Here is a 57,671-nt window from a genome sequence, read left to right as displayed (position 1 = left end):
CCCTTACTGATGAGGCAGATTTTGAAGAAAATATGATTATAAGAGTTCAAGGAAGAGCCCAGCGAGATATTTTTAGATATGTATTTAGTGGAGAAACTCCTGAATTTTTTACTGTGACAGTGCCAGTAAAAGATAACAGAGATTTTAAAATTGGATTATTCTCCAGATACGGAGAAATATTAATAGATGATATACGACAAGACCCTAGTAGTGGTAATACATCCAACCCAACTTACCCAATAAGATGCCAGATTCCTGTTGATCAAATTAATAATCTTACCACTATTTATGATTGGGTATTTTATAATGAAGTAACTACCGATCTAAGTGATGTAGAAATAAATACAGATATGGAATCTAAACATATTATAGCTGCCTATTATCCCGAAAACGGCTCTTACAATCCTCAAAAAGGTCTAATAACAAGGAAAAATAGTATTCCGTATATTGATAGAATACCTGTTTATATCTTGGCTAAAGGAGAAGGACCAGTTATAATACCGAATTTACGACAAGCACCAGCTTCTGCTATATTGAATGAAGTATCTGCAATAGAACTATTCTATGATAGGAATTCGCAATTGGTAAAAGCAAACTCACTTTCATCTTTTATAACCGACATAACTATATATAGCTTCAATACAGCTACAATAGTAAGGAAAGGATTGAATACATCTCAAGTAAATGTAGCAGACCTTCCATCAGGAGTATATATTGTAAAAATTACTGATTCAAATAAAGAGACCAAATCGCTTAAGTTCATTAAATAATAGAGTGAATTCTACCGAAAAGCAGGTGGATAAACTTTTACAAACTATACAGTATTTTGTCTAAACGAACAAATACGAATCAGTTTTCACATAAATAACCCTTTCCATTCTCTATAAAATAAGAGCTTGGAAAGGGTTATATTTTATCAAGTATTTTCCGAAATAGAACGGAGCTATCGCAAAACGGAAAACCTTTTTTTAATCTATAATATATCTCTATCTTTTCTGTTCACTCTTCGTTATTCGGACTAATTCATCATACAAGTTAGCATCTTTAGATAACTTTAGTTTTGCTCTTATATGACTTCTTGTACTTGTTATTGTATTAATCGATTTATCTAACAGAACACTTATCTCGCGTGTATTCTTATCTTGAAGTATAAGAGAACACACTTCTCTTTCGCTTCGTGTAATTTCGGGGCAATATTCCATTAACAGAGCAAAATTCTGCTCTTCCATACTCATAATCTCTTTTGCTCGATACATAATAAGTTCTTCTGAACGTTTTCCGAGCATCTTCAATACATGTGTAGTCTGTTCGGGAGCTACATTCTTTTGTTTCATTCCATCAATAAGAGATCTTAGCTCATCTTTATCGATATGTAGAAAATTTAGGAGACTTTCTCTTTCATTGTGAAGTTCGTCATTATCATCTTGCATTTTACGTATGCTCCGATACATTATTTCCCCTAAAAAGGCTGTAGCTATAAATATAAAGCCCAATATAGCAGACATTGAGAGAATACTAAAACTACTGGTAAGAAAGCCAGCTACCAGATACGCAGAAGATGAGAATATTGCAAAAACAAAAGGCAAATATCGTATATAAGAAAGGATCAAAGCAACTATAACAGAGAGGCATAAAGTCATATTAGCTAATATAAATTTACGGCTCACAAGAGTGTCTAATACTACTCCGTGAGATAAATCAGCCATAAGCCCTACCTGAATGATAATAGCATAATATATTACAGCCGTCTTTGCCGGTAATCTATTCAAAAGGAATAAACCCATTACCACCAAAATTAGAACCGCTTGAATTATATTAGATAGTCTATAAAAAGAATCTTTCAAATCAACATCCAAAAGGATATCTATCATTATTACGATCAAGGAACTTATCGACATAATAAGGAATACAACAACAGCTTGTCGTTCCATCAATGTCTCTCCTGAATATATCTTCTGTAAAACCTTCTCTTTTATATTGCTCATTGATTATCGTCTCAAAGTCCTTAATACCATTTATTGGTGCTTATTTAACACCACTTACTTCACTATAGAAACCTCTAAATTTTGAAGTAATATTATCTTAATCGATGATCGTTTTATTCCCTTTTCATCGTAAATTTAGAATACTAACAATCGATCCCTGCTTCTTGTTCAAAACCATATTTATGACTACAAGCTTAAGGAATAAAGGACATATATAAAGAATTGAAAATATCTATATAACAACTTCCTTTTCATCAAAAATTGGTCTAACTATGTTTTCAATTTTTCTTCAAGACTCATTATCCTTCATAATAAAGTCCATAAATCAACATAAACAACTACAATATAATCTCTTACTATATAAAACAAATAAAAAACCGAATACTATTTTGTACATAATCAGAAGCTATATTTTTAATAAAAAAAGAACTATTATACCAAAAATGATTGAAAACAGACCCAAATCAACCACAAACACCTCATTATTAACTATATAACTCTCAACAAATAGACTTATCTAAAAGTGAAAATTTAATATAATATACATTTTTGATATTTTTCAATCCACTAAATTAACATTATCATTATTAATAAGCATTTTTCTTATGCTGGGAGGGCTATTTTGGACATTTTTTGACATAGATTATTGATAATATATTCTGAATTTCCTGATTAACACCCTTAATTTTGCAATACAAATTCGATCTATGGATTGATCATTAAATAATAAATATCAAAAAATTATAATGAACAACTTTCCTAAGTCATTACAATTTAATGTAAGAATGAAGAAGAATAGATTATTACTAGGTTTATTACATCAGAACAAAAAACAATTAAATCTGCTAAAATTAAGGTTTATATGATGACCTCAAATAAAGTCTGATTACATGAATAGATTTATTCATTACTACCGGTAGTCTACTTTATTTTACTTGGCTCTTTATTTTCTAAATTTGGAATAAAGTAATCTCTTATTAAAACTCGAATAGTATAATACGTATATACTACATCGTAAAAATAGAGACTCAGACCTTCCAATAAAGAAATAAACTTTCGAGAGAAAGATAAAAAAGGGCAATAAAAGCATTCTAAAACAAGAATGCCATTACTAAAAAACAACAGAATACTTTCACATCTATCAATTAGGACTAGACATTATGGACTTAAAAAAAACGAATAATATATTATTCGTTGGGATCTCGGCTACCCATAATTAGCTCTAAAAGTGAAAGCAGGTTATCATTCTACAAATTACAAGTAAGTATCAATTAACAAAAAGGCGACATTATGCCAGAAACTCTTCACACCCCAGCATTTAATTTAGAATCGGCTCTAACAACGGGAGTTGATCCGCGTACCGGAAAATACGATTGTAACATCAACTTAGTTACTCTTAAACCCTATAATATAGAAGGACCTGAGCGTCCACTAATCCTTTCATTCTCTGTTCTCGAAGCAGGTTATAAAGGCTTTGGTCGTAATTGGCACTTAAAAACAACTCAATTAGATCTATCTAGAGGTATCTTCACTTCAATGACAGGTGTTAAATATGAAGTTGAGAAAGATTTAAACGGACGACCTATATATCCTTCAAGTGGAGAATATATCAATTTAAAAGATCTGAAAGTTCAGAATATAAGAATCAAAAGAAATAGCAAAAATCAATTCGAAGTATTTAACAAAGATGGCATCCGCGAGATACTCACTTGTGATGAAGATTTCCGAATTGCAACTATTACAAGTCTTATATATGAGAATGGTGAAATATTTGATTTTAAATATAACACAGACTCCATGCCTTTACTGGAGGAAATAACTCACCGTCAAACGAGGATTAAACAAATACATTTCATAATAGAAGGTAACCAGACTGTTGCATATAATTATCCAACAATCAATGGGAATGCTAAAGTAAACCTCATATATGGGAAACCCTCACAACAAGGTACTCCAATAATGTTGTTAAACCTGAGTTATCCGTTCTTAAATGACACTAAACCCGAAGGGTTGCCTAAATACACATTCGATTATGAAAGAATTAACTTATCTGGTCTTAACAATAGTTTAGACTCTATACAAATTGTTATGACTCATTTCGCTAAGGGGGAAGGCGCCTTTGAGACAATTTCATACAATCCACAAGGCATACAAGTTACAAATAACCAATGGCTTCCTACAGTTTATCAACACACAACTAACGACGGAGACGGACAACCATCTATTACTAAAGAATACTATTTCATGGAAAGTTTGAATTATACAGGTTTCAGTCTATGTGGTAGCATCCCAGACAAGCCCGCTATAAACGATCTCCTGCAAACAACTCTGGATTATACTTATTGGACTTGGGAAACATTATTAGATAATAATGGAAAGCATGCCATCCATATTGAAAGAGAATATAATCAATTTCATCTTTTGATAACTGAAATTACTAAAACCGATTTTGGATTAAAAGTTAAGAGAATTGATTATAATCAAATTCCCGGTAACTTTTTTGAGCAACCAGCAAACCTTCATTTCCCTCGTACAATAACTCAAACCTATAATAGTATCAGTTCCGGAGAGCGTACTGAGATTGAATATATGGAAACAGACGATCAAGGCAATATCCTGTCTTCGATTGACATTAACGGAATAGAAAGATCATATACCTATTATCCTACTCTCGGCATTAAAGGATTATGCCCAGCCGATCCTTTAGGCTTTGTCCGCTTTGTGAGAGAACTAAAAATTATTGCTCCATCTAATAAAGCCTCAACAACTCCCAGGAAAGTAATTAGATATACCTATACAAGTTTATCTAACCCTCACGTACAAAATCATATTGTAAAAGAGACGGAAACCGTGAATGAGAAAGTTGAGACAAAATACCTGTATGTTGAGAATAACAATCTGCCTCTTTTCAACACAGGTCGTTTACGCCAAGAAGTATACACTATTATAAGTGGAGAAACTCAGGATCAGAGCTTAAAGAAATATACTCACAAGTATAACTCTTCGAAACATGAGATAATCACCACACTTCGAAACATCGGCTTTAATGGAGAAGAAACAACTGTCATATCTATTGATTCTCTTCATAAAGAGAAAGTACTTCCATTAACAAAAAGATCAGGAATAACCCAAGCAGTTCTATATAACCTATCTGATCAGGTGACACATAAAAGTTCTCCTTACCCATTAGGTAATTCAAAACCAACTTACAACTACTCTTTTCCTCTCAGAGTGAGTTTATCCCGATGAATAATTTAATATCTCTACAAATATTTACAAAACAATTCATTGCGAGATAAATGAGGGAAAAGTTATAGATAATCACTAATAAAGGTTGTTTTAGGGATGGAGTCGTGTTATTAAATAACACGACTCCTTTTTTCTAATAATTAAAAATTATGATTAATGAATTTTATTCATTTTCCTTTCTTCCAAATAATTTACCGGCATAAAAAAAGATAAAACAGATCAATGCCAGTATAGCAATTGCACCAACAACATACAACACTATGGTAGATACGACCTTAACTCCTATAACTAACAACACAATAAATAAAACAATAGAAATAACTCCGATTGTTATTAGAAAATACTTTAATAATTCCATAATACTTTGATTAAATTATAATTCCCATTATTAATTTAAACAAGATCAATGCACAAGATGTTTAGTTAATTCAATATAAAAGCAATTTACATAATAGCTAAGTTGTATATAAAATTACAAATACAATCACTGAGTTAGAAGAACTCTCAATAGTAAACCTTATATTATTTAAAGGACACACACCTTATACATAAGCATATATTAAAGCCATAAAAGCCGAAAAAAATTCATCCAATAGAAAAAATAAGCTATTGTTTCTTTGTAATCTCTTCTAAGACACAATTTAAACATCCGCGAACTTGTTCTTTCTGCATTGTCAAGCTTTCCTGCGTATCTGGCTCAAGATATATTCTGTGAGTAGAGGTGTCTTGTTTAATTCGATAAAACGAATTACCATCTTTGTCAAACACCATTAAGAGAATAGCATCGTACATTTTAGGATTATTCATCTTTGCGTTCATCTCTTCCATTGTGTTTTCAATAGCAGGGAATCTAACAATAGATGCCAACCTTACTTCAATATCAGTATTAGTGCATTGGAACCTATACATAGTAGACCTAAGACTAGATGTAACATTATATGGAGCTTCTTTAAGTATGAACTTTTTAGTCTCTTCAAATTGGTCATAAGAGAAGATGCTTGTTATATCTACATCCTTAGAAGTCGTATTTTGCGCACAAACTATAGATGCTATCATTAGGTGTATAAAAAGAAAGAACTGCTTCATTATTTTTTTATGTTTCTGAGTTGAAAATAAGCCATAACTTAGATTATATCTTATTTTAGATCAAATATTTTGATTCGATACGATTACTACTATCGAATTCCAATAAGGCCAGTCCTAATTTCTTTTCTAATTCCTTTTTCTTCTTTTTTAATTCAGACAAATTATTTGATTCACGAGATATTTGCTCTTGAACAACGATAAGCCGACCACCCGAAAGGCCCTTAGCTTCCTCTTTCAGCTTTGCAAGCCTCGCTGTACTATCAGCAATATCATTAAGAACTTTCTTGTACTGAGCTGCATATTCCGTCTTATTACCAATATCATTATTATCATCCTTGGAGCAAGAAGTTGTAAACGAAAGTAGAATAGATGTGAGAGCCAAAAATAGAAAATATTTCATCAATAATAGTTGTTAGTTAGCAGGCAAAGCTACAATGATTTTAGAATACTAACAATAAGCAACACCCTTTTATTTAGAGATGCTTTCTCCTATTTTAAAGAATAAAGAATTGTATCAATTCCATTTTATTGATATAACTTCGCGAACTCAAGATAATTTAATAATGCTAAAAAGAAAACCTGATTTTGTAGACCGTATGATAAAAGGACGAAAATTCTTTCTAGGTGCAGCACTTGTTGCTGTGGTAATTATCCTATGGACATTATTAGCCTGTTTATAATGAAGCAGCTAATTACAGGTAAAGCTTATTCTATTAAACTATTCTACGATCCAGAAATAGTAGAAGCCTTGTATCTACAACACTACGCTGATTTATTTGGCGAAGAATATGAATCTGTTTTTATTACACCCGATGGAAGATTGTTCGAAATAGCGAGCGTGGAAAGTTGGTATTAATTAAAACAACTACATTATACCTAAATAAGCTTATATAACCGCATCTAATGAGTTTCATATTATTATAACAATTGAGAAGCCATTCACAACCAGTAATCATATATTAGTTATTTGAATCATTCAATCTATTGGTTTAACTCTCGGTTTAACTTTCACTCATAAACCAGCCATAACCACAACAAAAAAGCACTTAGAACTTTCGTTCTAAGTGCTTCTATAGTGACCGCGCCAGGATTCAAACCTGGAACCTTCTGATCCGTAGTCAGATACTCTATTCAGTTGAGCTACGCAGCCATTGCTTTAATGCGTTGCAAAAGTAACGCTCTTTTTTAGATTATGCAAGTATTTAGACACTTTTTTGAATAAATTATTTCAACAAGACACTACTTATACACCTAAAATTCTAAAGTAAAGAAACTTATGATTTATATAATTTTTTAAGTCTATTGAGTTATAAAGTAAAAAAGAAAGGAGGACAAAATCCTCCTTTCTTACAAATTATATAGTTATGCTATATTAGTCGATAAAATCAACAGTTTCTTCACCAATCATTTTACGAAGTGTATTTTTTAACTTCACATATTGGATGAATAAATCGTGTTCTGCAATCTGATTCTTTTCGTGCATTGGGCTCTTGAAGTAGAATGATAACCAGCTTTGGATACCGCTCATGCCAGCACGTTGTGCAAGGTCAGAGAACAATACAAGGTCAAGACACAAAGGAGCAGCAAGAATAGAGTCACGGCAAAGGAAATCCACTTTCAATTGCATTGGGTAACCCAACCATCCGAACAAGTCGATATTATCCCATCCTTCTTTATTGTCCTTACGAGGAGGATAATAATTGATACGTACTTTGTGATATACGTTACCATAAAGTTCTGGATATAATTCTGGTTGAAGGATATTATCGATAACCGATAATTTTGATTCTTCTTTTGTTTTGAATGATCCTGGATCGTCAAGAACTTCTCCGTCACGATTACCTAGAATATTTGTAGAGAACCATCCGCTAAGACCTAACATACGAGTTTTGAACATAGGAGAAAGAACTGTCTTCAACATAGTTTGACCAGTCTTGAAGTCTTTTCCACAGATCGGAACTTGTTTTTGTGCTGAGAATTCCCACATTGCAGGAATGTCAACAGTTAAGTTAGGAGCACCATTGATATAACCTACACCTTCTGCAATAGCTGCATAAGCATATAAGTTCGATGGAGCGATATCTGCATGATTTTCTTTTACTGCTTTTTCGAAAGAAGAAAGGTTTTTGTGAATTTCACCAAGAGGAGTAAATACTTCTGTACTACCGCACCAGATCATAACTATTCTATCGCAGTTATTGTCTTTTTTGAAGTTGCGGATATCTTCTCTTACTTGTTCCATCAAGTCCCACTTAGTAGGAGCTTGTTTTACCCATGTACCATGAAGTCTTTTTACAAAATTTTGATCGAATACTGCTTTCATTGGCTTGATTGCCGAAAGCTCGTCTTTCACTTTGTTTAGATCTTCATCAGTTAATACCTCAGCATGTTTAGCTGCTTTATAAACATCATCTTCGAAAAGATCCCATCCTCCGAATACAATATCATTAAGATCAGCCAAAGGCACTGCATCTTTGATCTTCGGAAAACGATTTTCTTCTCTTTTACCCAAACGCATTGTAGCTAATTGAGTGATTGAACCAACAGGAACACCTAATCCCTTACGAGAAATTAATGTACCTGCGATAAATGTAGATGCCACTGCACCACCAACTCCAACAACAAGAACACCAAGTTTACCTTTGGCTTCTTTCACTTGTACTTTTTCCATTTTTTAAATTAAATTAAAATACACTGCAACCCGCAGTAATCCTTTAAACTAGCGGCTTTCTTCATTCAGAATATTTTACTCCTAAGAAGAGAAACCTATATAATAAAATCGCTTTGGTGAAGATTCATCTCATTTTATTCTCCCAACCCGGGCTTTTCCGCCATACAACCGGCATCCATTATTAAGAATAAATATTCAGACCAACGCTCTTGTATTATCAAATATTAAGTACATGTAGATTTAGCATCAATCAAATAAAGAGTCAATATCTAAATCACTAAAAATCTTTTTCTCATCCAAATAAGCCCTTAAAGCATTATTCGGCATCACCATAAAGATAGTTTTCAAAGATAGCTGTTTTTTTGTAGTTTCCTGCCATCTTTCATCATTATCGATACAATCAGCTGAAACATTCCCTTTTACCCACACGTGAGCACCAATCCCAACATCTGTATTCTTTTAATCTATATGCTTAGAAACATTCATATTTCCGTTGACGATAAGACCTGTTATATCAGGATCTTCAAAACCTAAAAAACATCTCGTCCCATCAAATTCTAAATAGTCAAGAATCAAATCTACTTCAAAAACTGTAACAAAAGTATCTTCTAGGTATTCTTCAGGAATTCCGCCAAAATTAACTTTATCCCCAAAAACACATAGTTTTCAGCTTCTGACCATTTTGTTTTTTGATAGGTTGCTATTCATTCTAATTATATTTTAAAGGCAGTAGCTAACTCCATAAAATCAGTAATTATCAAATCAGCAGTTGCATCAGGATCATCATCGCCCCACCCTGGTCCTTTTAACCAGATAGTCTGACATCCGTTTTTAGAGGCAGGCACAATATCTTTTGCATGAGAATCTCCTATCACTACAATAGAAGAAGCAGGAAGCTTTAACTTATCTACCCCCAAACCAAAGATGGCTGGATCAGGTTTTCGTACACCTACCACGGCTGATTCAATAATATCATCAAAGAACTCTAATAGACCGAAATCGCCCAATACTGCTTGTACATTTCCATAGAAATTAGAAACAAGCACCATGGGATAACGATCTTGTAAAGCTTTTAAAATCTCCTTTTCTTTACTTATAATCTCTTTAGCAAAAAGATAACATTGCTTAGAAATAGCAAGAGAATAGCCAGCCGTTTTGTCATTATCTTCTAACAATTTCTGCTCTAGCAGATAACGGATCTGAAGGTCTGTTTTTATTTTCAATAAATCGTAGAAGTTATGATTTGGTTGCACATCAGGATGTGTCGCTAAATAACGCTCTCCATATACATAAGCTTCGCGAAAGGCTTCTTTAGTTACTGGTACATTTACATCCTTATAGGCATCCCATAAGACCTCAGCCCAATGTGCACCATTACTATCTATTGTACCTCCGTAGTCAAAAATAATACCTTTAACGGCACTCAAATCAAACATATATTCGGTTTATTTTAATTATTAAGTAAATGAAAGTATTTATTGATACACTTCCCAATTATAACAGACCATTACCTTAGCTAGGAAAAGGAATGTGACTTTAAGTTCAATAAATACGATCTCAGTCGTATTTATGTTCTGCAATCTTTTTTGTAAATGTTTTACACATTTTCTCATGGCTCCAAACCATATATACCAAAATCACATTGAGAACTATAAGTTCGAACACGAAATACAGCCAAGGTTCTCTAATCAACATAGCAACAAACAAAGCTATTGCACGAGTATTGAAAGAGAGAATATTAGTCCACTTCATCAAAGGTAGGCTTTTTTCTCTAAAATCGGCTCTGAACTGCTCAGGAGCAGTTTCACCATATTTACTTTTCAACAGTTTAAACATGACTTGAAAGTTACCAGTCCAACTTTCTTGTCCCTTTGTATAGTTGGTATAAAAGGTAAGAACTAACTTTTCCCCAAAATTAGACTTCCAAGTTAGTGTAGCATTTTTTTGATTCAGTTCATTAGTATTATCCAACTCACTACCCGATTTTCCTTTCAAAAACAGTAAGTGTATATTGCGATAATAATCGGCCATAGAAGCTTGTTTACTATGAAAAAAGCCCGTTATAATAGCCAAAGCCCATATACTCCATCCCCATACAGGGAACAGACGCATACAGATAGCAATATAAATGGAAGCAAACCACAGATTTCCGGCAAAACCATCTAACACTCTACCTAATGCTGAAAATTGTTTAGTCATACGAGCCAATTGCCCATCGGCACTATCGTATGAATTGGCCCATACCAAGAGAAGTATACCTAAAATAGTGACCCAGAAATTATCAAAGTAGAAGCAGATACCCGAACCTACTCCAATAAAAATACTGGCTATAGTTACAGCATTGGGAGTTATCCCTAATTTCTGAAAAAGTAATGCCCATCTATAACCTATGGGGCGATAAAAATAAATATCTATAAACTCCTCGGTATCTGACGATTTCAGCGTAGATTCTAAAGTCGGTTTTTTATCTGGACTCATTTGAAATTATTTTCTATTCTTAATTCTGCAAAAACTTTATATTCAGATCTCTGAATACTTGCTTTCCCTGTTCAACCCAATAACCTAACCCTTTTTCCTTAAGATGAACTACAAGAACAACTTTCAGCAAAGAAAGAATACTTAAATAGGTATTGTGTTAAAGAAGATATTAAATATGCTTTTGTACGTGTTTATCTATACATTCTGCAATTTTAGGGGCAGCCTGCTCACGACAAGGAGCAAAACTAGGCCAGTCATTAAAATCTATGATTTTAAATGACCCGTCTTTTGCAACAACACAATCACCTCCATATATTTTTATATTCAGAATTTCTCCTGCTTTATCGCAAGCTTCTTTCAAAGCTTCTACAGAAAAAGCATACTGATTGGCAGCTCCATTTATTTCCTCTAACCCAAATTTACTATGGCTCAAATCAAAAGGATAGAAATGATAGAAAAAGTCAGTATCAGCCACACCATAAAACTTCACAAGATCTCCAACAAGATGCTCATTTATAACTGCATTGGGGATTCCTCTGAATGCAAATTCTTTCAAAATCTCCTTAGCTTCGGTTATGCTTCTTGCAAAAGCAACGTCTTCTCGGTGTATAGCGTGAAAATCGCCTCTTTTGATCCAATATGCATTGGCATCCATTTGCTCTAACAATTCGGTAGGATCGTCATTACTATCTATAATAATACTTTCGGGGTGAGGTATATTATTGTCGATAAGCATACGCGTCATCTTTCCTCTGGTACAGTTTTCGATACCATAAGCCGAATTTATAACAACTGAGCCATTATCTTCCAGATGCTTCAACCATTTGATTGTACTCTTATCACGAGCCATATCAAAGATAAATTTATCCTTGATATCACTTAAAACAAATTCCGACTCTGTATAATCTTGTACGTCGTAGCCCATATCTCTCAGACATTGCGCTGTCATATTGTAGATGGTACCGTCGTTTCCAATATGGTTGGGCGAGTATTTGGTTTGTCGCTTTATCCCAGTTAGTTTTCCTTTAGACATGATTATTTATAATATGATTGCTCTACTTTTTGATTTCCGGTTTATTTGGAGGCTGCAAAATACGTATGCTACATTTCAATTATAACAAGATTTAGCTACTAGCCTTACCAAAGCAATAAATAGGTCTGAGACCTTAATTCCTTAGAAAAGCTTCTGCTTTCACAATATCCTCTGCGTGATCAACATCTACAATCTTAGGAAATGGGTATGCTTTGAGACACAGTCCATCAGCCACAAGTTGACGCTGAAAATTACGCATGCGTGATTGTCCTGAAGATAAACAATTCTCGAGTGTATCGATTGCTTTAGGCGTAAGCCCATAGATACCTCCTGAGATATATTTACAAGAGTCTGAATTATCCAAAAATCCTGTAATTTGCATAGCTTCATTTACACCTACATAGAGAGGCTTTTCGTCATCAATATAATCTGTAACGGCCATCATACCATCCGATTCAGAATCTGCGATGAAAGCCTTAATATATTGTTCGAAATCTTCTTCCTTAAATATTGTATCAACAGTAGTCAAACAAAACTTGCCATTACGTAAAAAATCTCTCAATTCGAAGAAACTATGCATCGAACTGGGAGTAGATTTAATTACGATATTCAATGGAATATCCAGTTTTATTTGTTTTACGTATTCTTGAACCGCTTTCATCTCTTCATTTACAATGATACTGATAGAGTCAGCTTGATTCTTCGCAAAAATATCAATCAGGCGGCGGATCATCTCCACACCATTTAACTTTACAAGGGGTTTTGGTAATGTAACCCCTTCTTGTGCCAACCTCGAACCTTCTCCGGCGGCTATTATTGCATAATTCATCTTATCCTATTCTTAGTAATAAATATTTATTGCTTTGTTTGCTACAATAACTGATTATTGTTATTACACTTCTCAAAGCCACAAAAAGGTCTCCGACCTTTAATCTTCTGAAACCTCTTTAGTTAAGTCTAAGACTTCATTATCTCCACCTTTTTCGTAATACATTTTTCTCAAAGGATTAGCGTGTGCTTTATCATACTCAATACGATTACGACGAGTATCTATTGCCAGATAAATAGCTTGACGGAACGAGTCTTCCGATGCTTCATTTTTTCCTGCAATATTATAAGCTGTGCCATGAGCAGGTGATGTGCGCACAATTGGCAAACCTGCTGTAAAGTTAACACCCTCTTCCATCGCTAATGTTTTGAAAGGAGCTAAACCTTGATCGTGATACATGGCTAATATACCGTCAAAAGACTTGAATTGTCCCGATCCAAAAAAGCCATCGGCTGCATAAGGTCCGAAACACAAAACGCCACTTTCTTCCATCTCACGAAGAGCAGGAATAATAATGTCGTTTTCTTCTGTTCCTAACAACCCATTCTCTCCTGCATGAGGATTCAGTGAAAGTACTGCGATACGAGGCTTATCTATATTAAAGTCACGAAGCAGCGATTTATTAAATATACCGATCGTTTCCTTTACTTTGTCTTTAGTAATATTTTCGGCAACCTTACCTAAAGGTAGATGCCCTGTAACAAGAGCAACTCTTAAGTCATCTTTAGCAAGAATCATTAAAGATTTAGATGCATCCTGTCCGAACTTCTGCTCCAGATACTCCGTATGACCGGGAAAATGAAAGGCGTCCTGTTGTATATTATCCTTGTTGATAGGTGCTGTCACCAATACATCAATCAGTCCGGCAGCCAAATCGGCAGTAGCTCTTTCCAATGCGCTCAACGAGGCATCTCCTGCTGCTTTAGTAGACTTACCCAACTCAACTTTTATGTCATCGGGAATACAATTAATAACATTCACTTTGTTTACCTCTGCTTCATTCGCTTCCTGAATCAGGTTGAAAGTAACAGGAGGCAACTCTAAAGCTTTGCGATGATAGGCTGCAACTTTTGTAGATCCGTATATTACGGGAATGCATAATTCCGCAATACGGAGATCGCCAAACGTTTTAAGTATGACCTCATAGCCAATACCATTTATGTCACCGTGTGTAATTCCTACTTTTATCATTGTATATTAGTTTTTCTAAGTAATTTGTTCCTTAAGGTCACAGACCTTTTTATCGCTTTAGCAGCTATAACCATAATAACCAGTTATAACTTTAAGATATAGTATTAAATATTACAACTCACTTAAGTAAGTTGAAAAGTATGTGACCTATTTTACTACCTTTTCCCACTGATGAGCCAATTGCTCGGCATAGTCGGTAAATGTATTCACAGAATCAAATTTATGAATAGTATATTCGGGTTGCCCTTTCAATTTCGAAATATCGATAGGCGAATAACCATCGTGTGCGAAAAAGAATATTTCTTTCGTTTTATTATTATAGAAAGTTGTATTGCCATTTGCCTCAAGAGCAAAGGTTACAAGATCATTTATATCTAAAGGCTCAATACCTTCCGATTTACATGCCGCAAGATAGTTTTCTTCCCAACCGCCCATACCAATAACAGCATCTTTTAAAGTAAAAGTATGCTCGTTGTTGGTCAAAAATGTATCTATATTCCGATGACCTCCAATCCAATACTGAACTATAGTCCCCACATTCTTAGAGAGCAAAGCATGTTCATGTATAATGTTACGTCCGCGGGGTACACAATGCTCCATGTGACATAACCATCCGGAGGTATTGCCATGTTTATCTGTCCAAATATATTGACGAAAGACCTGATTGCTATTTATTGTAAAATCAATCCAGCTGGCTTTCGACAAAAGTTTATTTAATGATGGAAATGTAGTTTGAAATTCTTTATCAAACGAGCTTTTTCCATCAGAAATATTTGTAAAATTTATATGTGGTTGTTTACTCATAATGACATAATCTTACTTCTTACTCTTCTCTGTTGATAGCATTCCGCAAGCAGCAAATATATCTTCACCTCTTGAAGAACGTATGGTGCACATAAGCCCTTTGCGAGTCAGAAAATCTCTAAACTGAACCATGGTTTCGTTAGTAGATGTTACCAAATCGACATCAGGGATAGCATGGAAGCGAATCAAATTGACCCGACAATCCAAACCGTTTAATATTTTGAACAACTCTCTAGCATGTACCAGTGAATCATTAAAATCTTTAAACATTATATATTCGAAAGACAAACGTCTTTGCTTTGACCAATCATATTGTTTCAGCAGTTCGAGAACTCCCGATAAAGGGAATGCTTTCTCAGCTGGCATTATCGACAATCGTTGCTCCTTCATTGGTGTATGTAAACTTACTGCCAAATGAGCATTACTTTCATCTAAAAAACGTTTCAACTTGGGAGTGACCCCTGTAGTGGAAACGGTAATACGCTTCGGGCTCCATGCAAAACCATAGTCCGAAGTCATAATATCTAATGTTTTTTTCAACTGTTCGTAGTTGTCAAGAGGCTCACCCATACCCATAAATACGATATTGGTAAGATCATCCGACTCTTCTATCGAACATACTTGATTCAATATTTCGTTTGCTGACAAGTGACCATTGAAGCCTTGCTTTCCTGTCATACAAAACAAGCAATTCATCTTGCATCCTACTTGAGACGATACACATAAAGTGGCTCTCTCATCTTCAGGAATCATTACCGATTCGATAAATTTCCCTGCATCTGTTTTGAACAGATATTTTACTGTTCCATCTATCGACCTTTGATCTTCGATAGGTAAAGAACGTCCTACATCGTATTTCTCCGACAATAGGTTTCTATTCGCTAACGATAGATTTGTCATCTCCTCTATCGTAAGTATTCTTTTCTTATAAAGCCAGTCTGCCATTTGTTTAGCGGCAAACTTAGGCAACCCACACTCTAATGCAACCTCTTTCAGTTCATCTAAAGTTAGCCCCAATAGGTGCTTTTTCTCTGTCATTCTGTACTCTTAAGTAATTTAATATTTCTATTTGCAGAGGCAAATTATATGGGTTCCCTATAATGGGCAAACACATAGGTTTGCCCCCACAGCTTAGAAATAGAAAGGTCTGCGACCTTTAAAGACGTTTTTGTATTTCTTCGTGATCTTTTTCAAAACCCGGTTTATTCAACAGAGCAAACATATTCTTTTTATAAGCCTCTACACCAGGTTGATCAAAAGGATTTACTCCTAAAATATAACCACTGATACCACATGCTTTTTCAAAGAAATATATAAGTTGTCCCAAATAATATTCGCTCAATTCAGGAATTTCAATTTTGATGTTTGGTACACCTCCGTCAACGTGAGCTAACTGAGTACCTAGTTCCGCCATTTTGTTCACGAAATCAACGCGTTTACCTACTAAAAAGTTCAATCCATCTAAATCTTCTTCATCTTTTGGTACAAGAACCGTATTATGAGGATTTACTACTGATAGAACAGTTTCGAAGATAGAACGTTCACCTTCTTGTATCCATTGTCCCATTGAATGCAAATCTGTAGTAAAATCTACAGCAGCATTGAAGATACCTTTATTTTCTTTTCCTTCGCTTTCTCCGTACAATTGTTTCCACCATTCTGCAAAGAAGTGAAGTTTTGGATTGAAGTTAGCTAGAATTTCTATTTTCTTTCCTTTTTTGTACAATTCGTTACGAGTAACAGCGTATTGTTCAGCAAGGTTTTTCTCAAATGGAACATCTGGAGCTGTATTCTTTTCCATGAAAGCAGCACCTGCTACCAGTTTTTGGATGTCAAATCCGGCAACTGCAATAGGCAACAAACCAACAGGAGTAAGTACAGAAAAACGACCTCCTACATTATCTGGAATTACATACATCTTGTAGCCTTCTTTTTTAGCCAATGTATGTAAAGCTCCTCTAGCTGCATCTGTGATTGCTACGATACGGCTTTTAGCCTCAGCTTTTCCAACTTTTCTTTCCAATTCTCCTTTAAGGATGCGGAACGAAAGAGCAGGTTCAGTTGTAGTTCCCGATTTTGATATATTTATAATACCGAACGATTTATCTGCCAAATAAGCGATAAGCTCCGACACATAATCTTCTCCGATATTTTGACCGGCATATACTACCACCGGATTTTTACGATCTTTTTGTAACCAGTCGAAAGAGTTTGATAGAGCTTCAATCACCGATTTTGCTCCCAAATAACTACCTCCAATACCTACAACGACTACTACTTCGCATTTGCTTCTCAATACTTGAGCTGTATCTGCAATATCTTTCAGGTCTGCATCTGAGATAGATGAAGGAAGGTTTAGCCATCCAAGAAAATCACTTCCCTTACCCGAACCTTTATGCAAAGTTTCATTGTATTGTTTAGCCAAAGCTGCACCAGCTTCTATTTCTGACTTACTTACAAAAGAAAATACTTTATCAACATTTAAATTTATAACCTTTTCCATTCTTGTTATTTTAATATTTCTTCTCTTAAACGCTTAATTTCTATTCGTGCCGGAACTTTTTCATAAAGGATACGGTAAACCGTTTCCACAATCGGAATATTTATGCAATAATGTGCATTCATTTCCATTATACATTTAGTTCCGTAATATCCTTCGGCTACCATCTCCATTTCTATTTGTGCAGCTTTTACCGAATATCCTTTTCCAATCATCGATCCGAAAGTTCTATTTCTGCTGAAACTAGAATAGGCAGTAACCAATAAATCACCTATATAAGCCGATTCAAATATATGACGCTTGATCGGAGAAACTACTTCCATAAACTTCTCCATTTCCTGTACTGCATTCGAAACCAATACCGCTTGGAAGTTATCTCCGTATTTCAACCCATGACATATACCTGCCGCGATGGCATATACGTTCTTCAAGACGGCAGCCAGCTCTATACCATTTACATCCACCGAAGTAGATGCTTTCACAAAACGATTTGTAAATATCTTGGCAACAGCACTAGCTTTTGCCATATCTGTACATGCAATAGTGGGATATGTCAAGCGCTCGAGTGCAATCTCTTCAGCATGACAAGGACCTGCTACTATTGCAATATTATCTGCGGGTACACCATACTCTTTAGTTAGAAAATCGGTAACCAATAAGTTTTCAGGGGGTATAATTCCCTTTATTGCAGATATAATAAATTTGTCACTTATCGGCGTTTTTAATTGCTCTAAATGAGTTTTCAAAAACGGAGAAGGTACAGCCAAAATTAAAGTATCCGAATTTTTTATTACCTCATTTATATCTGAGAAAAAAGAAATCCTAGATAAATTAAATGGCACATTCGACAAATAAGAAGGATTGTGTCCTACTTTTATAAAATCTTCAATTTGCTCAGGACGACGCATATACCAATTGATATGTGTCTCCTGTGTTAACACTATTTTAGCAAGGGCAGTAGCCCATGTTCCTCCTCCTATTATAGCTATTCTTCCCGGATAGTTCATCGGTCATTATTCAAGTTAAACAATAGAGACTTAATTACAGTAAACAAAATACTTTCCATATTTTAAGTCATAACTAACTTTGTCAATTACTTTCCAAAGTAAATAAAAGGTCTCCGACCTTATTTTTTAGCATTGTTAACCCATGCTTGCACTTCCTCATCTTTCGGGTTGGCTAATTCTAGTTTGTGCTTCTTATTCATTTCACACAACTCCTGACATAATTTATTAGGATTAGCTTCAGTCAAATCCTCTACTGTCAGATAGCCTGCCTTCTGAATGGCTGATACCCATTCTTCAGGAATACCTATTTCTGTATATTTTGATATAGAATCTCTCTTAACTACTTTTTCGGGACGCATCTGAGGAAATAATAATACTTCCTGAATAGTTGTTTGTCCAGTTAATAACATAACCAAACGATCCATTCCAATACCCATACCCGATGTTGGAGGCATACCATATTCTAAGGCACGAAGGAAATCCTGATCGATAAACATCGCCTCATCGTCACCTTTTGCCGAAAGTTGCAATTGCTCTTCAAAGCGATTGCGTTGATCGATAGGGTCATTTAATTCAGAATATGCGTTTGCCAATTCTTTACCATTAACCATCAATTCGAAACGTTCGGTTAACTCAGGATTGGTTCTATGTCGTTTACATAAAGGAGACATTTCGATAGGATAATCGGTAATAAATGTGGGCTGAATGTATTTGCCTTCACATTTTTCGCCAAATATCTCGTCGATAAGTTTACCCTTACCCATTGTTTCATCCTGATCAACGCCCAATTGCTTACAAACTTCACGTAATTGACTTTCATTCATCCCATTAATATCAATTCCTGTATGATCTTTAATAGAATCAATCATCGTCACACGTTTATAGGGAGCTTTAAAATTAATTAGATTGTCCCCTACCTGCACTTCTGTTGTACCCAATACATCCAAACAAACCTTTTCGATCATTTGCTCTGTAAATTCCATCATCCAGATATAGTCTTTGTAAGCTACATAGATTTCCATTACAGTAAATTCTGGATTATGCGTGCGATCCATACCTTCGTTGCGGAAGTTACGAGAAAACTCATACACACCATCAAATCCACCAACAATCATACGTTTCAAGTACAACTCATTAGCTATTCTCAAATAAAGAGGAATATTTAGGGCATTATGGTGAGTTATAAACGGACGAGCAGATGCCCCTCCAGGTATACTTTGCAACACAGGTGTATCAACTTCGATATAACCTTTTTCATTGAAAAGATTACGCATTGAGTTAAACACTTTTGTACGCTTTAAAAATATATCTTTTACACCCTCATTTACGATCAAATCAACATAACGCTGACGGTAACGCATTTCAGGATCAGTAAAACCATCGTAAGTTACTCCATCTTTTACCTTAACAACAGGCAACGGACGAAGCGATTTAGATAATACAGTAAGGCTTTCAGCATGAACCGAAATTTCTCCCATCTGAGTACGGAATACATATCCTGTAATTCCTATAAAATCACCTATATCCAATAATTTCTTGAAAACTACATTGTATAAGTCTTTGTTTTCATCTGGACAAAGATCATCTCTGGTAATGTATAATTGTATGCGACCTTCAGAATCCTGAAGATCAACAAAAGCAGCTTTTCCTGCAATACGACGGCTCATTATGCGACCGGCAATTGCTACTTGACGACGCTCTGCATCATCCTTAAAGCTTTCTTTTATTTCAACCGAATATGCATTCGTTTCATACAATGCCGCAGGATATGGATCTATACCCAGTTGGCGCATCTCCTCGAGGCTTTTTCTTCGAAAAATTTCTTGTTCACTTAATTCTAGGATACTCATTATCTTATATTCTTTTACTTTCTTTTTCTGTCGATTTTCCTTTAAATTACAAATTATCCTCAAAGCAATCTCTTGCTATGCAATATTCACTCTAATTTAAATTCTAAATAGTGAATAAATAACGTTATTGACATAAATTCACGAGTTGGTAAAATTACAAATTATTGTACGTATTTTACATATAAAAGCAAAAAAGAATAACAGATACTTATATCTGTTATTCTTTTTTAAGGTCGAAAACCCAATTTAATACCTTGTTACCACCACAAACCCAATATAGTTATAATTGAACAGTATGGTATATCGTTTTTATCTAAGTCTTAGAATTTTTGCTTCAAGATTTTTAGCTACCTGAATTTCTCTTGCATCGCTCGGATTATACACCCCATAATCGGATAAAGGCGGTATAAGAAGGCTTGTTCCTATAGGCACATTATTGGGATTAGCTATATTCTTTTTATTCGCTTGATAAATATACACCCAATAATCGGGATTGCCGTAATGAGTTGTTGCCAACGTACGCAAAGTTGTACCCTTTCTTATTGTAGCATATTTTGCTTTTGAATCAGAAGCTGGCTTAGCTTCAACCTTCGGTTCTACTTGAGGTTTCACTTGCGAACCAGAAGCCGACTCAGCTTTACTTTCATTTTTATATTTTCCCAAATGAAACTCGGCTTTATTTAGTATCCCGAATTTCAATTTATCTGAAATAACAAAACTATTTTTTTCAGCATCTATTGTTCCTCTAGTCAAAGAATCTGTCTCTCCAACAATAGCCGCTTTAACTGCCTCAACCTTTGGCTCAACAGCGGGTTCTTTAGCTATCGGAACTATAGGTTCTTTCTTCATTGTCTTAACTGTATCCTCTACAGCTTGGGCTTGTACCTTCTTCATAGAATCAAGCATAGCGTCAGTTGCTTCGACCATAGGTGATACTTCATCAATAAAAGGTAAAGTATCCGTCAACGAAAGATTAGTTCTCCCCAGATTAGACTCAAAATCATAAGGTTTATTAAGCATCTTAATCAAACCATAAGTTAGAGAAGCAACAATAACCAATAGAAAAGCTATCATTGGTAACCATTTCCTAAATCGTGAACCTATATCAGGCGAATTAAAATCATGATATGGAATATCAACTGGATCTATCGTATCAGAGAAGGAGACGCTTCTAGTTTCCGCAGGTTTATTATTCCCTGCATAGCTTCGTTGATTCCCAACGGGAGGTATAACAGGCTCTTTCTCATTAGCCTCCGAGGCCTCAATACCTTCATATCCAGATTCTCCTAATGGAACAAAGTCCATTTCTGTTACTACTTCCTCTTCCTCAACGGGGAACAAAGGACGCTCTGGATCTTCATTCGAAAATGCTGCTTTTTTTTCCTCTTTTATCTTATTCTGAGCATCACGATCAACAGACGAAGTTTCTTTCTTCGCCAGCCTTTCAATTACAGGAATAGGAGCAGGAATGATAATATCTTCCTCTGTTTCTATTTCCGAATCAAAGTCAGATTCCAACTCAAGATCGTCTGATACTATATTTTTAGAGAGAGGCTCTACCAATGGCACTGATTCCACTACCACCTCTTCTTCATCTTCTATCACTTCGGATTGAACATCTTCAATAATGTCCTCCACCTTTTCACCCTCTATCGCTACCTCTTCTGATTCTTCTACAATCGTAGACTTATCTGCAGAATCTTCTTCCTGCACATCCTCCTCCTCTTCTTCCTCGTCATTACCATCAACTGGTACATGAGGCAGATCCAGCAACTCTATTGGAAATTCTTTCTGTACGGGAGCTTCTTCTTGAATGACTTCTTCAATCTCCGGTTCTGAAGATACAACAGGTCTAACTAAGTCATCCTTAGGAACAGTAAGAATTATAGAATCGGACTCTTCAGATGGCTTCGAAGAAGTGTATGTGTACACAAATGATTGAGGATATCTTTGTTTTGAAGAATCTTGCGGTCTCGATTCTTTTTCGGAGTTTACTTTATCAATATCCTTTTCTCTCACCGGTGTGTTATTTACATTGTCAATTATTGGAGCAGACTCTACAACAATCGGTTTTTCAATTTCTGAGACGATACTCTCGTCCTCATTTTCTATATCTATTTCTTGGCTCTCAACAACTTCATCTTCAACAGCATTTTCGCTGTTATCAACAGAAGCATCGAACACAACTCCATCTTCCAACAAGATTGTCTCGAATTGGGAAAATGGTTTATTTACTAAATTTTTAAGTATTTTGTCAGGAAGAAAACTTAATTTGTAATGAGAAGGAATCTCTATTTTTTCTCCTGTATTTACATTTACACTCTCGCGACTACTTACCGAGATTAGTTTAAATGTTCCGAAATCTTTAACTTTAACAGAATCATTATCAAATATCCGTTCTAAAATCAATTGAAAGAACTCTCTAAAAAAAGAGTCTGCATCTTTCTTCGTTATCTTGGCTTTCTTCGATAAGATATCAACCAAATCTTGAAGTGATAGTTTATCATTCATTCTCAGACAACTTTTTTAATTTATCTTTAACTACCTGACCCGGACGAAACGCTGTAGTAATCTTTGGAGGCACTAGAAATCGCTGCTTAGAAACAGGATTTACCGACATCCTTTCCTGACGTCTTTTGGTTTCAAACAATCCAAACCCTTGTATGTTAATAGAATTAGAATTTGCCAGATTAGTATTAACAACAGATACAGCATCCTCTAGAATCTTAGAGGTCTGAGCCTGTGTCCAATCTAATCTTTTAGACAGCTCTGCAATTAACTCTTTATTTGTCATAGATTTGCCGGATTATAAATACTTTCATTATGTATCACCAGACCTTTACTCTTCGATTATTTAGCTATACTAACTTCTTAAATAACGAATAGACCTGACTGCTAATATATCAACTTAAACAACAACACTACCATACAGGTCGAAAGGTTCCGCTTGATTTATAATAACATTATAAATATCACCTTTGTTCAAGGGAATATCTTTAGATATCAATACCTCGGGATCAACCTCCGGAGAGTCATATTGAGTACGCCCAATATAATATTCGGCATCTTCTCTATCAATGATTACCGAAAAGGATTGTCCTATTTTAGACTCATTAACGCTCAAAGAGACACCCTCTTGCAAAGCCATTAACATATCCATTCGTTCCTGTTTAACCGTTTCGGGAATATTATCTTCGTATTTTTCATATGCAAAAGTACCTTCTTCGTTCGAATATGGGAAAGCTCCCATTCGCTCAAACTGAGCCTCTTTCGCAAACTGCATTAGTTCTTCAAAATCTTCTTCGGTTTCTCCCGGATGCCCTACCAAGAAGGTCGTCCTAAGATGAATACCAGGAACTTCTTCTCTAATCCTCTTTACTAGGTTAATTGTTTCCTGTTTTGTAATACCTCTTCGCATTTTGCTCAACATATTATCACTAATATGCTGAAGTGCTATATCAAGATATTTACAAACATTATCTCTTTCTCGTATTACTCGAAGTAAATCATAAGGAAATTTAGCAGGATAAGCATAATGTAAACGAATCCATTCAACTCCTTTTACATCAGAGATACGTTCGATTAATTCAGGAAGTTTCATTTCCTTATAACGATCAATCCCATAATAAGATAAATCTTGTGCTATAATCTGAAATTCTTTAACGCCTTGTACTACGAGTGATTGAACTTCTGCTACAATCTCTTCCATCGGACGAGAACTATGTCGTCCAGTCATAATAGGGATAGAGCAATATGAACAAGCACGATTACACCCTTCCGATATTTTCAGATAAGCATAATGGGCAGGAGTTGTTAAAGCTCTTTCATATTCAACATCTTTACGAAAAGATTTTCCGAGATCAGTAATGAGACCTTTCCATCCAAATTTTCCATAAAATTTATCAACCTCAGGTATCTCAGCCTGAAGCTCTTCCATGTATCTCTCGGATAAACAGCCCATTACAAACAGTTTATTCAGTTTTCTATTTTTTTTAGCTTCTGCAAAACCAAGTATCGTATTTATCGATTCTTCTCTTGCATCACCAATAAATCCACATGTGTTTATAACGACAATTTCGCCTTCGGGTTTGTCCGGATCATGCTTCACAGTATATCCATTAGCGAGGAGTTGCTTCATTAACATCTCCGAGTCGACTAGGTTCTTGGAACAGCCTAGTGTTACAACATCAATTCTATTTTTCTTCATTCAAAAAGAATCCTTCCTTCTTAGGTATAAATAACAGTAAATATTTATTGCTATATTTTATAATTATAACTGTCTCCGGTTAATTATACTCTCAAAAGCAACAAAGAGGTCTGAGACCTTAAATCCAGCAATATAGTTTATTGCAGGGGCAAAAATAGCACAATTTAGCCACCAAACAATGAGTTAACGAATTCTTTTCGCTGAAAGACTTGCAAATCGTCTATACCTTCGCCAAGTCCAATATATTTTACAGGAATCTTAAATTGATCCGAAATACCAATTACAACTCCACCTTTTGCCGTGCCATCAAGCTTTGTTACAGCTAAAGCAGTAACATCCGTAGCGGCAGTAAATTGCTTTGCTTGCTCAAATGCATTTTGACCTGTCGATCCATCAAGCACCAGTAAAACTTCATGAGGTGCACCGGGTACGATTTTATTCATTACATTTTTGATCTTCGACAATTCATTCATCAATCCGACCTTATTATGTAATCGTCCAGCTGTATCTATTATTACAACATCTGCATTATTGGCTTTTCCTGAACTGATTGCATCAAATGCTACAGAAGCAGGATCAGAGCCCATTGCTTGTTTAATTACCGGAACACCAACTCTCTCTCCCCAAATAACCAACTGCTCTACAGCAGCAGCACGGAAAGTATCAGCAGCTCCAAGATATACCGATTTTCCGGCTTTCTTAAATTGGTTAGCCAATTTACCAATTGTTGTAGTTTTACCTACACCATTAACACCCACAACCATTATTACATATGGCTTGTTGTCTGCTGGCAGATTAAAACCTTCAGTATTATCATTTGAGTTATTTTCGGTAAGTAATTCAACAATTTCTTCACGTAAAATAGTACTCAATTCATCTGTACCTACATATTTATCCTTAGCAACGCGTTCTTCTATGCGTTCGATGATTTTCAGCGTAGTATCCACACCAACATCCGAAGTAATTAATACTTCTTCCAAATCATCCAATACACTATCATCAACTTTAGACTTCCCAACAACAATCCTTGAAAGTTTAGAAAACATGTTTTCTTTTGTTTTTTCTAAACCTTTATCCAACGATTCTTTTTTCTGTTTTGAGAAGAAGTCCAAAATACCCATAAGATCTTATTATTTATTCTTGAATACTATAATAGTTGCTCCCAATATATTCTTGGAACGAGCTACACAAAGCTAATAAAGGATATACAAAAAACCCCCTAACAAATTCTTGAAAGGAGGTTTTTAGTTATTTTTAACTAAATTATTTTGCAAAATAATCTTTCACAGCTTCATTAGGAACCATTTCTTCCTTAAATGTATAAACTCCTGTTTTAGGTGATCTTACCATTTTAATTACTTTTGCATAATTACGTCCGTCTTTTGATGATGGATCGCGGTAACCTGCGACTGTCTTCTTTGCCATGGTTGTATATTATTTTTACTTAATTTCTTTATGTACTGTTACTTTCTTCAAAACTGGGTTGTATTTTTTCAACTCCAATCTTTCAGTTGTATTTCTTCTGTTCTTTGTAGTAATGTATCTTGATGTACCAGCCATACCACTTTCTTTGTGTTCGGTACATTCTAGAATTACTTGAATTCTATTTCCTTTTGCTTTCTTTGCCATTTTTAGGTTCTCCTTTGATTTAAGCTTTTAAATAACCTTTTTCAGCTGCTTTTTTCAATGCAGCATCCAAACCAATTTTATTAATTGTACGAAGACCTGACGCAGATACATCTAGACTAATCCAACAATCTTCTTCTACCCAATAGAATTTTTTTCTGAATAGGTTGATATTAAATTTTCTCTTAGTCTTTTTATTTGAGTGAGAGACATTGTTACCAACCATAGCTTTCTTTCCTGTAATTTCACAAATTTTGGACATCGCTACTATATTTTATTTTTTATTTATTTTATTCCTTGCCGTAGTAAAACAGGGTGCAAAATTAAACCTTTTTTTTGAATCAGCAAATTATTGGCAGTTAATAAACTATCTTTTTTCAAAAAAACACTACTCCTTAATTATCTTATTCTTAACTGAGAATAATCTTTCCCAACTTTGTAATAGAAATGCAAATATAGTAACTTTGTTGATGTCTAGAAATATATAATACCTTTTTACTATGAAAAAACACGTTTACTTATTTTTGTGTGTATTCCTTTTTACATGCACACATCTATTTTCTCAATCGCCTTTTAGCTTTATTGTAATTTCCGACACACACCTTGGAAGGGAAGGATCAGAAGAAAAAAACAGAAAAACGCTTCGCTATCTACTTAATCAGCCAAGTAAACCTGAAGCTATTTTTGTTGTTGGAGATCTTACCAACAATGGCTATCAACAGGAGTATGATCTTTTCAAGAAAGTATTTACAGAAGAGTTACCAACTAATTTCCCTAAATATTATTGTCAGGGAAATCATGATAGGTATAATGACAAGGGAAGCGAGAACACCCGATTTCAAAACACATTAGGGCAAGACCTTAACCAATATGTAGAGGTTAACGATTATCCCTTTATACTTATAAGTATGGAAAACTCGTCTTATGACAAATGCTATACCGACCCTAGTCGTAAGTTCCTATTAGAAAAACTAGAGTATGCGGCTAAGAAATACCCTAAAAAGCCCATTTTCGTATTCTTTCATATGCCAGTTGTAAATACGGTATACGGATCATACGAGATTGGGGGTAAAGATTCATGGGGTACTAGCGGATTAAAAGATATTTGCGAACAATATCCACAGATCATAGCTTTCTCAGGACATTCACACTACCCTATCGGAGATGAAAGATCTATACACCAAGATAAATTTACATCTGTAAATGATGGTAGTATTGCCTACTCGGAAATAGAAACAGGCAAAACCGAAGGGATACACCCCGAAGGGTTTAATGATGTTACCGAAGGCATGATTGTTAGTATTGATAATAACAAAGTGAATATTCACAGATATAATACGGCACAAGGCGTAGAAATAAAAACTCCATGGGAAATAAAAGCCCCTCACGATGGATCTGCTTTTACATACAAAGACAGAAAAGACAACAAAGCACCTAAATTTGCAAAAGGCATTAAGCCTACCTTTTACAATATTACTAAAAATGGTTGCAGACTATTATGGAAGCAGGCTTCTGATAACGATATAGTACATCACTATAAAATCTTATTGACGAAGAGAGGAGACGAAAACAGCTCCCCTACCGTTATGACTATTTTCTCGGGGTTCTTCTTAAATGCAGAGATGCCTCAATCGAAAGGTTGGGACTTGAAAGATTTAGATGCCGATTCGACTTATGACGTATTGGTTTTGGCAGTTGATTCTTTCGGCAATGAATCAGAACCCATAATAGGCTCATTTACGACATTGTAAGCTTATCAGAATCATTAAAATAGAAGAGGTGAGCATTCCATTACTCGCCTCTCTTTATCTATATCTGTTACCTTTAAAAACCCATACCTATACCAATAGAAAAACGATTGCCATCTTTTGACCCGAAATATGAGAATTTACCCGTATAGCTTTTAAAGAGTGTAAGCCACCAACCTCCACCATAAGAGGTATGCCACCTTTGAGAATCTTCGCCCGGATACCATACCCGACCATAATCAGCACCCACAAAAACACCATATTGCACAGGTGTAAAAGGGTTCTTTAGATGACCTAGATCGTATCTAAGATCGGTATGTTGATAAAGAGATTGTCGTCCGATGAAACGGCTTTCCCTAAAACCTCTAAGTTCAACAGAAGCCGCCTGATAAAATTCGTAATCGTTAGTAAACAACACTGTACCAATTACCTCTGTAGCTAAAGAAAGGCGATCTCCACATGCTATATTAAATGCAAACCTCGATTTTAGATAAGGAAAATTTCGACTTACATCTTTCACATCCCAATTCCAACCTCCGGTTACCAAAAAATCAATTGAATTAAGTAAAGTATTAAACTCTCTGTTTATTTCATAAGTCACATGGAAATCGGCAAATACCCTTGTATCAAATACCGGATCATCATCTCCATATACTTCATTTATAAACCTATCAGTAGGTTTATCCATCTTATATAATTCGACAGTTGTTGCAGCAGTAAATTTATTGGTTTCGTCCAGCTTCCAATAATAAGAAGGCTCTATACTGTACTTAGCAATGCCCACCCGGTTAAAATCTATCGATTTATCTTTAAATCCGTTTGTCTGATTACCATACCCAAAGAAATTATGAAAATCATTTGCAATACCAAAAATAGCCTCAATATTAAAGCCCTTCATTTCATCCAGCGAAGGAAACATTCCCTGATACATCAAACCATCTAAGTAACTATAACCAATTCGGTGACGATAACTATAAGGCGACCGCTTGAAACCATACATTGTCTTACTCACATATGCTCCCAAATAAAAACCTAAGTCGGAGTCATATACCCCCCATGGCGTGAAACTTATACTTTGATACTTCAATTTCTTATAATCATAAGCATGCACTTTCTCTACGTTGGTTCGTATAATACTGGCATTACCAAGTGTATCATTTTTGACATCGTGAGATTTATAATCATATATATCCGTATTTCGTCCTCCAATAATATTATATACGTTGGAACCTTTTCCTCCCACCAAAGTTAATGGCATAGCCTTTCTTGATTCGTTATTCAATCTAAATTCATCGTCTCCTTCCAGCCCATACAACCAAATTTCTTTCGTACTCTTGTCATATTTCTTATCAAACAACAGAAGCTTTGAGTTTTTATCATATATACGAACATTAGTTGCATGCTTGTCCTTCTGATCTATGACAAATAAATCGTCTCCATGAGTACCCGTAATTACAGGTGTTTCCTGTAATATATCATAATATTTCTGGGCGATCTTTTCGACAACATCCCTACGATTTTTTAAATTCTTTTTTATAATCTCGGTGTCAGGTGACGCATATATTTCTTTCGGTAACTCTTTAAATGCATTATCAATTACCGAATCGGTTAAAAGAGTTTTAATATATTTTGCTTCTTGATACCATATTTCTCGTCCTGTTCGTGCAACTAGGGCTATATCAAGAGGAATAGCAATGCCGTTTGCCTTTTTCAGATTTTTTATGCTACTATCGTAATTTGTTATACTATTTAAGCCAAATACGTCTAGCATCAATTTAAATAATACTCCATCAACTTTTGTAAAAGCATGACTACGGTCTGCAACCATTGGCATGTATACAAGGCTATCTCCATGAGGAACTTCGTACCACTGCCAACTTTCTCTCGTTTTATTCCAGTCTCCGATAAGTATATCTAAGAGCCGTTCTCTTATATATTCATGCTGATCAACATGAAAAGCTTTAGATTCTTGAATCTTAGCCAACAGCTCAGTTGTCTCTATTATTTTGGAGTGTGTTGTGAACGTCTTTAAATCATATATACTAATTAGTCGATCAGCTATCCCCGTACCATCTGCAATAGTATCGGTAGTTGTATGCTTGGGAATATAGTATATTTCGGAATCAAAAGAATTTACACCTACATCTTCTGCCAGCTTATTTGCAACCATAAAAGCATAGGGATGGGTTATTGTATAAGCATCGCCTATAAACTTATCAACATAAGTACCTTGAAATTCTTGCTTGCTATATGTATTCTTAAAAAAATCAGATTCCATAAATGTTGTTGCACCACCAAGAGGTCTGACCATATAAAGGTGTGCATTTTTATCTTCAAGAAACAATGCATGCAGACGCGGCAATTGACCTATAAACTTAAGGCCTCCGTGAAGATCGTATAACTCTGTCGATTTAACAGTTATGGGGGTAGAGTAAAGCTCACGATAGTGCTTACCTACAATGCGATTATATAACCCCGCTCGTTTAGCCGCAGTTTGAGGATAAATTGATTTTTTTATTACACCTCCCGAATACAGCGGGATGGTATCCTCTTCCAACTTGAAAGATGTATCCATAGCCGAGACATTCAGGTATAATAGGCTGTATATAAATAATACAACGCTAATTTTTCTAATACTGTGCATAAGTAGGGGTCTGTTATAGTAATTTCAATACAAATATTACATTTCAAGCCATTTGTTTTGAAAGTCTAACTATCTCAGCAAATGTAAAGGCTAAAGATCTAAGTATAATACAATAATCAATTATTATAGATGTCTTGCGACCTCAAATCTTAAAATTGTATTTAAACTCATTTGGTTATATAACAATTTGTACCTTTGCATAGTTTTACACGAGAATAAAATTAATGACAAATAAACCATATAAAGAGTTTGGAGATTTCTTAAACAGCATATTTCCACAAAAGGTTCAGAAAATATCTATCAATGCCGGCTTTACTTGCCCCAATCGCGATGGGTCTAAAGCAGTAGGCGGATGTACATATTGTAACAACCAAAGCTTTAGCCCCGGATATGGAGGTAAGCAACGCACAGTTACCGATCAATTGAGAGATGGCATCGCCTTCTTTTCTCACAAATATCCCGAAATGAAGTATCTAGCGTACTTCCAGTCATATACAAACACATACGATGATATAGAGAAACTGATTGCCTTATACGAAGAGGCATTGGCTTACCCGAATGTCGTAGGTATCATCATAGGCACTCGTCCTGATTGTATGCCTGCTGATCTGCTCGAATATTTCGCAAAATTAAAGGACAGAACTTTCCTTTTGATAGAATATGGCTTGGAGTCGACTTTAGATTCTACCCTCGAATTTATCAACAGAGGACACACCTACGCCGAAAGCGTAGAGGCTATTTACCAAACGGCTGCTAAAGGAATATATACAGGAGCTCATATGATTCTGGGATTACCCGGAGAGAGCAGAGAACAAATGCTGGAGCATGCCGATAAATTGTCTGAACTGCCTTTGACAACCCTAAAAATGCACCAGTTGCAGTTGATAAAAGGAACGGTTATGGCTCGTCAATATAGAGAGCACCCCGAATGGTTCAACTTATTTGAAGTAGAAGACTATATTGATCTTTGTATTGATTTTACAGAACGCCTCAACCCCGATTTCATTATCGAACGATTTGTGTCACAATCTCCAAAATCTTTGCTTATTGCTCCCGATTGGGGATTGAAGAACTTTGAATTTACAGCCAAAGTCTTGAAACGATTTGCCGAACGCAATGCATATCAAGGAAAGCTTTGCAAAAAGGTTATAGTTTGATCTAACCTCTTTGACTTTCTTTAGTTTACCACTACACATAGTTATATTTCATTATTGTCCATCTTCTTAGCAAAAATATTTTTGCTAAGAAGATGGACAATTTGATTATAGATGCTCAGATACTATTAATTTCTATCGGTATTGCTTTCTCCAGTTCAAATGTCCCGTTTACTTTTTAGGAACACCTTTTATCTCCGGTTTATTTTCTTTCTTATCCTTATGGAATATGCCCTTTACTTTTTGAAAAAATCCCGAAACCTTTTTCGCAAAATTTTGCTTCTTCTGAGAAAACCCTACTGATTCTACAACAGCAGGCTGCAATATCTGCCATAGATAATTGAATGTGGAGTGGTATGCATCACGTTCGATGGTTACATGAACATGTCTTGCTCGTTTATGTGGTTTATCGGGGTTATTCTTTTTTATTACCTTATTCGCAACCGTACTCACAAGTGTATTAGTTGTTAGTTCACCGTCCTTATTTTTCAACACAGAAATACTCAGATCGTTATACAGCATCAACATCTCAATAGTAGCACCCTTGCTCGAAGCATCTGTATTAAATGTGAGAGATTTTATATACCCTGTTTCAACCTTAGCTGGAGCCATTGGTGTTATCAATTGATTCAGATCCTTTAAATCAAACTTATTTAGATGAGCCTTAAGATGAAAATGATCGTTAAGTGAGTCAACCGGCAACATCCATGTAGCCGTAAAATGGCCTGTTCCCATCAAGTTTCCATCAGCATCCAGTTTGATGTACTGGCCAGGTCTCGAAACAATATTAGTAAGCCCCGATAATCGTCCATTCATATTAGTGAAAAAGATCACACCTGGAACTGTATTATTCTTGGGCAATTCTTCATATACAACTTTAAAGTTGTTGACATTAGCCGTATCTATATCGAATTTCACTGGAAGCTTTTGAAGCCCTTCATAAATCATCGGCATGATGTTGTGCTGTATCTCTATCTGCTGATTTTTGAAGTTCAACAGTTCAACATCTTTCACCAACAGTTCTTTTGCGTGAAGTCTATTATTGGCAAAATATCGATTAAAATCTATACCCGATAACGATATATGCCCTACCCCCACATCAAACCAATCTTTATGAGTAGGATGATGATAGGCAAACTCTTTCTTAGAGTAAGCAGGCACCAAATGAAGTTTTTCTATTCTAAAACTACCCTCATTCTTTTTCAGTTCAATAGTTTCTGCTTTTAGCATATAAAAACCATTGTTCAGAGGAAACTGAAAATTATGTGTGCTGAAATTAATATCGTCCATCACAAACGTTTTCAGTTCGCTATTTATAACCAGTCCACTGAAAAACAAATTAGTTGTATTCAATTGTTGCTGCCTATTAAGTTTTCCATTCAATGTGGTTGCATAGTCAATATTAGCATCCGAAATATTGAACTTGTTTACAGATACCTCACTACCCAATTTTTCAAACACTGAGTAAATATCCTGCTTATTGGACGAAACTTTACTTTTTTGCGCAGACTTAGAAATCTGATTTATTTTAACAACAGGCTTAGCAACTTCTACACTTGCTAGATTAAACTTCCTATTATTCAGATTAATATCCAGAATATCCAGATTCGATGTTTCGAAATGCAATTTAAGACTGGGTTGATCTACCCCTACCTGAATATTAGAAATACCAATTCGCCCTATATTTAAAGATCCTGCAAAAAGGGTCGAAGCACTTGCCTTACTTTGGCTACCTCCTCCTTCTATCACTTTTTTATAATTTATTACAGGCGATTGCAATGTAATCTCACCAATAGAACTATTCTTCATTTCGGCGTCCCATGCCAAAGCTTTTAGTTGAAGTTTACCTACAGTTGTGTTTAAACTATCTTTAGTTGTGTGATCCGAGTATTCTATTTTCGCATTGGAAATATCAAATAATCCTGCAATAAAATTGGTTGTTTTATCTTTCACCTCACTATTCTTCTTAGTCGTATTCGAAGATTTTCGAGTTTTCACAACCTGTATAGTGGGAGATTCTACATTAAAGGAATTAAACATCACTGTATTTTCCTTTTCTGTTATCTTATAATCTATACCTCTGACTGCAACAAATGGACTCAACAACGAAAAGTAAGTATCAGGAGCTTTCTTCCATGTGTTTTTTTGAGGCAACAGTTTTATATCAAACAATTCTAAATTACCTTTTATGCCCGTATACACCCCTTTTCTGATCATCAAACGATAGTCTTTTCCGGGTAAGAGATTATCAAAACGTTCGAAACTAAATCGAAGATTATCACACGCAAAAAAAGTATGTGAATGTTTTATTGTGATTTCATTTATAAGGAAATTTGATGCAAAAAAATCAATCCTTGGTAATTTATAAACCGGATTATCCTTATTTGTATTATCGCGGAATGTAATATTTCCACCATTCAAATTTACTTCACTTATAGATATATGCTTAAAAAAGGGTACAACAACATTCAAATTGGCTGATTTATCATCTACCGGCGCTATCTCTTTTTTCGATTTATGCATTTTCACATATTCGATGTTTGGAGCATCTATCGATAACTGCTGCGCCCGTATACCTTGATCGTATTCTAAGCCCAACAAACGAATAGAATCTATAGTTCCGACAATATAATCTCGTTGGGTTTTAAGTTGCAGAGGCGACAACTTCACTTTGTCTATCTGAAAATCTTTTGTTACCGTATTCAACTTCATATGCCCAATACTCAGCGCATGATTTTGGCTTATAACGATACCTTCTATATCAGCAGCATCTACTGAGAAACCCTGCGAATACAAAAATCGTTGCTGGATATCGGCTAACGAATCGACCTTAAAACCATAAGCTTCGAAATTAAAGCGATCCATATTATATATATCAATCGTATCTTTGGTAGCATTGGTATATTTTAGTTTAGCTTCCGTTATACCTATCTTATCGATTGAGATACTATGTAGAAGAGGCGATACTATGGCATACAAAGTCCACGAGAGATTCAGGGTATCCTGTACTTGTACCCCGGCATCTTTCTTTGACTCTATTTTTACACTGTCTTTTTTAACGTTGAAATATTGAATTTCAGACCTATTTATATCAAAAGCATTTGCTTCTAAATAATTGAGAGCATTTTCTCGCTTAAACCTCACACCTGTAACCTCTATCGAGTTTATCTTTGCTTCAAGATAAGTATCGGGAAGTACATGTTGCTGTTCCCACAAAAGCGTCTGAGGCTCTAGATGTACCTTCTCTATATGAATAATAGAATCTTTGGTACTTAACCTTATATTGGCTGTCTGAAGTAAAAACTGATTATTGGATAGTAGGACTTGCGGCTGATTAGTGGTAAAATCGAAATCATCACAGAAAAGCAGTTTACCTGATTGATCTGAGTTCTGATCTAACACAAAACCATAGGCATGAAAACTCACATCTGTCAAACCATACACAACGGGTGTTCCCTGATCTTCTGCCAGATAAGAGATACTGGCATTTTCTAAATTCATTTTCTTAACAGTCAACACATCCATATAAGGAGATATCAACTCATGCAATGATTTAGATATCTTATTTTTGGTTTTTATTTCAGCACGTGACGAGCTTTCCGACTCAAAAACTTTAACTATCGGTCGTTTGATTTCGAACAGATCGAAGTGAAGCTGTCTATAACTAAACATCCAAACCAGATTGAGCCCTTTGAAATGGATTCGTTCTATCTCTATATCAAAATAATTTTTCGGCAAACTATCTTTTGCTGACCATTGCTTAAACACCGCAGAATCGACCTTAAGCTCTACACCTTTAAGAGTCAGCTCTCCATTGAAAAGTCCAATTTCGAGATGCTTAGAGCTAAACTGATAAAATCCTCCCGTTGCATCAGATACACTCTCGCTCAGTTTTTCCCGCAAAAAGCCTTCAAGCCTTTCCCTCATATACCAATTGACCGCAAACCCCACGATAGCAATGGCTATTATAGTGCAACCTACAATCTTTAGTATCTTACGTTTTTTTTTTTTCATGCAGAAGGGCTCTTTTTTCAACAATATTAATAAAACTATTCCTTTATTAAACAAAGCCTCTGCAATTATGTTCCATCCGAAACAAAAAACATCTCTAAGTTTTATATTACCAAGAGATGTTTTTTATCAATTATTTCATTCTTAACTCTATTGCTGACCGCCGCCTTGCGCGTTACCACCGCCGCCCATAGAGTCGTCATTATTAATTCCACGAACCGCTTTCTTAATCTGAGCTTTCATCTCTCCAAATCGATACGACACTCTTATTCCAAAATATCGGCGTCTATAAATGCTATATGATTCTGAGCGAAAGGTAGGATTATCCACTATATTCCGAAATGTCTGTTTATCCGAAAACACATTTGAGGCTGAGATATTAACGTTTAATTTCTCTGATAAGAAATCCTTAGAAACCGACAGTCCATAATAGTTATAGGAAGGACCCCGTCCTTGTATATTGATATACGGTGTACCTCCATTTACAAAAAGATTCACTCTGTATGTTTTAGGAAAAGTATATTGCATATTAGTATAACCATTTACGGCAAACCCGAATTAGACAACTCAAATTCATCCATATTCGATTTAACATCAATATAAGAGCCCGATAAATTTCCCGACAGTCGAATCTTTTGAGTAGGTGTCCAGCTAAAATAGGTAAAAAGACCTAACCTTTTGCTTTTTCCAATATTAGCATAAGTTGTTCTACTCACAATATCATCCAGTTCGGTGATACGTTCAATAGAGTTATCTACAAAATTGTAAGATAAACTGGCATTCATATTAAACTTCGGATTGAAGAAATTGTAATTCATATCAATAGTATGCGATTCTATAGGCTTCAAGTTTGGATTACCGACACTTACGTTCAATGAATCTGTTCTATTTTCAAATGGATTCAATTGCCATATACCCGGTCTTGACACCCGCATATTATACCCTAAACGAAAAGTCTGAGAAGGGCTTGGCTGGTAACTAAGCGTAATAGAAGGTACAAGATTAGATAAATCTGTTTCATAGTTTTTATCATTTGCCTGCTCTCCCTCCGCTAAAGGATATTTTATACTCAAGTTAGTACCCTCGTACCTAAGTCCCGTTTTAAGACCAAACTTTTTATATTTAACTGCATAGCTGGCATAACCTGCATAAATATCTTGTCTGTGTTTAAATTCATCTTTCAAAGAAGGCTCTTCTATCCATTCGCCTGCCTGATCATAAAACCGTCCGCTACTACTTTTATTTAACCGGATAATATATTTAAGCCCAACTTCCAGATTATGGATTTTCTTAAAAGGGGTAGCATAATCTATTTGCATGGTATGCTCCTTTTGAGTACCATCTGAATATTGTCTGTTTTTAAAATCGTCAATATTCAAGATACCCACAACTTCATTATCCGAACTCCAGTCGTCAGGTTCCAAAGCCAAACGATATGAGAGTGTCAACAATCTGTCTTTTACCGTTTTTGAAGTCTTTTGATAATCTGCTTTCAACTCCGTAGAACCATATTTATAGTCGCCATCTGTAGACTGATCAAACTCCTGAATTGGATTGAAAGAAACATTTTCTAGTCTGTTATTGGTAAAAGAAGTCTGTCTACCTGTTCCCGCATAACGTCCAAAACCTACATTTATCAGATTCAAGGAGTCTATTTCATAACTAAGCTCTCCATTTCCAAACTGCCCATTACCTCTATTCTTACCCGTTCCTCTTTGGATTAGATACTTATTATCCACATTCGCAAAATTCTCTCGTTTTAAGTAAGTGTCATATTCAGGATTTCGATATTCGTAATAGCTGTAATTACCTGTAAAACCAAGCTTCCCCGATTTCATTGTCAAGTATCCTGATGCACCATAACCTCCTTGAGAATTGCCCCAACTACTTACTGTTGCCGTATACCCACCCATTGAAGAGTTTTTCGTAGTAATGATATTAATGATACCAGCTACTCCTTCGGCATCATACTTTGCACCCGGATCGGTGATTACCTCTATATCTTTAATAGTACTGGCTGGCATACTTTTCAATACATCTTTAGGATTGCTAGCCAACATCGAAGAAGGCTTCCCATTTATATAAATTCGGAATGCCGATGACCCTTTGAGCTGAATCTGATCTTCACCATCTACGGTTATCATAGGCACTTTTTTCATCATATCCAAAGCGTTATTAGTTTTAGACTCGGGATCATCCTCCATACTATAAGTTATCTTATCTAATTCTACTTTTATCAATGGCTTTTGAGCCGAAACCACCACCTCGCTAAGCATCTTACTATCGTCCTTCATCAGGATATTACCTAAATCCTGTATCTTGGCGGTTGTCAACGTAAATGGCTTACTAACGGATTCTTTGCCTATAAACTCTATAGTCATCAAATACTCTCCCGGCTGAGTCATGGAAAACTGAAATTTTCCATTTTCATCAGTAGGAACTACTTTATCGACCTTCTGAAGATCGGCTTGCTTGAAAATTTTAATCGTTGCATAAGGTATAGATTCGGAAGTTAACGAATCTGATACAACTCCTTTTACCGTTACTTTAGACTCCGCCACAGCCTGAGCCTCTATTAATAAAGGAAAAGACATAAGAATATACAGAAGGACAAGTAGTTTTTTTGTTGCCATACGTATTGTTTTAAGGTTTCTAATAAAAATAGAATATAGTTAGATAGTCTTTAGATTTCTCAAATATATGTCAGCATTTTATAATAACCAACTGCTCGAAGTTTAAATTTTAACACAAAATCTATTTTTATTGATATTTACCATTATTTACGGTTGGTTAACTTGGCATAATAGTCTATGTACTACCTCAAAACTATCTATAATTTAACCTTCAAAAGAGTTCCTTATTTTTACTTTTTTGAGGATTATTGTCTAACTTTGTACTGCTTTATCTGAAAACGACCGGCGCCTATTAGAGAAAAATCTAAGACACATATCAAATATCAGATCATTAAAGATAATATGGAGCAGTTATCTTTATTCGCAAAACCTACACATCTCGTATTGCTCTTCATTCTTAAATTTTAAAAGAAATGCAACAAGTTGCAAATGTTGACGAACTAGAAAACAAAAACATTGCTAAACTTCTTTGGCAATATGCATTACCTGCAATTGTCGGGACTCTAGTTAACTCTCTCTATAATGTTATCGACCGTGTATTTATAGGACATTGGGTGGGAGATGATGCCTTAGCCGGCTTAGGCTTGGTACTCCCTATTATGAATATTACGGCAGCTGTGGGCATGCTTGTTGGAGCAGGATCAGCGAGTCGTATTTCAATCTATCTAGGAAAGAAGGATAAAGAGACTGCCGAAAAAATTGCAGGAACCTCGTTCCTTATGACTATCATTATTAGCGGAATAGTCATCGGATTATTGCTATTATTTCTAAAACCTGTACTTATGTATGCAGGGGCAAGTGAGGCGACCTACCCATATGCTCGCGATTTCCTTGTTATCTTTTTACCGGGTAATCTATTTCTATCCTTATGCTTTAACTTCAATAATATGATGAGAGCATCTGGTTATCCTAAAAAAGCGATGATAACCATGCTTATCAGCGTAGTAGCTAATATCATTTTAGCCCCTATATTTATACATTATTTAGGTTGGGGAATGAAGGGTGCAGCAGCAGCTACATTTATAGCTATGGTAATAGGTTTTATCTTTGTAATGCAACACTTCTTGAATCCGAATAGCTATATAAAGCTTAGATGGAAAAACCTGAGATTAAATAAGAAAATTGTTTGGTCTATTACATCTATCGGGATGTCGCCTTTCCTTATTCAGTTGACAGCTTCAGTTGTAGTGTTCTTCATTATAGCACAGCTAAAAATATTCGGAGGTACAGACTCTCATTCGAGCGACATGTCTATTGCAGCCTATACAATTGCCAACACTATGCTTATGCTTATTGTAATGATTGTATTGGGGCTTACACAAGGTATGCAGCCTATTGTTGGGTACAATTACGGAGCAAAGAATTACGATAGGGTAAAAGAGACTCTGATCTACACCATTAAGGTAGGTACAGCCATTACTACATTTGGCTTTATCTTAGGGTTCTTTTTTCCACAAATATTCGTTAGCTTTTTTGGACCTGGACCTGAACTTGCCGAAAAATCGGCGACAGCATTACGCCTTGTAGTTATATGCTTCCCTCTTGCCGGATTTCAGATTGTTGTTACCAACTTTTTCCAATGTATAGGTAAAGCCGGAAAATCAATTTTCCTGAGTCTTACCCGCCAAGTACTATTCTTAGTACCTGCTTTATATATATTACCTCAACACTTAGGTTTAAAAGGAATCTGGTTATCTATGCCTGTGGCTGATGCTTTAGCGGTAATAGTTACCTTTATCTTATTTACATTTCAAGTAAGAAGTCTTAAAAGAGAAGCGGACGCCCTCACCCAGAATCCACAAAGTTGAAAAAGCGGAAAAATGTCACAACCCATCGGTATAATTGCAAAGATAAAAATAGCAGAATCTGATTATAAAAATTATCTGAAAACAAAGGAGGTAAAACAACTTGCCTCCTCTATGTTTGATTCGATAAAACATACTGATAGAAATTTCTATATTTTCCAGTATACAAAGAAAGAACAAACATTATATGTTTTCATTTATTACAATTATGGAAATTCGGAAACATTAAAAGGAATAGAGTTTGAGTCATTAAAAAGTATCCAGTCTTTTTTGACAGCCGAAAGTAGTGGATATCTGATAGGAACGCTTGACTGTATTAACTTGGATCAAGAGGATTTTCATTATGCATATACTTTGGAAAAAGGCATTTGGACAGACCATAAAAAGCTGGACGAAACTAGATATAAAGAAGTACTAAAAGATACTGATCGGTTATATAAACTACTTGATGGAGAATTTAGCGATAAGGTATTTTCATCACGTATTGTTGATACAACTATAGTTAAGAGAATAAGAACGCTACAAGAAAAGCACCGAATTGAAAATTTAGTAAACCGATTACATGAGGCTTCGCCTTATAAACCTCTTTATTTTTTTGGTAATTACTATTATAATGGAATATGTATTTACAATCCTCACCAACGACTAACTGCATTATTAGAAATTGATCCACATACTTTTATCCAGAAACCATATGGAGGGGCTGATGATAAGCATGTTGTAATTGATAATATAGTAATAGCAACCGATCCTCTAAAATTTAAGAAATTACAAAAATTAGAATCTGTTTTCTATACATCCTCAGAGGCTGTTTATGATTATAAGGGGCATTTTATACCCAATGCAGATCCAAAGACATTTAAGCTAGAACAAGAAGGTATTGCAGAAGATGCTAACTACATTTACATATTCAACACACAAATACCCAAAGTTGAAGTGGGAGAATATAAGATAATTGATTATGGATATTCCAAGCCTATAATTATATATGGTGAAAAAGCAATCTATTTAAACAGCAATAAATTAGAACAGCTAAACCCTTCGACTTTCGAAATTTTAGAGATATATGAAAGGTCACATAATACTTTCACACATTTGATAAAAGCGAAAGATAAGGACGGTGTATTTATTATTTATCAAAAATTAGGCTTAAATGCTTCACACCTCAATACTCCAATCGAAGTTTTAAGAGACATTGATATTGAACAGACAATTATCGAATATCAGAAAACGTCTCACAATCTGAGTGAGAAGAAAACTAATGAAGAGAAACTAATTGATGAAATTGAAGGTGACGATTTTATAGAACAATACAATAAGAATAAGCATTCACTTGATTTTCTGTTGAAAATCAATAATTATTTTTATCAGTGTTTTCAGAAGTGGATCAAATCAAAAGATAAGGCAGAGTTAGATAAAATTCTAAAAACATACCATATAATAGAAGACACTGCTTGGGTCAATCCTCATTTGTTTCATCATACAGCTTGTGTATATGCAGCCCTTGGAGAGATACAAAAAGCTACAGAAGAAATTTACAAAGCTTGTTTATTCGGTTATGAAGAGATAAAAGCAATTTGGGGCGATGAGGACTTAGTAATACTGCACTCAGACCCTTATTATAAAGAATTACAGCAATATTATGAAACCAATATAAAAATATTGCCAACCCCTTTAATTACAACAGAAGTATTAATAAGATTAGATGCATTATCGGTAGAAGAAATTCAATCTTTAGCGTACACAATTACAAAAAGATTTTTAATTCCCGATAAATCTCATGTTTTGTTGATGCAGAAATCAAATAGTCCCAATGATCAATCGTGGGAGGTTTACTTGAGTTTATTGCAAAGCTTCTTTAATCATGTATTTAAAAATAGTACCTTTTCCTCTTCTTTATATAAGAAATTTAAAGATTATGAATTAATGCCTGTTTCCGGTCATTTCGAACAATTTAAATACCAATTCAGTCATGCCCATATTGCAGGTCCAACTTTGGAAGATTGCCGCAGGACTTTAGAAAAAGTCAGAGCCTCTCTTGATAGAATACAAAATGCTCAAGAAAAAATCGCTATAACTAATTATATAAATCAATCAGAAATCATGAAGGTTTTAGGAGAGCAAGTATAATTATTATTTTTTATTACTTCTAGCTTTTACCTCATCATAGGTAAGTTCGCCTACATAACGTTCTCTTGGCTCAAACTCGATAGAAAAGATACTTCTCTTATCATTATAATCTAGATAGTTAAAACCAGCTAAGTCTGATAAACTATACAAAAAGTCGGACGTAGAATAACTTCTTGTTGTATCTAAAATCAAGTCTTCCCGTTCTTTCTTAAAGTTAGGAGACATCCACACCAGAAAAGGCACTTCGCACATACTTGGTGATACCTTCTCATAAGCATGTCCGGCAAAGTCTCTTGTTTCGTAGACCTCTTCCCCGTGATCCGAAAAATAAACTAAAGCTGTTTTCTGATCCGATTGATCTTGCAAAATATGTATCAATTGAGAGAGTACAAAATCGTTATATAAAACCGAATTGTCATACTTATCAATAGTGCGTATCGCTTTTTTATCTCTAAAATCGGTTTCCTTTATTAAATGATCCTTCTCGTTATTAAAGATATTATAAGGCGGAGTATATCTAAATTCGTAAGCCATATGATTACCTATAAGATGAATCAAGATCAGCTTATTCTTTTTATTCCCATCCGCTAATATATTCCTAAAAGTAGGCAAGATTATCTCATCCGGTTGTTTCTCACTAGAAAGGCTATATATATTTTTCGATAGATCTAACAATACATCATAACTTGTTTTGAAATTACCTCCAAATGGTTGAGTACTTATAAAATGAGTTTCATAACCAGCTCTATTAAATAGCTCAAACATAGAAGGTTTCTCTGTTATGTAATCAAGGTTATCTCTATCAGCCAAAGTAAGTATAGAGCGCAACACTGGAATTGTATGTACCTGAGGCGATATCACATCCTGATAAACCAATAAGCTATCGCCCAATGCCCCCAATTTAGGATTAGTAGTCCGAGGATATCCATACAATGACATATGTCTTCGCGTTAATGACTCTCCTATAACCACAACAATGGTTTTAGGTACTGAATCCTCAAACATCTCTTTTACTTCATAAGATTGTGATTGGCGTTCTAAGATTGCAGACTCTTCTTTCCCTAATCTTATTTTATAATCAACAAACATCTTATAAAAATTGACAAAATAGACTGATCGGGACAGTGGAGGCAGAGATACAACCAATATCAATGATAGCAAAGCTGAGAAGAAGGTCATCTTATGATCTTTTATTCTCAAAGGCTTCCCTACCCTCATTTTCCAGATTATCAAGAAGCAGAGTAATATATAAACCAAGCATCCAACTATAATCCACGGATTAAAGTAGTGCACCAAGAATTCCTTACTCTCTTCGGGATTAGTTTCAAACAAACTTATAACACTATTTTTCTGCAACAATACATGTGCAAACAACAGATAACTTGTATAAATAGTATTAGGCAGATACGAGATTACAAACAAACCCGAGAAAACCAGTTTTTGAGTTCGCGATTTACAAAACAACAAAAGAAGCCCGATTGATATAAACAGAATTGTATTTATTGTTATTGTAGCCACCACATGCTTTACAGAAAGATTCTGCGCCAATGGTGTAAGAAGCGGAAGAAACATAATCATATAGAAAAGAAAACAAATCTGTAACTTCTTTCCATACAATGCATTTACAAAAGAACTATTCATTAGTTAATTATCCAATTTTTGATTAGGGTCTCAGACCTTTTTATTGTCTATTCGAGTATAAAAGCTATCGATTATCGTCATTTTTGATACGACATTTATACTTCCTTTTACTTATATGTGTTTATACCTATAATGTAGGTCGCAAATATAGCATTTTTTCTTATTTTTGATCTAAGTTTATCATCATACACAATTTTATGGCAAAACGAAGTTCTAACGGAATACGTAACCGTAAGCATATAAAGAATGCTCATCTACTAGAAACTCTTTCCTATTTGGGTGAAGTACAATTACCTACGTCGATTGAGTTTATACAATATAATTCAAAACAGACTACAACAAAATCTATCGCACCCTCCGATAAATTAAAAGATCTCATTAATGACGATTACATAAACTGGTTTAAAATAACAGGGATATCAGATGCCGAAGTTATATTCAACATCTGCAAATCGTTTGGAATACCCCGATTTGATGTTAAAGACCTCTTGTCGGGACGTCATGTAACTAAAGTGATAACCTATGAGCACAATACGTTTATATTGATGTCGGGGTGCTTCACAACTGAATCTCACGAATTGGATCTTGATCATATCGCTTTTATTCTGGGAGATAATTACCTTATAAGCCTTCAGGAAAACGGCACACCCATATTTACAGATGTTCAGGAAGCTATCAAAAATTCCAAAGTGCAGATACGTGAGAAAGGTACCGATTACCTTCTGTATATACTACTCAACTGTGTACAATCTCTATACAATGATACAGTCTTAAAACTAGCAACTAAGATAGATAATATGGAGGATAAACTCATAGAGAACAACACCAAGGGTATTGATATTATGAGATTTATACGAATCCGTAAAAATGATTATTCATTACTAAAACGGGCCGTATCGTCAATGCGGGAAGAATATTCAAATTTACTCCATAATGATAACCATTTGATTAGACCCGAGAACAAGATATATTTTAATGATTTTGATGACCGATTAAGAACCTCATCCGATGATCTGGATATTTTCCATGAGTCAATCAACTCATTGAGCAATCTCTATTTCAACAATAACAATTTGAAGATGAACAATGTCATCACCAAATTGACAGTAGTTTCTACGATATTTATCCCTCTTACGTTTATGGTTGGAGTATGGGGCATGAATTTTGAATATATGCCCGAATTGAAGTGGAAATTTGGCTATATAGTGGCGTGGGGAATGATGATACTCATTGTTATAATAGCCATTCTGTTTTTGAAAAAGAAAAAATGGCTATAAGGTGGTCTCAGACCATTTTATAGTTTTAGAAAGCATATCATCAACCAGTATGCAGCATTCTGAAATACAATATAGTTTTTATCTACGACTTAAACAGTTGAAGCTATAGGCTTATTAAATCTCTGCTTCACCCATCTATTGGCAGGCTTCTCTACATATTTGAGAGAAAAGCCGGAAACGATAATAGTGAAAGTAACTCCCAACATAAAAATGATTGGTCTATCGACATCAATACCCAATAAGAATAAGGCTCTATCTGTATACCAGATAACTATTTCGTGAAACAGATAAAAAGCAAAACTAATCTCGCCAAGCCATACAAATGTATCGTTTGATAGAAACTTAGCAATCTTTCCTGCCTGAAGATAGAATCCCGATATAAATAATCCTACGGGTATCCAATACCATAGAGAATGACGATAAACTTGTGGTATAAAATAAGCAGAAGTATAAAAAACCAGAAACAGAGCAATAACCAATAGCTCGAGCAATGTAGGAGAAATAGACTTTACCAGATTCTTAACCTTATTTGTTTGACAGATATTGTAAAAGAGTATTCCTAATATAAAATCGAGCAACCTCACCGGAGGGAAGCTATAAAGAAACCATTCTTCATTCTTACTCCCACTTAATATTGGACATAAAAGTAAAACAAGAACACTAATCGCAGTGAACACAACGAGAAACCTATGTTTCATCGTCGTAAACCAAGCTATCAGAAAAGGAAATAAAAGATAGAAAAACATTTCAGTCGAAAGGCTCCAAGAAGCAGCATTAAAACGAATTTCTTCTGTTGGATAGAAACTTTGCACCAAAAATATATTCGAAATAAAATTAGTTATATAAGGCTCATTCAACGGATGATCTTTCCTCATATACACCCAAATAAGCATTGTTAGAATATGTAAAGGGTAGATACGAGCTAAACGTGCTACATAAAAGAAGCGCTTGCTAACCTTATTTTCTTTAAAACTTTGCTGATAAACATACGCGAGAATAAAACCACTCAGGACGAAAAAGAAACTAACTCCCACATACCCTTCATAAAATATATGATGAAGGAAAGGATTTGTTTCTTTATCGAAAAGAATATAATGACTCATAAAAACCATAAAGGCAAATACAAATCGAAGAGATGTTAGTGGTTTAATCATCAATAGCAAGTTCTGCCGAGATTACAGAACGAATCCGAATTTTCATTAGTATTAGCAACAATAGTGTGAAAGGGGCGCCAAACATCTTGATTTATGCTTGGCACCTCATCTTGATACAGTATATGGTTAAGCTAAAAGCAAACCTTTAGCAACCTCGTCTCTTTTGGCTTTTCCTGCTAGCACTTCTAATAATTGGAGAGCAAAATCAAAAGTCAGACCTGGTCCTCGTCCTGTTATTATTTTGCCGTCTACAACTACAGCTTCCTGCGTTTTGAGAGTTGCACCGTCTAAGTATTTTTCAAATCCGGGGTAACATGTTGCAGACTTACCTTTTAGTAAACCCAATCCGCCTAAAACCATTGGTGCTGCACAAATAGCAGCTATATCTTTATCTGCTTCCGAAAAAGCTTTTACTTGTTTCTTCAATCCTTCATGATCGTTGATTTTAGGTGTACCACCCGGTAGAATCAACATATTCGTAGCTGAGAAATCAGCTTCCGTAAATAGTAAATCAGCAACCACAGGAATGCCATGACTGCCTACCACAGTTTTCTGATCGGTTAATGAAACGGTTTTCACATCCACATCACCTCTTCTCAATATATCTACTGTAGCCAAAGCTTCTATTTCCTCAAATCCTGTTGTTAAAAAAATCAATGCCTTTTTCATTTTCAATTCTATTTAAGGTCGCAGACCTATTTGTTATTATAAAAAAAGTCTATAAACTTAGTTTAGATTAAACTTATATGTAATAGTTCCCTTTTGATTATTAGAGTTGGGGCTGACAGAAAACTTAGTCCGACGGGCAGCACGTAAAGACTCGTTTCTCAAACTTGAGTTTGTAGTATTCGTCCCTTTACCAATACTTGTCTCTATAACGTTTCCTTTGGGGTCTACAATTATATCTACTACTACGGTACCATAATCATCTACATGATATTCGGGAAGCTTCAGACCTCCAGCGCCTACACCTCTACCTCCAAGATCGTAAGTTCCCGTACCTCCTACTCCCGATACTTTTCCGGTACTACCATTACCCGAAGGCGAACCCTGAGTACCCGTACCTTGAGTATTTCCACGACTACCACTACCCGATCCGTTTCCGAATAAACCAGCCATTTGGTTGTTTATATTCTTCTTTCGGGCAGCCTCTTCTTGTGCTTGTCTATCGGCTTCTGCCTGAGCCTTACGCTTTACTTCTGCGGCTGCATCTTCCTTGCGTTTCCTCTCGGTTTCGGCTTTCTTCGCCTCATTTATAGCTATTGTTTTTTCCACATCCTGCGTTGCAGTTGGAGCTTTAGTCTCTTTACTCGTTACTTTAGGAGTAGTAGCCTTTACTGGAATAGGTTCAACTTTCACATCCGGAGTCGATTCTCCTAAATTATTAGGCATCGTTGGATCTGACTCTATTGGTTCGGTCACATCTTCGGTCAAACCATTGCCTCGCCCAAAAGGTTCATCATCACCCAATGCATCGGCAACACTACCAAACATAACGGGCACACCTCCCAGCTCCTGACTATATCTGTTATCGCTAACAGGCTTTATATAATAGAATAATAAGCACAATAATAGTATTACGTGAAACGCTATTGTTCCCGCCAAACTTATTGTCTTTTCTTTCACCATAGCCATAGGCTTATTATTTTGAGGTCTATAAGATCTATTTCAAACAGTTTTTATATGCTGCAATCGTTTTTTCCAATCCCAGATAAAGAGCATCACTAATCAATGCATGACCAATAGATACTTCTTCAATATAAGGAATGTTTTTATAAAAGAAATTTAGATTCTCTAAACTCAAATCATGTCCTGCATTTATTCCCAATCCTAGTTTTTTAGCAATTTTGGCTGCTTCTACAAAAGGAGCAATAGCTTCTTCCTTATTCTTTGGATAAAAAGTAGCATAAGGCTCAGTGTACAACTCAATACGATCTGTACCAGTCTTAGCAGCATACTCTATAATCTCAGGATCAGTACCTGTAAATATAGAAGTACGTACGCCCATTGCTCTGAATTCATCTATAAGATCACTCAAAAAAGATTGGTGAGTTTTTGTATCCCAACCCGCATTAGATGTTATAGCATCGGGAGCGTCGGGTACTAATGTTACCTGAGTTGGCTTTACTGATTTGATAAGCTCTATAAAGTCAGTCGACGGATACCCCTCAATATTAAATTCGGTCTTAATCTGAGCTTTCAGATCATATACATCTTTAAACTTAATATGACGCTCATCAGGACGAGGGTGTACTGTTATACCTTGCGCTCCAAATTTTTCGCAGTCCAAAGCAACTTGCAAAACATTTGGCACATTTCCTCCCCTTGCATTTCGTATAGTCGCAATTTTATTAATATTTACGCTCAACTGTGTCATAATAGCTTCTTTACTTGATTAAGGTCTCAGACCTCTTATTCTTCTTAAAGTATATAACTAAGCAACATGTAATATTAGCAGCTATATTTTAAATTTAGCAATTAATAGTTGGTTACCTCTAATAATAAAACTTTTTCACCAACTTTGTACTATCGCCTGATATACTATTACGCAAATTTAATAGTAAATACCGAAACTTGGTACTATTTCAGTATTTTTAAGGGCACAGATGAACGCATTCCTTTGTTACATTCATTTAGTACTATGAATTAAAGGAATAGATAAAATAAACAGACGTTAATTATATCTTTTATGAAAATTGGAATTTTCGGCAAAAAATATCAGAAAGAGGAGCAAATAAAGAAAATTTTTGACATCTTATCTCGTAACAAGGTTGAGATATTTATTCAAAAAGAATTTTATGAATACCTAAAACCTAGCCTAGATTTAAAAGATTCTATTGCCGGTATTATTGACTATAATAATTTGAGTCTCGATATGGCATTTAGCATTGGTGGCGATGGTACATTTTTGCGTACTGTATCGGCAATCAGAGAAAAGAACATTCCAATTTTAGGTATTAATACAGGACGTCTTGGATTTCTGGCGGATGTTTCGGAAAACGATATGGAACAAACCTTATCCGAAATACTAAACGGAAATTATACAATAGAAGAACGTAGCCAACTCAAACTGATGGTTAATGATTCTTCATGCGAAGCTGCCGATTTTGCTCTTAATGAGATAGCTATACTTAAGCAAGATTCATCTTCGATGATTACTATTGACGTCAACATCAACGGCGAAAGGCTTACCTCTTACGAAGCAGACGGACTTTTGGTATCCACTCCAACAGGCTCTACAGCTTATTCACTCAGTGTAGGAGGCCCTATTATGGCTCCTAACACATCCAACTTTATCATTACTGCAATTGCGCCCCATAGCCTAAGTGCCAGACCATTGGTTATTGAGAACGATAATATCTTAACTTTAACTATAAGGAGTCGCAGTTCGTGTTTTCTGATTTCGCTTGATGGTCGTTCAAAAGCTATGCCTATAAATGGAACAACTTTACAAATAACCAAAGCGAAAACATCTGTACGAGTGGTAAAACGAATAGGACAAACTTTTTACAGCACGCTTAAAAACAAATTAAAGTGGGGTACCGATCCAAGGGTAGATTAAGAGTTTCAGACCTTTTTCATTTGTAGATTGGGTAGATATTAATAAATATCTCTTATTAGCTCTATTGAATTTCACTCAATAGTTTTATTTCTCTATTTGTCGCCTTTTACTTTGTTGGGATTCTGATTTATGAAATCTTTCCAGCTATTAAACTTCTTTTCTTGTGTAGGATTATTAGTCTGAAAATAGTGGCAAACTGCTGCTGCAAGTCCATCGGTGGCATCCAGTTGAGGAAGCATACTTTCGTCAGGTATCTTCAAATATTGCTGAAGCATGTAGGCAACCTGCTCTTTTGCAGCTTTTCCATTACCGGTTATTGACATTTTTATTTTCAGAGGGGCATATTCAAAAATTGGAACATCTCGAGACAAAGCAGCAGCCATAGCAACCCCTTGCGCACGTCCCAACTTCAACATACTCTGAACATTTTTCCCAAAAAAAGGAGCCTCAATAGCAAGTTCATCAGGCAAGTACTCTTCGACCAAAGCCAAAACTCGCTCAAAAATACGCCTCAACTTAAGATAATGATCGTCATACTTACTCAGCTGTATTACCCCCATTGTTATCAACTGAGGTTTATTATTTAATACGCGCAACACTCCATACCCCATAATTTGAGTACCTGGGTCAATGCCCAAAATTATACGTTCTTTATCTACCTTAGCCATTAATCATTTATTCGGGTTGTAATAACCTATTAATTATAAAAGCGAACTGAGTTATAGAACAAATTCTATATCTACAAATACTACATTTAAAGTAGTGAGACTTCTTCTAGAAGAGTTACAAAACCTCCCACTTTAGTACCAAACCTCTTATTTAGTTCAGCACTCAAACCTTCGCCCGTTTCTCCTGCCCATCTGTTCAGAACATCTATATCTTCCGTCTTAAATTGCATGGCATAACTCACACCGCTTTCTTCGTGCTGACGCTCTATCTTAGCCAAACTAGGTTGGCTTAACAAGCCACTTTCCAAAGCTTTAGGTATGTAGAAAGTTTTCAAGAAGTTCAAACATTCATCATGTATTGCGTCTTCAAGATGAAGAGTTGTATTAAATATCAACATAATTTATCTATCAAATTTATCTATACTGTATGCAAAGATAATCAGATAATTTGCTTTTTGAGTCAACACTACTTACAGACGCCCTATAAATAACACATAAAGAAGTTGTTATAATGAAAAATATCACAATAAATGTTCAATTTAAATTAACAAAAAACACTCCTTATTATTTAACTATAAAAAAATCTCACTTTTTACTGAAATATCTATTTTTTTTATGAACTTTCCATTCTGATAATCATTATAAAAGTAGTAACAATTTTAAATTAGAAATGCGTATGAAAAGAGATTTACACTTGAAAAAAATTTATGTTGCAACCCTTCTTACTGCCCTAACAGTACTACCTACAGCATTTGCTATTGGAGTGTTTTTAGAGAGTAATAGGAAATCGAATTGCAAAACGAGTCAAGCAACATCAATTACACATCTACAGGCAGATAGTTCGTCTGAAAATGTATCTAATTAATTTGCATTTTATTCTCAATAAGACAACAGTTAAAGAAAAACTTATATCTTTGTTGCAGAATTGAGAACGGGGGATTAGCTCATCTGGCTAGAGCGTAACACTGGCAGTGTTAAGGTGATCGGTTCGAGTCCGATATTCTCCACAAAATGTGAATCCTCAGACAGATATGTTTGGGGATTTTTATTTAATCAAAAAATCTAAAATATAAATAAGCAAGTCCTATTATCACCCCAAATACAATAGGTAATCCTATTAAAGTGTTGATACAACCATGACTTAGATTATTAGCTCCATCATCAGAACTTCCTTTTAAATATTTTAGAGATTTAGAGAATCCGATGGTTTTCAGAAATAAATATCGAATACGCACACCAATAAACCTAGCCAAATCGAACATAATATTTTCCATTTTGAGAATGCTTTTACAAAACTAATTGTTTTCTCAAAATCTTCACAAAAAGAGTTCGAGACTTTGGTGCTATGCTCCACAAAATTTGAATCCTCAGACAGAATTTTTTAGGTATATTTCGTTTTACCAATCTAAATCATTCGTATACTTTTCACCCTTATACTTATTAAAGTCTTGGACCTTAACACATGCAAGGGATTCGACATTAAGTTGCCAAATAGAAGAATATTCCGACCATGGGTCTGTAAGAATTTGAATGTTATTTTCATCAATGAATTTAAGAGCAAATGCATCTTTTATTCCATCAACACATATGCATTTAAAATTTTTTACCAGAATTAAAGTATCTCCACCAACAACACACCAACTATTATCGTCATTTATAAAAGCGCAAGTAGGTTCTCCATAAAACGATCCAATATGAATATTCTCTTTGGTTTCATTATTTATTAAATAGGCATCTTCATAAACATTGCCAATTTCAAATAAATCTGTTTTATATAAACATCTATAACCTATTTGATTCTTCATTTCAAGATAAAATAATTTATTTTCATAAAGCTAACAATTTTCTCAAAACCCGCATAAGTGAGTACGAGATTTCAGGAGTATAGATTACATAAAAAATCCCCATATATTTCTATTTGGGGATTGTTATTAATCAGAATCTCGTGATTCATCAAATCCTCTACTTGTTTTGTCCTGGGGCATAAGGTTTAGCAGATTGACTTCCTGTAATCTTCTTTGCGTGTCCCGGAGGAATACCATTTTTATTAGTATTTACTGTTTTACACGATGATACAAACAATAACCCAACAATCAACGAGCCAAATAAAACTAGTCTTCTCATGACATTTTTGCATTAGTAATAAAGAATCTAACATTATCCGAATAGTATTTGTTCTCCTTAGTTACAATTATCAGCCAGAAATATCCGAGGACTTATTGTTCTAAACAGAAATCCGGTCTTAAGATTTCTGTTATAATGCCTATCCCGACTATTCTTGTCCCCTCTCTTACTTCAAATTCTTTACCTACATAGAATTTTTGAATATGAAACTGAGGGCTTGCAGTTGTCAGATAACAATCGACCGTTTCTCCTAAAAGACAAATCTCTTTATCTATAAATGCTTGACAAGCATTCCAATCTTTTCCATCATAATGAAATTGACCTCTATATCCGTTTCTTACAGATGTTTTTCGTCCCCCTTCTTTTTCTAATAAATAGTATATATTAGCTCTTAATTCAGGTATTGGATTTGTAAACCGATTTAGTTGATTTGTATTCATTGAATAAAATTTCCTATAAAACTAATAATCTTTTCAAAATCATTACATAAATGAGTCTAACATTATGGATTGACCTTCCACAATAACTAACAGATTCTCATCTTTGAGATTATTCATTGTTTACTTCGTAGAATGCATCTGATATAAACTTGGCTCTAATAGAACAAAAAACACCAATCCTCTATTAGTGGGTATATGAAAAAGTATAATTACACACAGCAACTACAATTAACACACTTGTCTATAATATATAAACTCAAAGATCTTATAAGTGGAATTAACGACATAAACAGTATTAACAATCACCCCAAATGTTAAGGCATTGCTTAATATCTAAACTTACCTGCAAAAAACAAAAAACATTACTCATGCAAACCTTACTATCAGCCAGTTTCAAGGCAATAGTCTATCCATCAGAAACACACTATCTAACTAGTTATTAAATAAGTAATGTATTTTATTTATGTATTTTATCATTTATTGGCACTAATATTATAAAAAAATTATATACTTTTGACTTTAGAGATATTAAAAAACGACAACTAATGAAAATTTTCTATGTATTTATGCTAGTAATATCTAGCATAGTTTTCGCGGAAGCACAAGTGGGCGTTAATACCAATGACCCTAAAGTTAGTTTGGATGTTCGAGCAGTCGCTGTAGATGCAACTACTGCCGAAGGTATAATAGCTCCACGACTAACCTTAGCTCAATTGGTTTTGAAAGATGCCAAATATATAGCCGATCAAACAGGAGCTATTGTTTACGTAACAGATATAGTTGGGAATAATACTCCTAAAACAAAAGAAGTAACTTCAGTTGGGTACTATTTCTTTGATGGAACCATCTGGCAAGCAATCGGACCAGATCCCGATTCGAGGTTTTTTTACATGCCATCTGTCACTTTACCAACCGACTCCTCCGATCCATCTTATAACCCGAGCACAAAAGTATACACAATAGACCTATATAAAGCATATGCCGAACAATTCGGGTTGACAAATTCGGGTTCATCGATTAAAAGCGCAAGTTCAACGTCTCTACCCACATTACCAAGCAATGCTTTAGAATATTTCATTACTTATTATGACAACACCGTCTTTCAGAGTGTTACATTAAGTGATGCGGGTGTGTTAACGTATAAATTGCCCGATGAGATCACAATTTCAGACAAAACGTTTATGAATATAATTTTTAAAGCTAAATAACAAGCATAACAAAACAAACAATAGACTATGAAAATATTTTATGCGCTTACACTTTGTTTATGCACGATATTTGCATATTCACAAACCAAACAGACGAATTCTGCTGACGGAACATATATCTTCCAAAAAGCAACATTTACGGTTTACAACTACGACTCCAAAGCAGAAGTTGACACTCGCGCCATAGATAATGCCGCTTTACTTGATACTACTGATATATTTTTTCAAAAAATATTTTTGAAAGCAACGATAGAAAATGATCAACTATCGTTTTGCACCTTACCTGATCAGCGCGAATATAAGGTAGAGAATCAATTAACATTGGTTCCTGCTCCAACTAAAGAATTGAGTAAAGAAGATTACACAAGTAATATTTCTATGCAATTATCCCCCTACACTTTCGAAGTCAACAATAATATACTAACTTTTACCTTCATCTATTCATATGGAGATTCCAGATATAGTTTTCCATTAGAGGGTAAATTAACTGTGAGCCTTACTAAAGAAAAAGATCAATGAAAGAACTATATTATAAAATATTCTACTTATGTGTTTTTATATTTTCAGTAGGAAATATAACTGCTCAAGATTGTGATTTGAATTTTACAGTAACAACTACATCAACCCCTTCTACCTGCCAGGCTAATGGAACAATAACTGTAACCTTAGGAGGTGATTTAAGCAATATCAGCAACGTACAATATGGGTTAACATCCGCAGATGGGTTCACAATTAACCCACAAGAGAATAATGTATTAGCAAATATACCAGCAGGCACCTACACGGTCACAGCAAGGGCATTTTGTCTTACAAATGAAGATTATAGTGTGGTAAAAACAGCACAAAACGTAGTGGTAGCAGGTACATACAAAGTACCCGAGGCTTCATTTAACCCTTCATCCTCACGTAAATCTTACAACACATGTAATACAGGTATTATAGTGTTAAACGTTATAAATGGTAGCGGAATTTTCACCTTTAATATAATCTCTGCACCCGATGGAGCACCCACAGGTGTTATTACTCCTACAAAAAGCGGATCATTATATACGTTTCCCGGACAAAATTATCCGGCAGGCAATTATGTAGTTCAGATAGAAGATGGTTGTTATACAGCCGTAGCTACTTTTACTCTGGATGAGATTACCGGTTTCCCCACTTTCAGCTATTCTAACACCACATTCTATCCTCCAAGTGTAAAAACATCATGTACGACTGTTACTTATAGTCCAGGATCAATAAGTTCCACCACTACTCCCGACTATTATCGCTATTTTGCTGATGGTATGTACGAAGTAGGTATTGCACCTACCGGTTCTATGCCTACTCAATGGCTTCCATGGTCTTCATCCAGACAGAATTTTGAACTACCGTCTGCTTATATCAATTATTACCCAACAAATAGCCTGACTATATATATTCGCTTGAAAGGATGTGAGAACGTTTATGTTTCTCAAACCAGCAATCTGAGAAAACCATATCCTGTTTTCTCATCCAGCACCCGAACTTGTGAAGACTACCAATATTATTTTTATCCTTATGGCGATTATGATGGTTTTTTCTGTTATCCCCTTTCCATGGTTATTACTCAAACCTCAGCAGGAGAAGGGCAAGGAACCATTGTATACGAAAACCACAATGTAATGAGTACTGCAAGTCAATATGTTTCCCTCAATTATGGCGCCACTTATACTATGGTAACTACTGATGCCAGCGGAACAGTAGACACTAGATCGGTATCTCCTACCAGAGGAAGCATGTCCCTTACTTATACAGATGACAATTGTAGCACCCAATATAAGCTTTCATATTATACAACAGATCCTTGTTACCCTATTGAGGTAACCATTACAGATCCTTCAGGTGATATTATACATTCTAAAACTCTTACCTCAACAACAAGCACTGTTGTTGATCTGGAATATGGTAAGGCATATATATTTGAAGCTATATATGTTGGGACAAATCCTTTACGTACTTATAGAACTACTATAAATAGAACTTCATCTATACCTACTGCATATACATTATCGCTTTATAGCACAGATCAATGCGTAGAAGACCAAGGGCGATTACAAATTAGTAGAAGTGGGTCAGGTAATTTCCCCATAGGTACTACTTTCACTATAACCGGACCCGAAGGATATACAACTCAAACAGCAACTGCTACCTCTTCCACATATTACTATTACATGCCTACAGCCAAATTGCCTGCCGGCACATACACGCTTACTGTTGTTAATGGCTGCGGAAGTACCACTCCAATGACGGCATCTTTAACCCTCAAAGGTATATACAGTGGTAAAGAGTTGACATATACTACAGAAAACACATGTTCGGGAATGAAGGTTACACCCTCAGGTTACATGACCTACCAGAGTGTACAGCAAACCAATTCTACTTATTATAGACTGACAAGCGGACCAACAGGTTACGATAAAACAGTAATTAAACCCGGTGGCTCTTTTACACTCTCTACACCTGGTGTTTACAAATTGGGTATTACTCTTACTAACAGTACTACAGGTTGTGTAATCAACGAAATGACAATTAACTATACTGCTCCCCCATTGGCTTTAAGCCAGACGGAAACAAATGCCTATGTTTGTGTAGAGAGCAGCAAAGGAGTTATTCTCTTAAGTGCCATAAATGGTGTAGCACCTTACAAATACGAGCTATGGAATAAAGAAAATACAGTAAAAGAAGACATCCCTGATGTTGTTTCATCGGAACATCAAGTGTATTTTAATTATGGAAAAGCCAATGAAACTTATACTGCACGCATCAGTGATAATTGTGGTAATAAGTTCAGCCAGCAGATAACCCTAGCTAAACTTAGTTCTGCACGTGTTGTATATGCCACTAATAACAATGTCTGTAATGGGGACTCTATACATCTTAAATGTATAACATTAGGAAAGACTGCTTATGACTGGACTGGACCTAATGGCTTTGC

50 protein-coding genes and 2 tRNA genes (2 of these 52 cut by a window edge) are annotated in these 57,671 nt (G+C 35.1%); 14 read left to right on the top strand and 38 right to left on the bottom strand.

Annotation, left to right across the window (positions count from 1 at the left end; translation table 11 throughout):
- Nucleotides 1–770, top strand: partial view of a T9SS type A sorting domain-containing protein gene (locus IR022_RS19010; protein ID WP_194204907.1) — the 3' portion only. It extends 1,756 nt beyond the left edge of the window; only the last 770 of its 2,526 coding nucleotides appear in the window; its start codon lies off the left edge, out of view; the stop codon is at nt 768–770.
- A gap of 216 nt (nt 771–986) precedes the next feature.
- Here the strand turns inward: IR022_RS19010 and IR022_RS19005 are convergent, their stop codons facing one another.
- Nucleotides 987–1,985 (bottom strand): helix-turn-helix transcriptional regulator, encoded by a 999-nt coding sequence (locus IR022_RS19005; RefSeq protein ID WP_194204906.1) that lies wholly within the window; start codon nt 1,983–1,985, stop codon nt 987–989.
- Nucleotides 1,986–3,275: 1,290 nt separating this feature from the next.
- Here IR022_RS19005 and IR022_RS19000 point away from each other — a divergent pair.
- A complete protein-coding gene (locus tag IR022_RS19000) occupies nt 3,276–5,234 on the top strand; it encodes a hypothetical protein (protein WP_194204905.1) in 1,959 nt (652 codons plus the stop codon).
- 163 nt (nt 5,235–5,397) lie between these two features.
- On the opposite strand, the gene IR022_RS18995 is transcribed toward IR022_RS19000, so the two are convergent.
- The 3 genes from IR022_RS18995 to IR022_RS18985 all read right to left on the bottom strand — a co-directional run bounded on the left by IR022_RS18995 (nt 5,398) and on the right by IR022_RS18985 (nt 6,720).
- A complete protein-coding gene (locus tag IR022_RS18995; protein WP_194204904.1) occupies nt 5,398–5,592 on the bottom strand; it encodes a hypothetical protein in 195 nt (64 codons plus the stop codon).
- Nucleotides 5,593–5,840: 248 nt separating this feature from the next.
- Nucleotides 5,841–6,290: a hypothetical protein gene (locus tag IR022_RS18990; RefSeq protein WP_194204903.1), complete on the bottom strand. Its 450-nt coding sequence runs from the start codon at nt 6,288–6,290 to the stop codon at nt 5,841–5,843.
- 85 nt (nt 6,291–6,375) lie between these two features.
- The gene (locus tag IR022_RS18985; protein WP_194204902.1) at nt 6,376–6,720 is read right to left on the bottom strand and encodes a hypothetical protein; all 345 of its coding nucleotides are present in this window, start codon (nt 6,718–6,720) and stop codon (nt 6,376–6,378) included.
- A gap of 279 nt (nt 6,721–6,999) precedes the next feature.
- Here IR022_RS18985 and IR022_RS18980 point away from each other — a divergent pair, with 279 nt between their 5' ends.
- Nucleotides 7,000–7,176, top strand: coding sequence for a hypothetical protein (locus IR022_RS18980; protein ID WP_157258074.1), 177 nt, complete (start codon nt 7,000–7,002; stop codon nt 7,174–7,176).
- Between the two features lie 220 nt (nt 7,177–7,396).
- Here IR022_RS18980 and IR022_RS18975 read toward each other — a convergent pair.
- From IR022_RS18975 to rpmB, 19 genes are all read right to left on the bottom strand, one after another.
- Nucleotides 7,397–7,470 (bottom strand) — tRNA-Arg (locus IR022_RS18975).
- A 222-nt stretch (nt 7,471–7,692) separates the two neighbouring features.
- Nucleotides 7,693–8,991, bottom strand: coding sequence for an inositol-3-phosphate synthase (locus IR022_RS18970; RefSeq protein WP_050709007.1), 1,299 nt, complete (start codon nt 8,989–8,991; stop codon nt 7,693–7,695).
- 713 nt (nt 8,992–9,704) lie between these two features.
- The gene (locus IR022_RS18965) at nt 9,705–10,427 is read right to left on the bottom strand and encodes an HAD family hydrolase (RefSeq protein ID WP_194204901.1); all 723 of its coding nucleotides are present in this window, start codon (nt 10,425–10,427) and stop codon (nt 9,705–9,707) included.
- Between the two features lie 121 nt (nt 10,428–10,548).
- A complete protein-coding gene (locus IR022_RS18960; RefSeq protein ID WP_194204900.1) occupies nt 10,549–11,469 on the bottom strand; it encodes a CDP-alcohol phosphatidyltransferase family protein in 921 nt (306 codons plus the stop codon).
- Between the two features lie 169 nt (nt 11,470–11,638).
- A complete protein-coding gene (locus IR022_RS18955; protein WP_050709010.1) occupies nt 11,639–12,502 on the bottom strand; it encodes a hypothetical protein in 864 nt (287 codons plus the stop codon).
- 133 nt (nt 12,503–12,635) lie between these two features.
- Nucleotides 12,636–13,331 carry an NDP-sugar synthase gene (locus IR022_RS18950; protein ID WP_194204899.1) on the bottom strand — a complete coding sequence of 232 codons (696 nt, stop codon included), beginning with the start codon at nt 13,329–13,331 and terminating at the stop codon, nt 12,636–12,638.
- Nucleotides 13,332–13,430: 99 nt separating this feature from the next.
- Entirely contained in the window at nt 13,431–14,522 is a 1,092-nt protein-coding gene (gene pdxA, locus IR022_RS18945; protein ID WP_194204898.1) for a 4-hydroxythreonine-4-phosphate dehydrogenase PdxA, read from the bottom strand.
- A 147-nt stretch (nt 14,523–14,669) separates the two neighbouring features.
- The gene (locus tag IR022_RS18940; RefSeq protein ID WP_050709013.1) at nt 14,670–15,326 is read right to left on the bottom strand and encodes a hypothetical protein; all 657 of its coding nucleotides are present in this window, start codon (nt 15,324–15,326) and stop codon (nt 14,670–14,672) included.
- A gap of 12 nt (nt 15,327–15,338) precedes the next feature.
- A complete protein-coding gene (gene rlmN / locus IR022_RS18935; protein ID WP_194204897.1) occupies nt 15,339–16,364 on the bottom strand; it encodes a 23S rRNA (adenine(2503)-C(2))-methyltransferase RlmN in 1,026 nt (341 codons plus the stop codon).
- 118 nt (nt 16,365–16,482) lie between these two features.
- On the bottom strand, nt 16,483–17,829 hold the full coding sequence (locus tag IR022_RS18930) for a glucose-6-phosphate isomerase (RefSeq protein WP_050709015.1): 1,347 nt from the start codon (nt 17,827–17,829) through the stop codon (nt 16,483–16,485).
- Between the two features lie 5 nt (nt 17,830–17,834).
- Nucleotides 17,835–18,833, bottom strand: coding sequence for an NAD(P)H-dependent glycerol-3-phosphate dehydrogenase (locus IR022_RS18925; RefSeq protein WP_050709016.1), 999 nt, complete (start codon nt 18,831–18,833; stop codon nt 17,835–17,837).
- Between the two features lie 119 nt (nt 18,834–18,952).
- Nucleotides 18,953–20,683 (bottom strand): lysine--tRNA ligase, encoded by a 1,731-nt coding sequence (lysS, locus tag IR022_RS18920; protein WP_194204896.1) that lies wholly within the window; start codon nt 20,681–20,683, stop codon nt 18,953–18,955.
- 309 nt (nt 20,684–20,992) lie between these two features.
- A complete protein-coding gene (locus IR022_RS18915) occupies nt 20,993–23,194 on the bottom strand; it encodes an HU family DNA-binding protein (RefSeq protein ID WP_194204895.1) in 2,202 nt (733 codons plus the stop codon).
- Entirely contained in the window at nt 23,187–23,477 is a 291-nt protein-coding gene (locus IR022_RS18910; protein WP_050709019.1) for an HU family DNA-binding protein, read from the bottom strand. The genes IR022_RS18915 and IR022_RS18910 overlap by 8 nt, the downstream gene beginning before the upstream one ends.
- Nucleotides 23,478–23,591: 114 nt before the next feature.
- Nucleotides 23,592–24,890 carry a 30S ribosomal protein S12 methylthiotransferase RimO gene (rimO, locus tag IR022_RS18905; RefSeq protein WP_194204894.1) on the bottom strand — a complete coding sequence of 433 codons (1,299 nt, stop codon included), beginning with the start codon at nt 24,888–24,890 and terminating at the stop codon, nt 23,592–23,594.
- Nucleotides 24,891–25,054: 164 nt separating this feature from the next.
- Nucleotides 25,055–26,011 (bottom strand): signal recognition particle-docking protein FtsY, encoded by a 957-nt coding sequence (ftsY, locus tag IR022_RS18900; protein WP_194204893.1) that lies wholly within the window; start codon nt 26,009–26,011, stop codon nt 25,055–25,057.
- Between the two features lie 142 nt (nt 26,012–26,153).
- Complete coding sequence (locus IR022_RS18895) at nt 26,154–26,315, bottom strand: DUF4295 domain-containing protein (RefSeq protein WP_194204892.1); 162 nt, start codon at nt 26,313–26,315, stop codon at nt 26,154–26,156.
- A gap of 15 nt (nt 26,316–26,330) precedes the next feature.
- A complete protein-coding gene (gene rpmG, locus IR022_RS18890; protein ID WP_050709022.1) occupies nt 26,331–26,519 on the bottom strand; it encodes a 50S ribosomal protein L33 in 189 nt (62 codons plus the stop codon).
- A gap of 19 nt (nt 26,520–26,538) precedes the next feature.
- The gene (gene rpmB, locus IR022_RS18885) at nt 26,539–26,778 is read right to left on the bottom strand and encodes a 50S ribosomal protein L28 (RefSeq protein ID WP_050709023.1); all 240 of its coding nucleotides are present in this window, start codon (nt 26,776–26,778) and stop codon (nt 26,539–26,541) included.
- 238 nt (nt 26,779–27,016) lie between these two features.
- Between rpmB and IR022_RS18880 the strand changes: the two genes are divergently transcribed.
- On the top strand, nt 27,017–28,267 hold the full coding sequence (locus tag IR022_RS18880) for a metallophosphoesterase (protein WP_194204891.1): 1,251 nt from the start codon (nt 27,017–27,019) through the stop codon (nt 28,265–28,267).
- Between the two features lie 73 nt (nt 28,268–28,340).
- On the opposite strand, the gene IR022_RS18875 is transcribed toward IR022_RS18880, so the two are convergent.
- Nucleotides 28,341–30,839: a hypothetical protein gene (locus IR022_RS18875; protein ID WP_194204890.1), complete on the bottom strand. Its 2,499-nt coding sequence runs from the start codon at nt 30,837–30,839 to the stop codon at nt 28,341–28,343.
- Between the two features lie 293 nt (nt 30,840–31,132).
- On the opposite strand from IR022_RS18875, the gene IR022_RS18870 reads away from it, so the two are divergent.
- Nucleotides 31,133–32,065, top strand: coding sequence for a TIGR01212 family radical SAM protein (locus tag IR022_RS18870; protein WP_050709026.1), 933 nt, complete (start codon nt 31,133–31,135; stop codon nt 32,063–32,065).
- Nucleotides 32,066–32,233: 168 nt separating this feature from the next.
- On the opposite strand, the gene IR022_RS18865 is transcribed toward IR022_RS18870, so the two are convergent.
- The 3 genes from IR022_RS18865 to IR022_RS18860 all read right to left on the bottom strand — a co-directional run bounded on the left by IR022_RS18865 (nt 32,234) and on the right by IR022_RS18860 (nt 38,706).
- Nucleotides 32,234–36,076 carry a DUF748 domain-containing protein gene (locus IR022_RS18865; protein WP_194204889.1) on the bottom strand — a complete coding sequence of 1,281 codons (3,843 nt, stop codon included), beginning with the start codon at nt 36,074–36,076 and terminating at the stop codon, nt 32,234–32,236.
- 147 nt (nt 36,077–36,223) lie between these two features.
- The gene (locus IR022_RS20195) at nt 36,224–36,601 is read right to left on the bottom strand and encodes an outer membrane beta-barrel family protein (protein ID WP_262892259.1); all 378 of its coding nucleotides are present in this window, start codon (nt 36,599–36,601) and stop codon (nt 36,224–36,226) included.
- Between the two features lie 14 nt (nt 36,602–36,615).
- On the bottom strand, nt 36,616–38,706 hold the full coding sequence (locus IR022_RS18860; RefSeq protein ID WP_262892258.1) for a TonB-dependent receptor domain-containing protein: 2,091 nt from the start codon (nt 38,704–38,706) through the stop codon (nt 36,616–36,618).
- Nucleotides 38,707–39,119: 413 nt separating this feature from the next.
- Here IR022_RS18860 and IR022_RS18855 point away from each other — a divergent pair, with 413 nt between their 5' ends.
- A complete protein-coding gene (locus IR022_RS18855; RefSeq protein ID WP_194204888.1) occupies nt 39,120–40,514 on the top strand; it encodes an MATE family efflux transporter in 1,395 nt (464 codons plus the stop codon).
- 12 nt (nt 40,515–40,526) lie between these two features.
- Nucleotides 40,527–42,641 carry a DKNYY domain-containing protein gene (locus IR022_RS18850; RefSeq protein WP_194204887.1) on the top strand — a complete coding sequence of 705 codons (2,115 nt, stop codon included), beginning with the start codon at nt 40,527–40,529 and terminating at the stop codon, nt 42,639–42,641.
- A 3-nt stretch (nt 42,642–42,644) separates the two neighbouring features.
- Here the strand turns inward: IR022_RS18850 and IR022_RS18845 are convergent, their stop codons facing one another.
- Nucleotides 42,645–44,282: a phosphoethanolamine transferase gene (locus tag IR022_RS18845; RefSeq protein WP_194204886.1), complete on the bottom strand. Its 1,638-nt coding sequence runs from the start codon at nt 44,280–44,282 to the stop codon at nt 42,645–42,647.
- Between the two features lie 197 nt (nt 44,283–44,479).
- On the opposite strand from IR022_RS18845, the gene corA reads away from it, so the two are divergent.
- Nucleotides 44,480–45,559: a magnesium/cobalt transporter CorA gene (gene corA, locus IR022_RS18840; RefSeq protein ID WP_194204885.1), complete on the top strand. Its 1,080-nt coding sequence runs from the start codon at nt 44,480–44,482 to the stop codon at nt 45,557–45,559.
- 89 nt (nt 45,560–45,648) lie between these two features.
- On the opposite strand, the gene IR022_RS18835 is transcribed toward corA, so the two are convergent.
- The 4 genes from IR022_RS18835 to IR022_RS18820 all read right to left on the bottom strand — a co-directional run bounded on the left by IR022_RS18835 (nt 45,649) and on the right by IR022_RS18820 (nt 49,090).
- The gene (locus IR022_RS18835) at nt 45,649–46,713 is read right to left on the bottom strand and encodes an acyltransferase family protein (protein WP_194204884.1); all 1,065 of its coding nucleotides are present in this window, start codon (nt 46,711–46,713) and stop codon (nt 45,649–45,651) included.
- Between the two features lie 126 nt (nt 46,714–46,839).
- The gene (locus IR022_RS18830; protein ID WP_194204883.1) at nt 46,840–47,382 is read right to left on the bottom strand and encodes a DJ-1 family glyoxalase III; all 543 of its coding nucleotides are present in this window, start codon (nt 47,380–47,382) and stop codon (nt 46,840–46,842) included.
- A gap of 57 nt (nt 47,383–47,439) precedes the next feature.
- Complete coding sequence (locus IR022_RS18825; protein WP_194204882.1) at nt 47,440–48,348, bottom strand: TonB family protein; 909 nt, start codon at nt 48,346–48,348, stop codon at nt 47,440–47,442.
- Nucleotides 48,349–48,376: 28 nt separating this feature from the next.
- Nucleotides 48,377–49,090 (bottom strand): pyridoxine 5'-phosphate synthase, encoded by a 714-nt coding sequence (locus tag IR022_RS18820; protein WP_194204881.1) that lies wholly within the window; start codon nt 49,088–49,090, stop codon nt 48,377–48,379.
- 312 nt (nt 49,091–49,402) lie between these two features.
- On the opposite strand from IR022_RS18820, the gene IR022_RS18815 reads away from it, so the two are divergent.
- Complete coding sequence (locus IR022_RS18815) at nt 49,403–50,275, top strand: NAD kinase (protein WP_194204880.1); 873 nt, start codon at nt 49,403–49,405, stop codon at nt 50,273–50,275.
- Nucleotides 50,276–50,367: 92 nt separating this feature from the next.
- On the opposite strand, the gene ruvC is transcribed toward IR022_RS18815, so the two are convergent.
- Both ruvC and IR022_RS18805 read right to left on the bottom strand, forming a co-directional pair.
- Complete coding sequence (ruvC, locus tag IR022_RS18810; protein WP_050709038.1) at nt 50,368–50,943, bottom strand: crossover junction endodeoxyribonuclease RuvC; 576 nt, start codon at nt 50,941–50,943, stop codon at nt 50,368–50,370.
- A gap of 86 nt (nt 50,944–51,029) precedes the next feature.
- Nucleotides 51,030–51,341: a DUF4286 family protein gene (locus tag IR022_RS18805; protein WP_050709039.1), complete on the bottom strand. Its 312-nt coding sequence runs from the start codon at nt 51,339–51,341 to the stop codon at nt 51,030–51,032.
- A 278-nt stretch (nt 51,342–51,619) separates the two neighbouring features.
- On the opposite strand from IR022_RS18805, the gene IR022_RS18800 reads away from it, so the two are divergent.
- Together IR022_RS18800 and IR022_RS18795 are read left to right on the top strand one after the other, a co-directional pair.
- Nucleotides 51,620–51,808 (top strand): hypothetical protein, encoded by a 189-nt coding sequence (locus IR022_RS18800; RefSeq protein ID WP_157258136.1) that lies wholly within the window; start codon nt 51,620–51,622, stop codon nt 51,806–51,808.
- A 68-nt stretch (nt 51,809–51,876) separates the two neighbouring features.
- Nucleotides 51,877–51,950 (top strand) — tRNA-Ala (locus IR022_RS18795).
- Nucleotides 51,951–51,992: 42 nt separating this feature from the next.
- Here IR022_RS18795 and IR022_RS18790 read toward each other — a convergent pair.
- The 4 genes from IR022_RS18790 to IR022_RS18775 all read right to left on the bottom strand — a co-directional run bounded on the left by IR022_RS18790 (nt 51,993) and on the right by IR022_RS18775 (nt 53,507).
- Nucleotides 51,993–52,217, bottom strand: coding sequence for a hypothetical protein (locus tag IR022_RS18790; RefSeq protein ID WP_050709094.1), 225 nt, complete (start codon nt 52,215–52,217; stop codon nt 51,993–51,995).
- Between the two features lie 123 nt (nt 52,218–52,340).
- Complete coding sequence (locus tag IR022_RS18785; RefSeq protein WP_194204879.1) at nt 52,341–52,748, bottom strand: hypothetical protein; 408 nt, start codon at nt 52,746–52,748, stop codon at nt 52,341–52,343.
- A gap of 157 nt (nt 52,749–52,905) precedes the next feature.
- Nucleotides 52,906–53,067, bottom strand: a complete 162-nt coding sequence (locus IR022_RS18780; protein WP_194204878.1) for a hypothetical protein — start codon at nt 53,065–53,067, stop codon at nt 52,906–52,908.
- A 92-nt stretch (nt 53,068–53,159) separates the two neighbouring features.
- Nucleotides 53,160–53,507 carry an elongation factor Tu gene (locus IR022_RS18775; protein ID WP_194204877.1) on the bottom strand — a complete coding sequence of 116 codons (348 nt, stop codon included), beginning with the start codon at nt 53,505–53,507 and terminating at the stop codon, nt 53,160–53,162.
- Between the two features lie 545 nt (nt 53,508–54,052).
- Here IR022_RS18775 and IR022_RS18770 point away from each other — a divergent pair.
- The 3 genes in view from IR022_RS18770 to IR022_RS18760 are tightly spaced (at most 27 nt apart) and all read left to right on the top strand, a layout consistent with a single transcriptional unit that may run on beyond the window.
- The gene (locus IR022_RS18770) at nt 54,053–54,715 is read left to right on the top strand and encodes a hypothetical protein (RefSeq protein WP_194204876.1); all 663 of its coding nucleotides are present in this window, start codon (nt 54,053–54,055) and stop codon (nt 54,713–54,715) included.
- A 27-nt stretch (nt 54,716–54,742) separates the two neighbouring features.
- On the top strand, nt 54,743–55,234 hold the full coding sequence (locus IR022_RS18765) for a hypothetical protein (protein ID WP_194204875.1): 492 nt from the start codon (nt 54,743–54,745) through the stop codon (nt 55,232–55,234).
- On the top strand, nt 55,231–57,671 hold the 5' portion of the coding sequence (locus IR022_RS18760; RefSeq protein ID WP_194204874.1) for a hypothetical protein. It continues 460 nt past the right edge of the window; 2,441 of the gene's 2,901 nt are visible here — the first part of the coding sequence; its start codon is at nt 55,231–55,233; the stop codon falls past the right edge of the window. The genes IR022_RS18765 and IR022_RS18760 overlap by 4 nt, the downstream gene beginning before the upstream one ends.

Source organism: Dysgonomonas sp. GY617 (assembly GCF_015233815.1).
In the GTDB taxonomy this organism is placed as follows: Bacteria; Bacteroidota; Bacteroidia; order Bacteroidales; family Dysgonomonadaceae; genus Dysgonomonas_A.
The sequence above is the reverse complement of the archived record's forward strand: the minus strand, read 5'-3'. Positions and strand labels throughout refer to the sequence as shown.

Excerpts from the sequence above, each read along its gene's own strand:
- IR022_RS18785 (WP_194204879.1), bottom strand. The coding sequence starts at position 52,748 with ATGAAGAATCAAATAGGTTATAGATGTTTATATAAAACAGATTTATTT.
- IR022_RS18855 (WP_194204888.1), top strand. The coding sequence starts at position 39,120 with ATGCAACAAGTTGCAAATGTTGACGAACTAGAAAACAAAAACATTGCT.
- IR022_RS18845 (WP_194204886.1), bottom strand. The coding sequence starts at position 44,282 with ATGAATAGTTCTTTTGTAAATGCATTGTATGGAAAGAAGTTACAGATT.
- IR022_RS18775 (WP_194204877.1), bottom strand. The coding sequence starts at position 53,507 with ATGAATACAAATCAACTAAATCGGTTTACAAATCCAATACCTGAATTA.
- IR022_RS18860 (WP_262892258.1), bottom strand. The coding sequence starts at position 38,706 with ATGGCAACAAAAAAACTACTTGTCCTTCTGTATATTCTTATGTCTTTT.
- IR022_RS18880 (WP_194204891.1), top strand. The coding sequence starts at position 27,017 with ATGAAAAAACACGTTTACTTATTTTTGTGTGTATTCCTTTTTACATGC.
- IR022_RS18865 (WP_194204889.1), bottom strand. The coding sequence starts at position 36,076 with ATGAAAAAAAAAAAACGTAAGATACTAAAGATTGTAGGTTGCACTATA.
- IR022_RS18835 (WP_194204884.1), bottom strand. The coding sequence starts at position 46,713 with ATGATTAAACCACTAACATCTCTTCGATTTGTATTTGCCTTTATGGTT.
- ruvC (WP_050709038.1), bottom strand. The coding sequence starts at position 50,943 with ATGGCTAAGGTAGATAAAGAACGTATAATTTTGGGCATTGACCCAGGT.
- corA (WP_194204885.1), top strand. The coding sequence starts at position 44,480 with ATGGCAAAACGAAGTTCTAACGGAATACGTAACCGTAAGCATATAAAG.
- IR022_RS18950 (WP_194204899.1), bottom strand. The coding sequence starts at position 13,331 with ATGAATTATGCAATAATAGCCGCCGGAGAAGGTTCGAGGTTGGCACAA.
- IR022_RS18895 (WP_194204892.1), bottom strand. The coding sequence starts at position 26,315 with ATGGCAAAGAAGACAGTCGCAGGTTACCGCGATCCATCATCAAAAGAC.
- IR022_RS18930 (WP_050709015.1), bottom strand. The coding sequence starts at position 17,829 with ATGGAAAAGGTTATAAATTTAAATGTTGATAAAGTATTTTCTTTTGTA.
- IR022_RS18915 (WP_194204895.1), bottom strand. The coding sequence starts at position 23,194 with ATGAATGATAAACTATCACTTCAAGATTTGGTTGATATCTTATCGAAG.
- IR022_RS18955 (WP_050709010.1), bottom strand. The coding sequence starts at position 12,502 with ATGTCTAAAGGAAAACTAACTGGGATAAAGCGACAAACCAAATACTCG.
- IR022_RS18800 (WP_157258136.1), top strand. The coding sequence starts at position 51,620 with ATGAAAAGAGATTTACACTTGAAAAAAATTTATGTTGCAACCCTTCTT.
- IR022_RS18820 (WP_194204881.1), bottom strand. The coding sequence starts at position 49,090 with ATGACACAGTTGAGCGTAAATATTAATAAAATTGCGACTATACGAAAT.
- IR022_RS18995 (WP_194204904.1), bottom strand. The coding sequence starts at position 5,592 with ATGGAATTATTAAAGTATTTTCTAATAACAATCGGAGTTATTTCTATT.
- IR022_RS18780 (WP_194204878.1), bottom strand. The coding sequence starts at position 53,067 with ATGAGAAGACTAGTTTTATTTGGCTCGTTGATTGTTGGGTTATTGTTT.
- IR022_RS18960 (WP_194204900.1), bottom strand. The coding sequence starts at position 11,469 with ATGAGTCCAGATAAAAAACCGACTTTAGAATCTACGCTGAAATCGTCA.
- IR022_RS18965 (WP_194204901.1), bottom strand. The coding sequence starts at position 10,427 with ATGTTTGATTTGAGTGCCGTTAAAGGTATTATTTTTGACTACGGAGGT.
- IR022_RS18870 (WP_050709026.1), top strand. The coding sequence starts at position 31,133 with ATGACAAATAAACCATATAAAGAGTTTGGAGATTTCTTAAACAGCATA.
- rlmN (WP_194204897.1), bottom strand. The coding sequence starts at position 16,364 with ATGACAGAGAAAAAGCACCTATTGGGGCTAACTTTAGATGAACTGAAA.
- IR022_RS18925 (WP_050709016.1), bottom strand. The coding sequence starts at position 18,833 with ATGAACTATCCGGGAAGAATAGCTATAATAGGAGGAGGAACATGGGCT.
- IR022_RS18815 (WP_194204880.1), top strand. The coding sequence starts at position 49,403 with ATGAAAATTGGAATTTTCGGCAAAAAATATCAGAAAGAGGAGCAAATA.
- IR022_RS18990 (WP_194204903.1), bottom strand. The coding sequence starts at position 6,290 with ATGATAGCATCTATAGTTTGTGCGCAAAATACGACTTCTAAGGATGTA.
- IR022_RS18875 (WP_194204890.1), bottom strand. The coding sequence starts at position 30,839 with ATGGATACATCTTTCAAGTTGGAAGAGGATACCATCCCGCTGTATTCG.
- IR022_RS18765 (WP_194204875.1), top strand. The coding sequence starts at position 54,743 with ATGAAAATATTTTATGCGCTTACACTTTGTTTATGCACGATATTTGCA.
- IR022_RS19005 (WP_194204906.1), bottom strand. The coding sequence starts at position 1,985 with ATGAGCAATATAAAAGAGAAGGTTTTACAGAAGATATATTCAGGAGAG.
- IR022_RS18830 (WP_194204883.1), bottom strand. The coding sequence starts at position 47,382 with ATGAAAAAGGCATTGATTTTTTTAACAACAGGATTTGAGGAAATAGAA.
- IR022_RS18980 (WP_157258074.1), top strand. The coding sequence starts at position 7,000 with ATGAAGCAGCTAATTACAGGTAAAGCTTATTCTATTAAACTATTCTAC.
- IR022_RS18850 (WP_194204887.1), top strand. The coding sequence starts at position 40,527 with ATGTCACAACCCATCGGTATAATTGCAAAGATAAAAATAGCAGAATCT.
- IR022_RS18970 (WP_050709007.1), bottom strand. The coding sequence starts at position 8,991 with ATGGAAAAAGTACAAGTGAAAGAAGCCAAAGGTAAACTTGGTGTTCTT.
- lysS (WP_194204896.1), bottom strand. The coding sequence starts at position 20,683 with ATGAGTATCCTAGAATTAAGTGAACAAGAAATTTTTCGAAGAAAAAGC.
- pdxA (WP_194204898.1), bottom strand. The coding sequence starts at position 14,522 with ATGATAAAAGTAGGAATTACACACGGTGACATAAATGGTATTGGCTAT.
- ftsY (WP_194204893.1), bottom strand. The coding sequence starts at position 26,011 with ATGGGTATTTTGGACTTCTTCTCAAAACAGAAAAAAGAATCGTTGGAT.
- IR022_RS20195 (WP_262892259.1), bottom strand. The coding sequence starts at position 36,601 with ATGCAATATACTTTTCCTAAAACATACAGAGTGAATCTTTTTGTAAAT.
- IR022_RS18805 (WP_050709039.1), bottom strand. The coding sequence starts at position 51,341 with ATGTTGATATTTAATACAACTCTTCATCTTGAAGACGCAATACATGAT.
- rpmG (WP_050709022.1), bottom strand. The coding sequence starts at position 26,519 with ATGGCAAAGAAAGCAAAAGGAAATAGAATTCAAGTAATTCTAGAATGT.
- IR022_RS18825 (WP_194204882.1), bottom strand. The coding sequence starts at position 48,348 with ATGGCTATGGTGAAAGAAAAGACAATAAGTTTGGCGGGAACAATAGCG.
- IR022_RS18910 (WP_050709019.1), bottom strand. The coding sequence starts at position 23,477 with ATGACAAATAAAGAGTTAATTGCAGAGCTGTCTAAAAGATTAGATTGG.
- IR022_RS18940 (WP_050709013.1), bottom strand. The coding sequence starts at position 15,326 with ATGAGTAAACAACCACATATAAATTTTACAAATATTTCTGATGGAAAA.
- rpmB (WP_050709023.1), bottom strand. The coding sequence starts at position 26,778 with ATGTCCAAAATTTGTGAAATTACAGGAAAGAAAGCTATGGTTGGTAAC.
- IR022_RS19000 (WP_194204905.1), top strand. The coding sequence starts at position 3,276 with ATGCCAGAAACTCTTCACACCCCAGCATTTAATTTAGAATCGGCTCTA.
- IR022_RS18790 (WP_050709094.1), bottom strand. The coding sequence starts at position 52,217 with ATGGAAAATATTATGTTCGATTTGGCTAGGTTTATTGGTGTGCGTATT.
- IR022_RS18770 (WP_194204876.1), top strand. The coding sequence starts at position 54,053 with ATGAAAATTTTCTATGTATTTATGCTAGTAATATCTAGCATAGTTTTC.
- IR022_RS18985 (WP_194204902.1), bottom strand. The coding sequence starts at position 6,720 with ATGAAATATTTTCTATTTTTGGCTCTCACATCTATTCTACTTTCGTTT.
- rimO (WP_194204894.1), bottom strand. The coding sequence starts at position 24,890 with ATGAAGAAAAATAGAATTGATGTTGTAACACTAGGCTGTTCCAAGAAC.